At 60.6% G+C, this 57671-nt stretch carries 49 protein-coding genes and 1 tRNA gene (1 of these 50 running past the window's edge); 30 read left to right on the top strand and 20 right to left on the bottom strand.

Features of this window, described 5'->3' with window-relative positions; all coding sequences use genetic code 11:
* The 6 genes from AB5Y86_RS14590 to AB5Y86_RS14565 form a co-directional block, all read left to right on the top strand.
* On the top strand, positions 1-37 hold the final stretch of the coding sequence (locus AB5Y86_RS14590; RefSeq protein WP_041915397.1) for a substrate-binding domain-containing protein. It extends 971 nt beyond the left edge of the window; the window shows 37 of its 1008 coding nt (coding positions 972-1008); its start codon lies beyond the left edge, outside the window; its stop codon occupies positions 35-37.
* 189 nt (positions 38-226) lie between these two features.
* Positions 227-3286 (top strand): beta-galactosidase, encoded by a 3060-nt coding sequence (locus AB5Y86_RS14585; RefSeq protein WP_368193172.1) that lies wholly within the window; start codon positions 227-229, stop codon positions 3284-3286.
* A gap of 276 nt (positions 3287-3562) precedes the next feature.
* Positions 3563-4549 carry a galactose/glucose ABC transporter substrate-binding protein MglB gene (mglB, locus tag AB5Y86_RS14580; protein ID WP_005340747.1) on the top strand — a complete coding sequence of 329 codons (987 nt, stop codon included), beginning with the start codon at positions 3563-3565 and terminating at the stop codon, positions 4547-4549.
* 53 nt (positions 4550-4602) lie between these two features.
* Positions 4603-6123: a galactose/methyl galactoside ABC transporter ATP-binding protein MglA gene (gene mglA / locus AB5Y86_RS14575; RefSeq protein WP_033136359.1), complete on the top strand. Its 1521-nt coding sequence runs from the start codon at positions 4603-4605 to the stop codon at positions 6121-6123.
* A 16-nt stretch (positions 6124-6139) separates the two neighbouring features.
* Entirely contained in the window at positions 6140-7150 is a 1011-nt protein-coding gene (gene mglC, locus AB5Y86_RS14570) for a galactose/methyl galactoside ABC transporter permease MglC (RefSeq protein WP_005342585.1), read from the top strand.
* Between the two features lie 51 nt (positions 7151-7201).
* On the top strand, positions 7202-8935 hold the full coding sequence (locus tag AB5Y86_RS14565; protein ID WP_368193171.1) for a methyl-accepting chemotaxis protein: 1734 nt from the start codon (positions 7202-7204) through the stop codon (positions 8933-8935).
* Between the two features lie 67 nt (positions 8936-9002).
* Here AB5Y86_RS14565 and trmA read toward each other — a convergent pair whose 3' ends face one another.
* Positions 9003-10136 (bottom strand): tRNA (uridine(54)-C5)-methyltransferase TrmA, encoded by a 1134-nt coding sequence (trmA, locus tag AB5Y86_RS14560; protein WP_005356965.1) that lies wholly within the window; start codon positions 10134-10136, stop codon positions 9003-9005.
* 170 nt (positions 10137-10306) lie between these two features.
* Here trmA and AB5Y86_RS14555 point away from each other — a divergent pair, with 170 nt between their 5' ends.
* Together AB5Y86_RS14555 and AB5Y86_RS14550 are read left to right on the top strand one after the other, a co-directional pair.
* A complete protein-coding gene (locus AB5Y86_RS14555; protein WP_368193169.1) occupies positions 10307-11449 on the top strand; it encodes a DUF5610 domain-containing protein in 1143 nt (380 codons plus the stop codon).
* Positions 11450-11538: 89 nt separating this feature from the next.
* Positions 11539-12072, top strand: coding sequence for a cobalamin adenosyltransferase (locus AB5Y86_RS14550; RefSeq protein WP_058059398.1), 534 nt, complete (start codon positions 11539-11541; stop codon positions 12070-12072).
* 99 nt (positions 12073-12171) lie between these two features.
* Here AB5Y86_RS14550 and malZ read toward each other — a convergent pair whose 3' ends face one another.
* The 9 genes from malZ to AB5Y86_RS14505 all read right to left on the bottom strand — a co-directional run bounded on the left by malZ (position 12172) and on the right by AB5Y86_RS14505 (position 20450).
* Positions 12172-14001 carry a maltodextrin glucosidase gene (gene malZ, locus AB5Y86_RS14545; protein WP_021230752.1) on the bottom strand — a complete coding sequence of 610 codons (1830 nt, stop codon included), beginning with the start codon at positions 13999-14001 and terminating at the stop codon, positions 12172-12174.
* A 5-nt stretch (positions 14002-14006) separates the two neighbouring features.
* Positions 14007-14855 carry an HDOD domain-containing protein gene (locus AB5Y86_RS14540; RefSeq protein WP_368193167.1) on the bottom strand — a complete coding sequence of 283 codons (849 nt, stop codon included), beginning with the start codon at positions 14853-14855 and terminating at the stop codon, positions 14007-14009.
* A 70-nt stretch (positions 14856-14925) separates the two neighbouring features.
* Entirely contained in the window at positions 14926-15345 is a 420-nt protein-coding gene (locus AB5Y86_RS14535; protein ID WP_058056398.1) for an META domain-containing protein, read from the bottom strand.
* Positions 15346-15510: 165 nt separating this feature from the next.
* Entirely contained in the window at positions 15511-16872 is a 1362-nt protein-coding gene (gene yegD / locus AB5Y86_RS14530) for a molecular chaperone (RefSeq protein ID WP_064339148.1), read from the bottom strand.
* Between the two features lie 92 nt (positions 16873-16964).
* Positions 16965-17954, bottom strand: a complete 990-nt coding sequence (locus tag AB5Y86_RS14525; RefSeq protein WP_368193165.1) for a 2-hydroxyacid dehydrogenase — start codon at positions 17952-17954, stop codon at positions 16965-16967.
* 74 nt (positions 17955-18028) lie between these two features.
* Positions 18029-18523: a CreA family protein gene (locus AB5Y86_RS14520; protein WP_005355485.1), complete on the bottom strand. Its 495-nt coding sequence runs from the start codon at positions 18521-18523 to the stop codon at positions 18029-18031.
* Positions 18524-18549: 26 nt separating this feature from the next.
* A complete protein-coding gene (locus AB5Y86_RS14515; RefSeq protein ID WP_368193163.1) occupies positions 18550-18996 on the bottom strand; it encodes a DUF962 domain-containing protein in 447 nt (148 codons plus the stop codon).
* A gap of 62 nt (positions 18997-19058) precedes the next feature.
* Positions 19059-19916, bottom strand: coding sequence for a hypothetical protein (locus tag AB5Y86_RS14510; protein WP_368193162.1), 858 nt, complete (start codon positions 19914-19916; stop codon positions 19059-19061).
* A 147-nt stretch (positions 19917-20063) separates the two neighbouring features.
* Positions 20064-20450, bottom strand: coding sequence for a TraR/DksA C4-type zinc finger protein (locus tag AB5Y86_RS14505; RefSeq protein WP_005356952.1), 387 nt, complete (start codon positions 20448-20450; stop codon positions 20064-20066).
* A gap of 480 nt (positions 20451-20930) precedes the next feature.
* Between AB5Y86_RS14505 and AB5Y86_RS14500 the strand changes: the two genes are divergently transcribed.
* From AB5Y86_RS14500 to AB5Y86_RS14460, 9 genes are all read left to right on the top strand, one after another.
* A complete protein-coding gene (locus AB5Y86_RS14500; RefSeq protein WP_368193161.1) occupies positions 20931-22262 on the top strand; it encodes a glutamine synthetase family protein in 1332 nt (443 codons plus the stop codon).
* Between the two features lie 174 nt (positions 22263-22436).
* Positions 22437-23798 (top strand): aspartate aminotransferase family protein, encoded by a 1362-nt coding sequence (locus AB5Y86_RS14495; RefSeq protein WP_058056392.1) that lies wholly within the window; start codon positions 22437-22439, stop codon positions 23796-23798.
* Positions 23799-23851: 53 nt separating this feature from the next.
* Complete coding sequence (locus AB5Y86_RS14490) at positions 23852-24949, top strand: extracellular solute-binding protein (protein ID WP_368193210.1); 1098 nt, start codon at positions 23852-23854, stop codon at positions 24947-24949.
* Positions 24950-25067: 118 nt separating this feature from the next.
* The gene (locus tag AB5Y86_RS14485; protein WP_005355476.1) at positions 25068-26153 is read left to right on the top strand and encodes a polyamine ABC transporter substrate-binding protein; all 1086 of its coding nucleotides are present in this window, start codon (positions 25068-25070) and stop codon (positions 26151-26153) included.
* A gap of 78 nt (positions 26154-26231) precedes the next feature.
* Complete coding sequence (potA, locus tag AB5Y86_RS14480) at positions 26232-27386, top strand: polyamine ABC transporter ATP-binding protein (protein ID WP_005340704.1); 1155 nt, start codon at positions 26232-26234, stop codon at positions 27384-27386.
* Positions 27383-28288 (top strand): ABC transporter permease subunit, encoded by a 906-nt coding sequence (locus AB5Y86_RS14475; RefSeq protein ID WP_005340703.1) that lies wholly within the window; start codon positions 27383-27385, stop codon positions 28286-28288. Before potA ends, AB5Y86_RS14475 begins: the two co-directional genes overlap by 4 nt.
* Positions 28288-29130, top strand: coding sequence for an ABC transporter permease subunit (locus tag AB5Y86_RS14470; protein WP_042081803.1), 843 nt, complete (start codon positions 28288-28290; stop codon positions 29128-29130). The genes AB5Y86_RS14475 and AB5Y86_RS14470 overlap by 1 nt, the downstream gene beginning before the upstream one ends.
* Before the next feature lie 45 nt (positions 29131-29175).
* Positions 29176-29880, top strand: a complete 705-nt coding sequence (locus AB5Y86_RS14465) for an MOSC domain-containing protein (RefSeq protein WP_368193160.1) — start codon at positions 29176-29178, stop codon at positions 29878-29880.
* 155 nt (positions 29881-30035) lie between these two features.
* A tRNA-Pro gene (locus tag AB5Y86_RS14460) sits at positions 30036-30112 on the top strand.
* Positions 30113-30372: 260 nt separating this feature from the next.
* On the opposite strand, the gene AB5Y86_RS14455 is transcribed toward AB5Y86_RS14460, so the two are convergent.
* A complete protein-coding gene (locus AB5Y86_RS14455) occupies positions 30373-30900 on the bottom strand; it encodes a hypothetical protein (protein ID WP_005356927.1) in 528 nt (175 codons plus the stop codon).
* A 124-nt stretch (positions 30901-31024) separates the two neighbouring features.
* A complete protein-coding gene (locus AB5Y86_RS14450; protein WP_042054246.1) occupies positions 31025-31489 on the bottom strand; it encodes a thioesterase family protein in 465 nt (154 codons plus the stop codon).
* Between the two features lie 133 nt (positions 31490-31622).
* Here AB5Y86_RS14450 and recQ point away from each other — a divergent pair, with 133 nt between their 5' ends.
* Positions 31623-33458 carry an ATP-dependent DNA helicase RecQ gene (gene recQ, locus AB5Y86_RS14445; RefSeq protein ID WP_368193158.1) on the top strand — a complete coding sequence of 612 codons (1836 nt, stop codon included), beginning with the start codon at positions 31623-31625 and terminating at the stop codon, positions 33456-33458.
* Between the two features lie 67 nt (positions 33459-33525).
* Here recQ and AB5Y86_RS14440 read toward each other — a convergent pair whose 3' ends face one another.
* Positions 33526-33828, bottom strand: coding sequence for a cytochrome c (locus tag AB5Y86_RS14440; RefSeq protein ID WP_005340687.1), 303 nt, complete (start codon positions 33826-33828; stop codon positions 33526-33528).
* 105 nt (positions 33829-33933) lie between these two features.
* Between AB5Y86_RS14440 and AB5Y86_RS14435 the strand changes: the two genes are divergently transcribed.
* The 3 genes from AB5Y86_RS14435 (at position 33934) to AB5Y86_RS14425 (ending at position 36493) form a co-directional block, all read left to right on the top strand.
* Complete coding sequence (locus AB5Y86_RS14435) at positions 33934-35361, top strand: YdiU family protein (protein ID WP_368193157.1); 1428 nt, start codon at positions 33934-33936, stop codon at positions 35359-35361.
* 10 nt (positions 35362-35371) lie between these two features.
* On the top strand, positions 35372-35659 hold the full coding sequence (locus AB5Y86_RS14430) for a DUF3630 family protein (RefSeq protein WP_368193155.1): 288 nt from the start codon (positions 35372-35374) through the stop codon (positions 35657-35659).
* Between the two features lie 159 nt (positions 35660-35818).
* Entirely contained in the window at positions 35819-36493 is a 675-nt protein-coding gene (locus tag AB5Y86_RS14425) for a 7-cyano-7-deazaguanine/7-aminomethyl-7-deazaguanine transporter (RefSeq protein WP_368193153.1), read from the top strand.
* Positions 36494-36761: 268 nt separating this feature from the next.
* On the opposite strand, the gene rraA is transcribed toward AB5Y86_RS14425, so the two are convergent.
* Entirely contained in the window at positions 36762-37247 is a 486-nt protein-coding gene (gene rraA, locus AB5Y86_RS14420) for a ribonuclease E activity regulator RraA (protein WP_005340678.1), read from the bottom strand.
* A 146-nt stretch (positions 37248-37393) separates the two neighbouring features.
* On the opposite strand from rraA, the gene AB5Y86_RS14415 reads away from it, so the two are divergent.
* Together AB5Y86_RS14415 and AB5Y86_RS14410 are read left to right on the top strand one after the other, a co-directional pair.
* Positions 37394-39247, top strand: coding sequence for a methyl-accepting chemotaxis protein (locus tag AB5Y86_RS14415; protein WP_368193152.1), 1854 nt, complete (start codon positions 37394-37396; stop codon positions 39245-39247).
* A gap of 122 nt (positions 39248-39369) precedes the next feature.
* On the top strand, positions 39370-40020 hold the full coding sequence (locus tag AB5Y86_RS14410; RefSeq protein ID WP_005340675.1) for a chromophore lyase CpcT/CpeT: 651 nt from the start codon (positions 39370-39372) through the stop codon (positions 40018-40020).
* Between the two features lie 110 nt (positions 40021-40130).
* Here AB5Y86_RS14410 and rpmE read toward each other — a convergent pair whose 3' ends face one another.
* The gene (gene rpmE, locus AB5Y86_RS14405; protein WP_005340673.1) at positions 40131-40346 is read right to left on the bottom strand and encodes a 50S ribosomal protein L31; all 216 of its coding nucleotides are present in this window, start codon (positions 40344-40346) and stop codon (positions 40131-40133) included.
* 147 nt (positions 40347-40493) lie between these two features.
* Between rpmE and priA the strand changes: the two genes are divergently transcribed.
* A complete protein-coding gene (gene priA / locus AB5Y86_RS14400) occupies positions 40494-42701 on the top strand; it encodes a primosomal protein N' (RefSeq protein ID WP_368193151.1) in 2208 nt (735 codons plus the stop codon).
* Positions 42702-42767: 66 nt separating this feature from the next.
* On the opposite strand, the gene AB5Y86_RS14395 is transcribed toward priA, so the two are convergent.
* Positions 42768-43859: a hypothetical protein gene (locus AB5Y86_RS14395; protein WP_368193149.1), complete on the bottom strand. Its 1092-nt coding sequence runs from the start codon at positions 43857-43859 to the stop codon at positions 42768-42770.
* A gap of 286 nt (positions 43860-44145) precedes the next feature.
* On the opposite strand from AB5Y86_RS14395, the gene AB5Y86_RS14390 reads away from it, so the two are divergent.
* The 5 genes from AB5Y86_RS14390 to dtd all read left to right on the top strand — a co-directional run bounded on the left by AB5Y86_RS14390 (position 44146) and on the right by dtd (position 50044).
* Positions 44146-45579, top strand: a complete 1434-nt coding sequence (locus AB5Y86_RS14390) for a DUF2867 domain-containing protein (RefSeq protein ID WP_368193147.1) — start codon at positions 44146-44148, stop codon at positions 45577-45579.
* Positions 45580-45747: 168 nt separating this feature from the next.
* On the top strand, positions 45748-46974 hold the full coding sequence (locus tag AB5Y86_RS14385) for an aromatic amino acid transporter (RefSeq protein WP_139747002.1): 1227 nt from the start codon (positions 45748-45750) through the stop codon (positions 46972-46974).
* A 255-nt stretch (positions 46975-47229) separates the two neighbouring features.
* Positions 47230-48471, top strand: a complete 1242-nt coding sequence (locus tag AB5Y86_RS14380) for a malic enzyme-like NAD(P)-binding protein (RefSeq protein WP_040096481.1) — start codon at positions 47230-47232, stop codon at positions 48469-48471.
* 176 nt (positions 48472-48647) lie between these two features.
* On the top strand, positions 48648-49520 hold the full coding sequence (locus tag AB5Y86_RS14375; RefSeq protein WP_005340664.1) for a virulence factor BrkB family protein: 873 nt from the start codon (positions 48648-48650) through the stop codon (positions 49518-49520).
* 86 nt (positions 49521-49606) lie between these two features.
* Complete coding sequence (gene dtd / locus AB5Y86_RS14370) at positions 49607-50044, top strand: D-aminoacyl-tRNA deacylase (protein ID WP_005356887.1); 438 nt, start codon at positions 49607-49609, stop codon at positions 50042-50044.
* On the opposite strand, the gene AB5Y86_RS14365 is transcribed toward dtd, so the two are convergent.
* The gene (locus AB5Y86_RS14365) at positions 50033-50713 is read right to left on the bottom strand and encodes a spermidine synthase (RefSeq protein ID WP_181281677.1); all 681 of its coding nucleotides are present in this window, start codon (positions 50711-50713) and stop codon (positions 50033-50035) included. The genes dtd and AB5Y86_RS14365 overlap by 12 nt on opposite strands.
* Before the next feature lie 51 nt (positions 50714-50764).
* Here AB5Y86_RS14365 and AB5Y86_RS14360 point away from each other — a divergent pair, with 51 nt between their 5' ends.
* Positions 50765-51685 carry a YiiD C-terminal domain-containing protein gene (locus tag AB5Y86_RS14360; protein WP_368193145.1) on the top strand — a complete coding sequence of 307 codons (921 nt, stop codon included), beginning with the start codon at positions 50765-50767 and terminating at the stop codon, positions 51683-51685.
* A 47-nt stretch (positions 51686-51732) separates the two neighbouring features.
* On the opposite strand, the gene AB5Y86_RS14355 is transcribed toward AB5Y86_RS14360, so the two are convergent.
* The 3 genes from AB5Y86_RS14355 to pssA form a co-directional block, all read right to left on the bottom strand.
* Positions 51733-53796, bottom strand: a complete 2064-nt coding sequence (locus AB5Y86_RS14355) for an AsmA family protein (RefSeq protein WP_368193144.1) — start codon at positions 53794-53796, stop codon at positions 51733-51735.
* 31 nt (positions 53797-53827) lie between these two features.
* A complete protein-coding gene (gene recG, locus AB5Y86_RS14350) occupies positions 53828-55897 on the bottom strand; it encodes an ATP-dependent DNA helicase RecG (RefSeq protein ID WP_368193143.1) in 2070 nt (689 codons plus the stop codon).
* 190 nt (positions 55898-56087) lie between these two features.
* The gene (gene pssA, locus AB5Y86_RS14345; RefSeq protein ID WP_005342654.1) at positions 56088-57437 is read right to left on the bottom strand and encodes a CDP-diacylglycerol--serine O-phosphatidyltransferase; all 1350 of its coding nucleotides are present in this window, start codon (positions 57435-57437) and stop codon (positions 56088-56090) included.
* Between the last annotated feature and the right edge of the window lie 234 nt (positions 57438-57671).

Below are 57671 nucleotides of genomic sequence, written 5' to 3'. Positions count from 1 at the left end.
CAATCGCCACTCGGTGGCACCGGTTCGGGCCGGATAGCCCCCTTTTGCGGCCCTGTTCGGGGCCATTTCTTGCACAGTTATTGTTTTACCTATTTTTAATCATTTTTACTCCGCTTTACTTAACAAAATCAGTGTAATCGTTTACATCTGTGTGAGCGAGATCGCCGTTCCCTGCGTCATACTTCTCTAGACTGAATACGTTTTCCAATCAGCAGGGAGAGAGTGAATGCTCAGGGAGATAGTGGCGCGTCAGGATTGGCAGACTCAGGCTATTACGTCGGTAAACCGGCTGGCAGCCCATACCCCCATGTTCAGCTGGCGCAGCGAAACGGATGCCAAGGGTGATCTGGCCTCTTCCTCCCGTCTCTTGCTCGATGGCGAGTGGCGCTTCTCCTTCTTTGCTGCTCCCGAATTGGTGCCCGAGAGTTGGCTGGCGCGGGATCTGGCGGATGCCACTCCCATTACCGTGCCGGGCAACTGGCAGCTGGATGCTGCCTATCCGGCTGCGCGGCCGCTCACCGATGGCCCCATCTACACCAATATCAAGTACCCCTTTCCCTGCGATCCACCGCGAGTGCCGGCAGAGAACCCCACCGGTTGCTACTCACGCGAGTTCGATCTGCCTGCCGGCTGGCTGGTAAGCGGACAGAGCCGGATCATCTTCGACGGGGTGAGCAGTGCCTTCCACCTTTTTTGCAACGGCCGCTGGGTAGGTTACTCCCAGGACAGCCGCCTGCCCGCCGAATTCGATCTGACTCCTTATCTGCACACCGGTCACAATCGGCTGGCTGTGCTGGTGCTGCGCTGGTCCGATGGCTCCTATCTGGAAGATCAGGATATGTGGTGGCTGTCGGGGATCTTCCGCTCCGTCAGCCTGCTGCACAAACCGTCCCGTCATCTTATGGATATGCGGGTGACCCCCGAGCTGGATGCCTGCTATCGGGATGGCCGTCTCAAGATTGCACTGCAGGTGGCTAATGGGGCCGGTTTGTCGGTGGAGGCCAATCTCTATGACGGTGGCGAGCGGGTTGCGACCCTGCGCCAGCCGATCGGCACCCAAGCCATTGATGAAAAAGGGGCGTATGACGATCGCGCCGAGTTCTGGCTCGATGTGGCTGCGCCGCGCAAGTGGAGCGCCGAGACGCCCCATCTCTATCGCTTCACCCTGACCCTGCTGGACGAGCAGGGCCAGGCTATCGAGAGTGAGGCATGTGATGTGGGCTTTCGGGTGGTGGAGATCCGTGGTGGCCTGCTGCGGGTCAACGGTCAGCCGCTGCTTGTTCGCGGTGCCAACCGCCATGAACACCATCCCGCCAAGGGTTATGCCATCGATCGCGCCACCATGGAGCGGGATCTGCTGCTGATAAAGCGGCACAACTTCAATGCGGTGCGCTGCTCCCACTATCCCAACCACCCCGACTTCTATCGCCTCTGCGATCGGCTCGGTCTCTATGTGGTGGACGAGGCGAATCTGGAGACCCACGGCATGACCCCCATGGGGCGGCTGGCGCGGGATCCCGCCTGGAGCAACGCCTTTCTGGAGCGGGCGACCCGCATGGTGGCACGGGATTTCAATCACCCCTCGATCATCATCTGGTCGCTCGGCAACGAGTCGGGTTACGGCCCGGCCCACGATGCCATGTATGGCTGGATCAAGCGCAGCGATCCGAGCCGTCCGGTGCAGTACGAGGGGGGCGGGGCCGATACCCCGGCCACCGATATCATCTGCCCCATGTATGCCAGAACCCATCAGGATCAACCCTTCCCGGCGGTGCCCAAGTGGGCGCTGGCCAAGTGGATTGGCCTGCCCGGCGAGAGCCGGCCGCTGATCCTCTGCGAGTACGCCCACGCCATGGGTAACAGCCTGGGGGGCTACGCCCACTACTGGCAGGCGTTTCGCGATCATCCACGCCTGCAAGGCGGGTTTGTCTGGGATTGGGTCGATCAGGGGCTCGACAAATACACCGCCGATGGTCGCCACTACTGGGGCTATGGCGGAGATTTTGGTGATGTGCAAAACGATCGCCAGTTCTGCTGCAACGGCCTGCTGTTCCCGGATCGCACTCCGCATCCAGCCCTGTTCGAGGCGAAGCGTGCCCAGCAACCGTTCCGCTTCACCCTGCTTGAGCGCACCCCGCTGCGGGTGAGGATCGAGAGCGAATACCTGTTCCGCTCCACCGATAACGAGCGGCTTTGCTGGCAACTGTGCGAGAACGGCCATGTGCAGCAGCAAGGGGAGGTTTCCCTTGAGCTGGCGCCACAGGGGGTGGTCGAGTTGACCCTGAGCGAGGCGTTGCCCACCTTTGCGGCAGGCTCACTGGTCTGGCTCGATCTGGCGATCGTTCAGCCACAGGCCACCCTCTGGTCGCAGGCGGATCACAAGGTCGCCCGTCAGCAGTTCACCCTGCCGACCCCCCTTGCCCTGCCTGCTCCTGCCGCTGCCGCCACCCTGACCGAACAGCCGGATGGCTGGCGGATCACTGCCGCCAACAGCCAGTGGTGGCTCGACAAGCAGAGCGGCCGCATCACCAGTTGGCAAAAATCGGGGCAGGAGCAGCTGCTGGCGCCGATCATGGATCACTTCTACCGCGCGCCGCTCGACAACGACATCGGCACCAGCGAAGCGGATCACGCCGACCCCGACTCCTGGATTGCTCGCTGGCAGGCGTGTGGTCTCGGTCAGTGGCAGCACCGCTGTCTGGGGATCGCGGTCGCCGGAGGGGATATCCGGGTCAGCCATGGCTACTTCCATCACGATGAGCTGCTGCTGGTGAGTTACTGGCATCACCGCTTTACCGACGATGGCGCCATGAGCCTGGAGATAGAGACCGAGCTGGCGCAGGCGCTGCCTTCACTGCCGCGGATTGGCCTGTTGCTTCATCTGGCCGAGGTACCGGCGCGAGCCGAATGGCTGGGGCGTGGCCCTCACGAGAACTATCCGGATCGCCTGCTGGGTGCCGATCTTGGGCGCTGGAGTCTGCCGCTGGAGGCGATGCATACACCTTATATCTTCCCGAGTGACAACGGCTTGCGCTGCGATACCCGCCAGTTGCAGTTGGGCAGCACGACGGTGAGCGGCAACTTCCATTTCAGTGCCAGCCGCTTCAGTCAGCAACAGCTGGCCGCTGCTCGTCACCAGAGCGATCTGGTGGCCGAAGCTGGGCTGTGGGTCTGTCTCGATGGCGCCCACATGGGGGTGGGGGGGGATGACTCCTGGAGTCAGAGCGTGCGTCCCGAGTATCAACTGCTTGAGCGCCGTTACCGTTGGAGCTGCACTCTCCGTTAATCCAGCTATTGAAGCGACTGTCGAGCCAGTGCGCCATTTTGACAACAGACCAGTAACGACTAGCCTCAATGCTGTGGGAAAGATTGAGTCTCAAATCTGATTTTTATTTATATGTATTTGAAAAATAAATATAAAGTTTCAATGTAACAGAGTGTAAACGTTTTCATTTTGTCGTCATGATCACAGAAGAAATGACAACAAACTGATTACATTGATTGGCGCTTGCTCAATTGCTCGCCACCCTACAACACAGATAGACACATCGGAGCACACATAATGAAAAAACTGACCACAGTTGCCGCCCTGCTGATGGGCATGATGGCTGGAGCCAATGCCCAGGCTGACACCCGTATCGGGGTAACCGTCTACAAGTACGACGACAACTTCATGGCGGTCGTGCGCAAGGCCATCGAGAAGGAGGCGGCAGCCACTCCGGGGGTGGAACTGCTGATGAACGACTCCCAGAACGACCAGTCCAAGCAGAACGACCAGATCGATGTGCTGCTGGCCAAAGGGGTGAAGGCGCTGGCCATCAACCTGGTTGACCCGGCTGCGGCACCGGTGGTGATTGAGAAAGCCCGTGGCGAAGATATCCCGGTGGTCTTCTACAACAAGGAGCCGAGCGCTACCGATCTGGCCAGCTACGACAAGGCCTACTACGTGGGCACCGACTCCAAGGAGTCAGGGATCATCCAGGGTCAGCTGATTGCCAAACACTGGAAAGCCCATCCGGAGTGGGATCTGAACAAGGATGGCGTGATCCAGTTCGTGCTGCTGAAAGGGGAGCCGGGCCACCCGGATGCCGAAGCGCGCACCTCCTACGTGGTCAAGACCCTGAACGATGGTGGCGTCAAGACCGAGCAACTGCACATGGATACCGGTATGTGGGATACCGCCATGGCGAAAGACAAGATGGATGCCTGGATCTCCGGCCCCAACGCCAACAAGATCGAAGTGGTCATCGCCAACAACGACGGCATGGCAATGGGTGCAGTCGAGTCACTGAAAGCCCAGGGCAAGACTGCCATTCCGGTATTCGGCGTCGATGCGCTGCCGGAAGCGTTGGCCATGGTCAAGAGCGGTGCCATGGCGGGTACCGTGCTGAACGATGCGGCCAACCAGGCCAAAGCCACCTTCGAGCTGACCAAGAACCTGGCTGAAGGCAAACCGGCCGGTGAAGGCACCAAGTGGAATATCGTCGACAAGGTAGTGCGTGTTGCCTACGTCGGTGTGGATAAAGACAACCTGTCCCAATTCGAGTAATTCCCTCCTCCAGGGCAAGGGAGATCCCCTTGCCCTTTTTTCAACCAGATGTGATGGCTGATATGACAACACAGCAACAATCAGAATGGCTGTTGGAGATGATTGACGTCAGTAAGAGCTTTCCCGGCGTCAAGGCACTCGATAATGTCAATTTACGGGTCCGTCCTCATTCTGTGCATGCGTTGATGGGCGAGAACGGAGCGGGAAAATCCACACTGCTCAAGTGCCTGTTCGGCATTTACGAGAAGGATCAGGGCAAGATCTTCTTCAAGGGGCAGGAGATCAACTTCACCTCCTCCAAAGAGGCGCTGGAAAATGGCGTCTCCATGGTGCATCAGGAGCTCAACCTGGTGCTGCAGCGTACCGTGATGGACAACATGTGGCTCGGCCGCTACCCCACCAAGGGGTGGTTTATCGACCACGGCAAGATGTATGACGACACCAAGCGCATCTTCGATGAGCTGGATATCGACATCGACCCCAAGGTGAAGGTCGCGACCCTGTCGGTCTCCCAGATGCAGATGATCGAGATCGCCAAGGCGTTCTCCTACGACGCCAAGATCGTCATCATGGACGAACCCACCTCCTCCCTGACCGAGAAAGAGGTGAACCACCTCTTCAAGATCATCAACAAGTTGAAGGATAAGGGGTGCGGCATCGTCTACATCTCTCACAAGATGGAGGAGATCTTCCAGCTCTGTGACGAGATCACCATATTGCGGGATGGCCAGTGGGTGGCAACCCAGCCGCTCAAGGGCATGACCATGGATCAGATCATCGGCATGATGGTCGGCCGTGAGCTGACCCAGCGCTTCCCTGAAAAAACCAACCAGCCGAAAGAGGTGATCCTCGAGATCGAACACCTGACGGCGAAGAACCAGCCCTCCATTCAGGATGTGACCTTCAACCTGCACAAGGGGGAGATCCTCGGCATCGCCGGACTGGTGGGGGCCAAGCGCACCGATATCGTCGAGACCCTGTTCGGCATTCGTGATCGCAGTCAGGGCAGCATCAAGCTGCACGGCAAAGAGGTAGCCAACCACAACGCCCACGAAGCGATCCGCAACGGCTTTGCGCTGGTGACGGAAGAGCGCCGCTCCACCGGTATCTACTCCCGGCTCGATATCGCCTTCAACTCCCTGATCGCCAACATGGACAGCTACAAGGGCTCCATGGGGTTGCTCAGCGACAACAAGATGAAGAGCGATACCCAGTGGGTGATCGACTCCATGCGGGTCAAGACGCCGACCCAGCAGACCCAGATCGGTTCCCTCTCCGGGGGCAACCAGCAGAAGGTGATCATCGGTCGCTGGCTGCTGACCCAGCCGGAGATCCTGATGCTCGACGAGCCCACCCGCGGCATCGACGTCGGGGCCAAGTTCGAGATCTACCAGCTCATCCTGGAGCTGGCGAAGAAGGACAAAGGGATCATCATCATCTCGTCAGAGATGCCGGAATTGCTGGGGATCACCGACCGCATCATGGTGATGAGCAATGGCCGGGTCGCCGGGATCGTCAATACCAAAGAAACTGACCAGAGCGAGATACTGCGCCTGGCATCTCTGTACCTCTAGAGACAGGAAGACATTTATGGAGTCGGCTAAAAATTTCAATCTGATGCAGGCGCTCAAGGAAAACGCCATCTATCTGGTGCTGCTGGTGCTGCTCATGGTCATCGTGATCCAGGAGCCCTCCTTCCTGAGCCTCACCAACTTCAGCAACATCCTGACCCAGTCCTCGGTGCGGGTCATCATAGCGCTGGGGGTGGCGGGCATCATTATCACTCAGGGGACGGATCTCTCGGCCGGTCGTCAGGTTGGTCTGGCGGCACTCATAGCAGCAACCATGTTGCAGGCGCTGACCAACGTCAACAAGGTGTTCCCGACGCTGGGAGAGGTGCCCATTCCTGCGGTGATCCTGCTGGTGTGTGTGGTGGGTGCCCTGATTGGTCTGGTCAACGGTCTCATCGTGGCCTATCTGAACGTTACCCCGTTCATTACCACCCTGGGCACCATGATCATCGTCTACGGTATCAACTCCCTCTACTTTGACTCGGTCGGGGCCTCGCCGGTGGCCGGGTTTGACCCTCGCTTCTCCAGCTTCGCCCAAGGGTTTATCCGGATAGGAGGATTCAAGCTCTCCTATCTTACCTTCTACGCGGCCATCGCCAGCGTCTTTGTCTGGGTGCTGTGGAACAAGACCCGCTTTGGCAAAAACATCTTCGCCATCGGCGGCAACCCCGAGGCGGCCAAGGTCTCCGGCGTCAACGTGGCGGTCAATCTGGTGATGATCTATGCGCTGGCAGGGGTCTTCTACGCCTTCGGCGGCATGCTGGAAGCGGGCCGTATCGGTAGCGCCACCAACAACCTCGGCTTCATGTACGAGCTGGATGCCATCGCGGCGTGCGTGGTGGGCGGGGTGTCGTTTGCTGGCGGGGTGGGAACGGTCGCGGGTGTGATTACCGGCGTACTTATCTTCACCCTGATCAACTATGGCTTGACCTATATCGGCGTCAGCCCTTACTGGCAGTTCATCATCAAGGGCGGCATCATCATTCTGGCGGTGGCCCTGGACTCCATGAAGTACGCCAAGAAGAAATAACGATTGGCAGAGAGGGTTGGCGTTGCCAGCCCTCTCTTCTGGAGGGAACCCATGCCATTCAAGGTCAAGATTTACCTCTTGCTGCTACTGGCCATTCTGGTCACCATCGGCACCGCCGGGCTCAGTGTCAACCACTTCATCAGTGGCTACATTCGCACTCAGGCCACCCACAACATCACCGAGCAGATCACCCTGGTCAAAGAGAAGCTGGCCAGCGACATCAATCAGAAAATCCTGTTGGCCGCCAACCTCAACTTCGGGGTGACCAACGTCAAGAAGACCCTGCAAGAGACCGGCTTTCACAACATCGTCAAGGTGATCGGCGACATGGCCTTCGACGTGAGCGGGGTCATCAACGATACGGCCAAGGTCGATGCCCTGCGCAAGCTGATCCCTGCCGCCAACAACCAGATCACCGTCAGCCCGCTGCAACAGGTGGATGGCAAGCCGGTCATCACCATTCTGGTGCCGCGCGGTGCTGATTCTGCCTATCTCTACTACCTCGACATGAGCGAGTTCAAAAGCCTGCTGGAGAAGATGAGTGGCGATGGCCGCTACTTCTCGCTGGCCGACAGTCAGGGCGGCAGCCTCTATGACAGCAAGCCGCAAGGGGAGAGTGAAGCGCGCCCCAACCAGCTGGATATTCGCGGCAGCAGCTGGACGCTGACCGGCTACATCGACCTCGATTACATCCGGGCCATGACCCAGGCCCTCAACGGCCAGATCATCATGGCGCTGTGCGGCGTGGCGATCGTGGTGATGGTGCTGGCGATGCTGGCACTCAACGTGGCCTATCACCCCATTCTCTCGTTGCGGGATCTGGTGCTGGATCTCTCCCGCGGCAGCGGCGATCTCACCCGCCGGTTGGCGGTAACCAGCAAGGATGACCTTGGCCAGATCTCGGCCGGGATCAACCGCTTTATCGAGCGGCTGCAGGAGATGATGGGGGAGGTGCGGCAGGCGAGCGGTCAACTCAACAGCGGCATTGCCGGATTGGCCAGCCAGACCGGCGCCGCCCAGTCCCTGCTGGCGGAGCATGTGCGCGAGACCGAGCAGGTAGTGACCGCCATCAACGAGATGAGCCGCACCGCGGTCTCCGTCTCCGAGAGTGCGGCCAGCACCGCCCAGCTCACCGGCCAGAGTCAGCAGCTGGCGAGCCAGTCCCGTCAGGTGGTGGATCAGGCGATGGCCAGCGTGATGGCGCTGGTGGACGAAGTGGAAGCCACTGCCCGCTCCATCGAGGCGATGCAGCAGGATGTGCAGCAGATTGGCTCCGTGCTGGGGGTGATCGGCAGCATTGCCGAACAGACCAACCTGCTGGCGCTCAATGCCGCCATCGAGGCGGCCCGCGCTGGTGAACAGGGGCGCGGTTTTGCGGTGGTGGCAGACGAGGTGCGCTCCCTCGCGGCCCGTACCCAGCAGAGCACAGCCGAGATCCAGACCATGCTGGTCAGTCTGCAGCGGGGCACCCGCACTGTGGTGGATGCCATGGGCAACACCAAGCAGAGCTGTCAGGGGGCGGCCGAGAACACCACCCGGGTCAACGAGTCGCTGGATCTGATGGCCGGAGAAGTGGTGGAGATCAACGATCTCATCAGCCATATCGCCACGGCGGCGGAGCAGCAGAGCGCGGTGGCCGAAGAGATCAATCGCAACATGAGCGCCATCGCTGAAGTGATCCGCCAGCTGACCCACAATGGCGAAGCGACGGTCGCCAGCTCCGTGGCGATGCAGCAGACCTACGACCGGCTGCGGGAGATAGTGGGTCACTTCCGGCTGGAGTGAGGCCGGTGTTCAGTCAATAACAAAACAGGGCCATCCGGCCCTGTTGTTGTTTTCCCGTCTGCCTGAATCAACCGGCCTTGCGGCGCAGATAGACCCCGGCTTCCATGTGATGGGTCCAGGGGAACTGGTCGAACAGGGCGAAACGGGCGATCTCGTGGGTTTCGCCCAGCACGGCCATGTTGGCCTGCAGGGTCTCGGGGTTGCAGGAGATGTAGAGGATGTTGTCGTACTCCTGCACCAGCTTGACGGTGGCATCATCGAGACCGGCGCGGGGCGGGTCGACGAAGATGGTGTTGCACTGGTAGCTCTTGAGATCGACCCCCTTGAGGCGGTTGAACTCCCGCTCACCACGCATCGCCATGGTGAACTCCTCTGCCGACATGCGCAGGATGATCAGGTTGTCGACGCCGTTGGCGGCGATGTTGAACTGGGCGGAGTCGACGCTCGGCTTGGCGATTTCGGTGGCCAGCACCTTGCGGAAGTTCTGCGCCAGCGCGATGGAGAAGTTGCCGTTGCCGCAATAGAGCTCCAGCAGGTCCCCTTCGCTCCCCTTGGTCACATCCAGCGCCCAGGCCAGCATCTGCTCGTTGATGGCGGCGTTGGGCTGGGTGAAGCTGTTCTCCACCTGCTTGTAGATGAGCTGGCGACCCGCCACGTTGAGCTGTTCGATGACGAAGTCATCCCCCAGACAGATTTTCTGCTTGTGGGCGCGGCCAATCAATTGTAGCTCGAACCCCTTGGCGCGCAGATCGGCCTGCAGCGCTTCGGCGGCTTGTTGCCATTCGGCCTCCAGCTTGCGGTGATAGAGCAGGCTGACAATAATCTGGCCGGACTGGGTGGAGAGGTAGTCGATCTGGAACAGCTTGCGGCGCAGCACCGGGTGTGGGCGCAGCCCCTCCAGCAGCAGCGGCATCAACTGGTTGATGAGGCGGCTGGCGGTAGGGAAGTGGTCTATCTTGATGATCTCTTTGGTCGCCGGGGCATACATGCAGTGGAAGAGGTCATCCCCTTCATGCCAGATGCGAAATTCGGCGCGCATCCGGTAGTACTCCGCCGGCGAGCTGTGCACTTCCAGCGCCGGGAGGGTGAAGCCGGCAAACAGCTCGGTGAGGCGAGCGCGCTTTTCGTCGAGTTGGGCCTGATAGTCGGCCGCGGTTCTGGGCGCTGGAGCGTTCGCGGAAGGCTGTTGGGATTGGGTCATAAATACCTCACATGCACACCGGCCGGGCCGGGTCGAAATCGGGGGAAGGCAACAGGCCACCCAAAGGGGCCCGATTTTAAAAGCCAGCCGCAGATTGTCCAGCATTTTGTGGTCAAGAAGTGTTCAGTCAGGCCGATAGCTGATCTACAGGCATGGTGGGAGGACACATTATGCAGATCGAAGGCGTGGGCGCAGCCCAACCCAAGGGAGTGGGTGTTTCTCCCAAATCGCCCCAACAGGCGGAGCAGAAACAGGTCAAGAGCGAGGAGGAGGTCTCCTTGCACAAGCCGCCCAAGTGGGCGCAGGTGCTGATCCAGCAGGCATTGCAGTTCTCGCTGGAGATCAACGGCCAGGGCTATCAGGCGCCGAAGGTGAAAGAGCCCGAGGAGATCACGCCGGAGACCCTGTTCGACTTCCAGTCGGTGGCTGACAACGTGCTGCAGTTTGTGACCGGGCGGCTTGGCGCCGCACGGGCCGATGGCAAATCCGACGACGACCTGACCGGGATGATGGAGCAGGCCCGCAAAGGGGTCGACAAGGGCTTTGACGAGGCGAAGAAGCAGCTCGGCAAGTGGGCGACTGACAACGACGATATCAAAACCGGTATCGATCAGAGCTACAAGCTGATCCAGAAAGGGCTCGAGGAGTTCGAGAAGGAGTTCTTCGGCAAGATTTCTCCGACCGACATGGGACAGGCCGAGATGGCCAGTCGCCAGCAGGGGTATCTGGAGATCCAGACCAAGGATGGCGACAAGGTGGTGCTGCGCTTCAACGATAGCTGGCAGACCAAGTCCCAGAGCAGCGAGAGCGGCAGCCAGTTCAGCCTCAAGTCGAGCCAGAGCTTCAGCTTCTCGCTGGAGGGAGATCTCAGCAGCGACGAGATGGAGTCCATCGGCAAGCTGGTCAAGGGAATCGATGAGCTGGCGGGGAGCTTCTTCTCCGGCAACTTCGAGGATCTGCTGGATAAGGCGAATGAACTGAAGCTGGATGACAGTCAGCTGGCCTCCTACTCCCTCAAACTCAAGCAGAGCGTCAAGTTGAGCCAGACCTATCAGGGGGCCAGCTCCCTGCAGGATCTGCTCAAGCCGTTTGCCGAATACCTGCCCAAGCTGGATCAGGTGCAGAAACAGGCGGATAGCCTGCTGCCACCATCCCAGCAACAAGCGCTGACCCCGGCCGTGCTGGCCGCGAGAGGTGAAGAGGAACCGGCGCAGGTCGATCGCTTCACCAGCTTCAACCAGCGGATGCTGGAGGCGCTGCGGATGATCAGCCAGTTCCAGCCCTCCACCGAGCCCGCCAGCAAGCGCGTCTGAGCCACAGCGCGTTACGCAAGTAATGACCTGCCGTTTGCCAGCCCTTCCCGGGGCTGGCAAACTGGCCTTTTCTCCAATCCGGTTGCCCCATGAACCCCAAGAAGCCAAGAGACAAGCGCGAGCTCTGCTACCCCTTTATCTTCGAAACCTCGTTCAAATGTGATTTTGAAATCGCCACCGACGAGCTCTGCTGTCAGGTCGGGGCCGTGCTGTCACACCTTGCGCCGGATGCGGATACCGAGCCCATGCTGGCGGATCTCGCGGCGTTGCAGCGACTTATCTACAACCTAAACGGCTCGGTACGCGGCAAGCTGGGGATCTTCGATGCAGATCTTGAGTGGCTCAAGGCCCGTTACGACCACTACAACGAGGCGAGTCGCGGCAGCGTCACCGGTTTTGTGTTGCCACAGGGGCCGCAGCCCATTCCCACCCTCCATCTGTGCCGCTGCGGCAGCAAGAAGGTGGTGCGGCTGCTGGTCAGGCTGGAAGAGAGCGAGGTGGCCTTCGATCCCATTCTCTATCGCTTCGCCAACCTGCTGGCCAACTTCTTCTTCGTGCTCACCGTCTACCTCAAGCAGCGCTGGCAGGTGCCGGAAGTGCCCTACGTCAGCATCAACTACTGATGGCGGCTGGTTAGGGGCCAGACGTCATGGTGGATTGAATGGAATAAAAAACCGGAGCCTTGGGCTCCGGTTTTGTTTTTCAGCGCGTCAGTTGCCCGCTCAGCTGGAGATCAGCACTCTGGCCGAGTTGGCGGGGATGGTGAGCTGCACCTCGCCCTGCACCACTTCAAACTTCTCGCCGTTGAAGGCGTCAGTGAAGCGGCTGGCAGGGCTGGCGGTCTGCCACAGGGGCAGGCTGATGGTGCGCGGCTCACTCGGGTGGCGGTTGCAAGCCACCACCACCTGATCGCTTTGCAGGGTACGGGCGAACACATAGCTGTGGGGCCCGGCGTAGAGGGTCTGGATATCGCCACGGCGCAGGGAAGGGCGCTGGCGGCGGATCTGGATCAGCCGACGATAGTGGTCGTGCAGCACGTGATCCCAGTCTGTGGTATCCCACGGGAAGCAGCGGCGGCAGTCCGGGTCGTTGCCGCCGGAGAGCCCCACTTCATCGCCGTAGTAGATGGAGGGCACGCCGATATAGGTGAGCAGCAGGGTGGCGGCCAGCTGCATCCGCTGCTTGTCTTCACCCAGCAGATGGAGGAAACGGGCTGTGTCGTGGCTGTCCAGCAGGTTGAACTGGGCCAGCTGGTTCTTGAACGGGATGTGGGCCCGCGCCAGCTTGAGCCAGCGATCCATCTCTTCGGCGCTGATCTTGATGGGGTGGTAGGCGATGTCCTTGCCAGCTAGGAAGGCGCGGATCGGATGGGCGAAGCCGTAGTAGTTCATGGCGCCGTCCTCCTGATCCCCTTGCAGCCACTGGCTCGCCTCGAAGAAGTGTTCGCCGAGCACATAGGCGTCCGGGTTCTCCTGCTTCACTGCCCCGCGAATGGCGCGCACGTGACTGCGATTGCCCTCGGCGGTGCCGCGCTCGCCCAGCATGTGGATGACGTCAAAGCGCCAGCCATCGATCTGGTAGGGGGCGCGCATCCAGTAACGGAGGATGGCGTCGTCTGCCCGATAGACGGCGTCCTGCACCTTCTCGCAGGAGAAGTCCAGCTTGGGCAGGCTGCGAATGCCCTTCCAGCTGACGTAATCCCCTTCCTTATCAAAGGTGTAGAAGCTGCGCCACGGGGAGTCCGGGTTGCTCTGGGCCCCCAGTGGCGGGCAGAACCAGGGGTGCTCGGTAGAGGTGTGGTTGACCACCGCATCGAGGATGATCTTCATACCGCGCTGGTGCAGGTTGCGGGTCAGCTCGGCGAACTGCTCGTTGCTGCCGAGGTGGGCATCCACCTTGAAGTAGTCCTGGGTGTCGTACTTGTGGTTGCTCGGCGAATCGAAGATGGGGTTGAGGTAGAGCGCCGTCACCCCGAGGGATTGCAGGTAGTGCAGCTTGGCATCGATGCCCGCCAGATCGCCGCCGTAAAATTCGCAGGCGCCGTGGCCCTCTTCGTGGCGACTGACCGGTTCGCCCCACGCCTTGCTGATCACCGCTTTGCCGCGATATTCGTACTCGTGATGCTTGACGCTCAGCGACGGATCGCCGTTGCAGAAACGGTCGGGGAAGATCTGGTAGAACACCTGATCCTGCACCCAGGCCGGTGGCTGGTGCAGGCTGTTGAAGCGAAAATGTTGCTCCCGTGGCGGCATGGACGCGCTGACGCCCGCCCCGTGCAGCCACCACTGCTCCTCGTCGGTGAGGCACTTGAAGCTGTAGAGGTGGATATCCTGTCCCTTGATGAGCGGCAGGGTCGCCTGCCACACCTGCAGCCGATCGCGGGTGGAGACCGCCGTCATCGGGATCAGGTACTCCTCGTTATCCGGCTCGTGGCGCAGCCACACCTCGCGGATCGGCGCATCCAGCTCGCTAAAGAGGGTCAATTGCAGTGCGTCGGCGCTCTCTTTGAACCAGGGCGCCACCTGGGGATGAAACAGAAACGGATGGGTCATGATGCTTATTGAGTCAGAAGATCGGCGAGGGCATTACCCTGTTCATGCAATGTTTCGAGCTGGCCTGCCAGCGACTTGGGATCCAGTCCCAACTGGTCGGCGAGCGGTTTGGGGAAGCGGGCGATGATGGCCTGGGCAGGCACGCCCGCGTTCCAGGCGAAGGAGATAAACACGGCGAGGCGGATTAGCACCGCCTCCTTGCTGACCGGATCGTGGGAGAGCGGGTCAAGCTGTTGGGAGATGGCATCGACGAAGGCCTCGGAGAGGTGCCAGCGCCGCGCCAGCTCGGCACCGAGCTGGGCATAGTCGTAGCCCAGCATCTCCCGCTGGGCCTCGACCCGGCTGCTGCCGTTCTGGAGCGCCATGTTGATGAGCTCGGCCTCTTCCGGCAAGGTGCTCTGGATAAGCAGCTCGCCGATGTTGTGTATCAGGGCGCAGGTGAAGGCGGTCTCGGGATCCATCACCTTGGCCTCTTGGGCCAGGGTTTTGGCGATGGTGGCGACCTGGAAGGTCTCGGTCCAGAACTTGTTCTTGTCGAAGCTGGGCGGGGCCTTGAAGGTGCCGATGATGCCGGAGGCGACCACCACGGAGCGCAGCCGGTTGAAGCCGAGCCGGATCACCGCCTGTTCGATGGAGGTCACTTCGTTGCCCCGGCGCAGGGCGGCCGAGTTGGCCATCCGCAGCACCTTGACGCTGATCACCTGATCCATGGCGATCTTGGCCGCAATCTCGTCGATGCGGGCATTCTCGTCGTTGAAGCTCTGCATCAACTCGTGCAGCAGCTTGGGAATAGTGGGGAGTTGTTTGATCTTGTCAAACAGGCGATCCATCGACATGGCTGAGGCAGCCTCCATTGCGAACTCTGCCTCATATTGTGCCACAGCCGGACAACATGTTCCTGTTTGTGATGCGGCTTTGTGAGCGCTAGAACACCCAGTCGCGCAAGGTGTATTCCAAACGGTGCTGTTTGCCCTGCAGGATCAGGTTCTGACTGGTGCCGCTCAAGGTCGCCCCCTCGGTAAGGGTGGTCAGTACAGCCTGTTCGATAGTGTCGAGCGGTGGCATGCAGGCCATTTCGGTGCTGCCCAGACTGGTGACCCACAGTTTGTCATCTTCCAGATGGCCCTGACCGAAGTAGCGGTTGCAACCGGCGATGCCGTTGACGGTGAAGTGCTCGCCGATCTCGAAATCGGGGGGATTGTCGCGGGGGGCCTTGATCGGTTCGCCATCCAGTTTGCTCAGTACCCAGTGGTGGTGTTGCAGATCTTGCTGAACAAAGGCGGTCGAGCTGCAGCCAGCGAGCAGTAACAGGGGGATCAGCAACAAAAAGGGCAATCTGGGCATGAGGGGGCTCCGGTTGGGGGAGCGTCAAGAATACCCTTTTTGGGCAGTCGGGAGCAGGGCGGAAGAGGGGACGACCGACCGCTTCTGTCGCCCCTTGTCCCGCGCGACTGTCGCTTAATGGCAACACACGGGTGATGTTGCCATCGATTTACGCTATCTCAGGGCTCAGTTGGCGAACAGCCGCTCGGCATAACGGGCAAGACCGGCAGCCACCGAGCCGAAGTCATCGCCACCCTCAAGCGGGATGGAGGGGAGCTTCTGGCGGATAAAGCTGGCGATCAGCGGCGAGCGGGCGCTACCACCGGTGACGAAGATGCGATCCGGCTGCACACCGGCGGCGGCAATCGCTTCGTCCATCAGCTCGCCAATCTTCTCCAGCAGCAGGGCCGAGGCGTTGGCCAGCTGTTCGCGGGTCAGTTCCGCTTCCAACCCTTTTTCCAGCTCGGCCAGCGACTGGCGATTGAGTTCCTGCTCCGAGAGGGCGATCTTGCCCTGCTCGGCACGCCATACCAGCTGGTGGCTCAGCTTGTGGGCCCGCAGGCTGGCCAGACGCCCCAGCTTGCTGCCGGGCTGGCTGTCGAGCTGCAGATCCTGCAGCTGGCGGGCGGTGTCGAGGCTGTAGAAGCGGCTCTGGGCGCTGACGTCGTTGATGGCGGCCGCATCCCAGAACAGCGGATGGGGCAGCGGCTTGCCGGTCTTGAGGGTCTCGTGCATGCCGAGCAGCGGCATCATCCCCTCCACCGTCAGGCGGATATCGAAGTCGTTGCCGCCGATCCGCTGGCCGCTGTGGCCGAGCAGATCGCCGCTGCGATCCAGCTGATCGCGGTAGCTGGGGCCCATTCGCAGCATGGAGCAGTCGGTGGTACCGCCGCCGATATCCACCACCAGCACCACGGCGTCTTCGGTGAGGCGCGCCTCGAATTCAAACCCGGCGGCCACCGGCTCGTAGAGGAACTCCACCTGCTCGAAACCGGCCAGACGGGCCGCCTCGGTCAGGATGGCGATAGCTTGCTGGTTGCTCTCTTCCCCCGCCAGACCCTGGAAGTTGACCGGTCGGCCGATCACCGCCTGGCGGATCGGGGCGCCGAGCTGCTGCTCCGCCTGCTGGCGGACATGGAGCATCATGGCGCAGACGATGTCTTCAAACAGGGCGATCTGGGGGGCCTTGAGGCCATAGGCACCGAGGAAGGATTTCGGCGATTTGATGTAGTAGCCGTCGTCCGGCTCTTCCAGATAGCGCTCCAGCGCGGCACCGCCAAAGCTCAGCTCGTCGATCAGTCCCTCTTCGCGCATCTGGCGGCGAACCATCTGGGCGCGGGTGACCACGGGGCCACGCAGCTTGAGGTACTCCGCCTGCTGGGCGGGGGCCAGCCCTTCGGCCAACAGACCGGCGATAGCATCCCGGTGGGGGGCATGCAGGGTGGAGGGGAGATAGCGGGATGCACCAAGATTCAGCAGCCTGGGGCTACCTTGTTCCATCACGGCCACGGCACAGTTGGAGGTGCCGTAATCAAATCCGATAAACATGGGCGCCAGACTCCTGAATAAAAAAGGGGGGCTAGCCTACCCGAAGGCGCCGGGTCTCACAACCCGGCGCGTGACGAAGAGAGGGCGAGCCCCTATTCCACTTCGTTGTCGCAGCGGCCCTGGCTCTCGATGGCGCGGATATTGCCGAGGGTGGTATCGGCGATGGCGTGCAGCGCCTCGCGGGTCAGGAACGCCTGATGGCCGGTGAACAGCACGTTGTGGCAGGCAGACAGGCGGCGGAACACGTCATCGGTGATCACTTCGTTGGACTTGTCGGAGAAGAAGAGATCCTCTTCCTCTTCGTAGACGTCCAGCCCCAGAGCACCGATACGGGAGGTTTTGAGCGCCTCGATGGCCGCGTTGGAATCGAGCAGGCCGCCACGACTGGTGTTGATGATCATCACCCCGTCCTTCATCTTGGCGAATGCCTCCTTGTTCAACAGGTGGTAGTTCTCTTTGAACAGCGGGCAGTGCAGGCTGATGATGTCGGATTGGCGGAACAGGGTATCGAGATCCACGTACTCGGCTCCCAGCTCGATGGCTGCCGGATTCTGGTAAGGATCGTTGACCAGCAGGCGAACCCCGAAGCCCTTGAGGATGCGCAGGGCGGCCAGACCGATCTTGCCGGTGCCGATGACGCCAACGGTCTTGCCATGCATGTTGAAGCCGACCAGCCCTTCCAGCGAGAAGTTGGCGTCACGGGTGCGCTGATAAGCCTTATGGATGCGGCGGTTGAGGCACATCATCATGCCGACAGCATGCTCGGCGGTCGCCTCGGGGGAGTAGGCGGGCACTCGCACCACTTTCAGCCCCAGCTCTTTGGCGGCGGCCAGATCCACGTTGTTGTAACCGGCGCAGCGCAGGGCGATCATCTGGGTACCGTTGGCAGCCAGTTCGGTCAATACCTCGCGGTCAGCATCGTCATTGACGAACAGACACACCACCGGGAAGCCGTGAGCCAGTCGGGCCGTTTTGGCCTCCAGCCGCACATCGAAAAACTCCAGGTCGAAGCCGTACTGGCTGTTGGCTTGGTTGAAATGCTCTTTGTCATAGCTCTTGGTACTGAATACGGCGACTTTCATGGTATGTGCTCCGCAGCGTGTGTGTCGTCAAATTACAACAAAATGGGTCAGCTATCACCGGACAAACCGGCTGGTTATTGTCCCCACGGCATAATGGGAACGGCGCTGACTGCACTTTTGTACGAACCATCCACCAGTTTGGTGCTGTAGGTCAGGTAAACCAGTGCATTGCGTTTCTTGTCGTAAAAACGCACCACTTTCTGCTCCTTGAACACCAGTGAAGTGCTGACATCGAACACCTCTTCTCCCGCCTTCAGCTTTTCGGGCAGGGTGATGGGGCCGATCTGGTGGCATGAGAGGGAGGCGTGGGAGGGATCTTCCGCCAGTCCCAGCCCGCCTTTTACACCACCGGTCTTGGGGCGCGCCAGATAGCAGGCGACGCCGTCGATGCGCGGGTCGTCGAACGCCTCCACCAGGATCTTGTGGTTGGGGCCAAACAGCTTGAAGGCGGTGCTCACTTCACCGACCGGGTCGGCCTTGTCGGCCAGCGCCGGGCCGGCAAACAGGGCCCCCAGCAGCAGGGGCAGGGCGCGGCGAAGGGCATTATGTCGCGTGTGGTTATGTGTCATGGTCTCTCCTGTTGGCCCGGCACTCCTCAATAGGGAATGCCCAGGCGACGATAGAGGCTGGCAAGCACCCAGGCGGGGCCTATCAGCAGAAATTGCAGGTCGGCGAGGAAGGAGGGGCGTTTGCCCTCGATCTTGTGGCCGACAAACTGGGCTATCCAGAGCAGCACGAACGCCGCCACCGAGGGCCACAGCAGCGGCCCCTGCCATTGGTGGCAGAAGGCCAGCCCGAGCGCGGTCAGCACCGCCATCCCCGCGAACAGCGAAAACGACAACTGCAGGTAGAATGCCAGCACCGGAATGGCCGCCACTGCCGCCCAATTGAGGGGCTCTGGCAAGGGCCCATGTGGCAGACACCAGAGCAGCGCCAGCGAGCAGAGATAGATGCCCGGCACCGCCAGCTTGTGGATGGCGACGTTTATCGGATGGCGATGGCTCTGGCCATACTCCGCAAACCACTCCTGGATTCCCTTCATGGCACCTCCCTGGCGCACTGTGTTCTCGCTGCCCGCCCCTCATGGTCAGGCGCTCGGGATGATTATCCCTGCGGTGGATACTCCCAATATTGGGCCGGAATGGATTTTAGCAACGGGGTCATATCCGGATTGGGCAGGGCGATGGTGACCCGCTGATCGAGGTTGGCGCTGGCGAGCGCTTCGCGGATCTTGGGGTTGTCATTGAAGAACTTCATAAAGCTGCCATCGGCATAGGCCCGCTCCAGCCCGGTCTGAATCGCCTTGGCCAGCTTGGGGTATTCGGGGCTGACGAAGAAGAACTGGGCGAAGGGGTAGCGGATCAGCAGATGCTGCTCGATGGCGAGGTTGGGATACTGCGCCACCAGCTCGCTGCGCTCGGCGAAGATCTCCACCAGGGCGCGCGGGAAGAAGTCGATCTTGTCGCCGTCGTTGATAAGGCGAAACAGGCTGCTGTATCGGCCGGAGAAGGTCGGGATGCCCGCATTTTCCAGAATTTTGTTATCGGCCCAACCGACCCCTTGCGCCGCCTTCAGCTGTTTGAGGTCGGCCAGGGTATTGATCTGGTTGAACTTCTCTTGAGCGTCCGCGTGGATGAACGACAACCGCAATCCTTCCAGCCCGCGAAACAGCGGAATGGGGACGGCAATCAGGGAGGATTTGAGTGCGCTGGAGGTGCCCATCCAGAAGACGTTGATGGTCTTGCCCTTGCTCAGCTGCTGCTGGAGGGTGAACTGGTTGAGGTCGAGTTCGACAGGCTGGATGCGAAAGGGTTGCCCGGAGCGGGTCAGGGCCAGTTCCAGCAGCTTGTACTGGTACTCTTGGTCAAGATTGTTGACGGGACGGCTGGGGACCTTGACCGTCAGAACCTGTGCTTGTGCCAGCAGTGGCAGGCACAAACACAGCTTGATGAGCCATTTCACTCTCTGTTCTCCTGTAGATTCCGGAAGGTGTCCGGAGTCTAACAGAACTTGTCACCATCTTGCTGCGAGGCGTTGTGCAAGGTTTGAGCGCGGGGCCCTGCCTTGCTGGCGTCTGTTGCACCAGAATGGTGACGGTTCTTCGAAGAATCAGGCGACGCGACGGAACACGTGGGTATCGTTAAATTCCTTGGTGCTCTGGCATTCGACGCAGAAACGGGATTCCGGACGGGCATGCAGCCGCTTGAGGGAGATCTCGTCACCGCAAGATTCGCAGTAACCAAAATCCCCTTCGCTGATGCGCTTCAATGCGCCCCGCAGCTTGCGCAGGTGCAGCTTGTCGTGCTCGATGCGGTTCAGCTCCAGACGGCGGGCTTCCTCGATACTGGCACGGTCAATTTCATCAGCCATCTCGTTGGTGTCGGTGGCGATGGCCTGGCTGGCCTGGGAGTTCAGGCGCTCTTCGAGCTCGACGATCTGTCGCTCGATCTGCCCCTTGTAAAAGGCCAGTTGGTCTTCAGTCATGAAATCACACATACGATTAACTACCAGTCAGTTTACTAACCCAATTATCCCTGTTTATGGGGGCTGTCTGCCTACAGACCAAGCCCTTGTATCCCGATTTGCACCTGTTTCATGCAAGAGAGTGCAAATCAGGGCGGGCCTTGTACCAAAAAAATGCAGCCAAGCAAAGCAAATAGGATAAGGATTGTGCGCCCTTGCAAAAAAATGGTCCGTTCCTGCGGGGGATTGGTCGGGATCTGGCGCCTGCTTCACCCTCTGTTGGCATCGCCTTTGCAACGATGAGAGGGGGGGGCTTCGTACGGATTTGAGTGTTTAGTATTTGGTGCCGCCTTGGTCATTATATGCGCCGTTATTTATAGTTTTTTAAACACGCCCGCTTGACATTGCCCTTGATGGCGGGCTTTTATGGTGATGTTGATTACAATTTTATAACAAGGGTGTTCCATATATTAGACACCCTTGCCAATGGCAACCGTAAAATCGGGGTTTAACATGGACAGTATCAAAGGCTGGATGGAGAGCAATCGCATCACGGAGGTGGAGTGCCTGTTCCCGGATTTCACCGGCAACGCCCGGGGCAAGATCATCCCAGCCAACAAGTTTTTGCGCGAAGGGGGCATGCGTCTGCCCGAGGTGATTTTCACCCAGACGGTGACCGGCGAATATCCGGATGACGACAGCATGATCGACCCGCTGGAGCGGGACATGCAGCTCTATCCCGACCCCAACACCATCCGTTTTGTCCCCTGGGCGCTGGAGCCCACTGCACAGGTGATCCACGACTGTTTCGACGTCAACGGCAAGCTGATCGACATCGCGCCGCGCTCCGTGCTGCGTCGGGTTCTGTCATTTTACGAGAAGCAGGGCTGGAAGCCGGTGGTGGCGCCCGAGCTGGAATTCTATCTGGTCACCCGCAACGAAGACCCCGACTATCCGCTGGTGCCGCCGGTCGGTCGTAACGGCCGCCCTGAGACCGCCCGCCAGTCGTTCAGTATCGATGCGGTCAACGAGTTCGACCCCATTTTTGAAGACATGTATGACTACTGCGAGGCGCAGGAGCTGGAGGTGGACACCCTGATCCACGAGTCGGGCGCCGCCCAGATGGAGATCAACTTCCTGCATGGTGATGCCATCGATCTGGCGGATCAGGTGTTCCTGTTCAAGCGCACCATGCGTGAGGCTGCACACCGCCACGGCATCTATGCCACTTTCATGGCCAAGCCGATGAGCGACGAACCGGGGTCGGCCATGCACATCCACCAGAGTCTGGAAGATGCGAACGGCCACAACCTGTTCGGTACCCTGAACGGCGGCAACAGCGAACAGTTCATGCACTTTATCGCCGGTCTACAGAAATACACCCCGGCGGTGACGGCCCTGCTGGCCCCGAATGTCAACTCATACCGTCGTCTCGCGTTTGGTGATAGCGCGCCGCGCAACGTCCAGTGGGGTGTCGAGAACCGCACTTGTGGCCTGCGGGTGCCCTTCTCCGACCCGAGCGCACGGCGGGTGGAGAACCGCTTCGCCGGTGCCGATGCCAACCCCTATCTGGCGCTGGCCGCCACTCTGGCTTGTGGCTATCTTGGCATGATGGAGAAGCTGGAGCCGCTGCCGGAGATGAAGTCGAGCGCCTATGACCTGCCCTACAGCCTGCCCCGCTCGCTGGAGGAGGCACTCAGCCATCTCGAACAGTGCGAACCCATCAAGGATATGTTGGGGGAGCGCTTCACCCGCGCCTTCGTCGCGGTCAAACGCAAAGAGTACGAGACCTACTTCGGGGTGATCAGTCGCTGGGAGCGGGAGTTCCTGCTGCTGAACGTCTGATCCCCCTGTAACGGGGAGGCCGGAGTCGGCCTCCCCGATCCCTTTATCGAAGAGACCTGAACGCGAGTCAGGTGGCGGCAGCCACCTGTGAGTGGTTGTGGCTGCAAGCATGCAAGCCCGCCTGACTGTTTGATGACTGAATCTTGCTAAATCGAAGGAACCGAGGAGCAACAAATGCAGCAGACAACCCGTGAGTGGCAACAGCTGGATGCCAGCCACCACCTGCACCCCTTTACCGACTTTCAGGCCCTGAACAAGAAGGGTTCGCGCATCATTACCAAAGCCAGCGGCGTCTATCTGGAAGATTCCGAGGGCAAACGCATTCTCGACGGCATGGCGGGCCTGTGGTGCGTCAATATGGGCTATGGCCGCCAGGAGCTGGTGGATGCCGCCACCCGTCAGATGCAGCAGTTGCCCTACTACAACCTCTTCTTCCAGACTGCTCACCCGCCGGTGATCGAGCTGGCGACCCTGCTGGCCGAGGTGACACCCGCCCATCTCAACCACGTCTTCTTCACCGGCTCCGGCTCCGAGTGCAACGATACCGTGCTGCGGATGGTGCGCCACTACTGGGCCAGCAAGGGTCAGCCTGACAAACAGGTGATCATCAGTCGCCATAACGCCTATCACGGCTCCACCGTGGCGGGGGCGAGTCTGGGTGGCATGAAGGGGATGCATGCCCAGGGCGGACTGCCCATTCCCGGCATAGTGCACATCGATCAGCCCTACCACTTCGGTGAGGGGCAGGGGATGAGTGCCCACGAGTTCGGGCTGGAGCGGGCCCGTCAGCTGGAGCAGAAGATTCTGGAGCTGGGGGTGGACAAGGTGGCTGCCTTTATCGGCGAGCCGATCCAGGGGGCGGGCGGCGTTATCATTCCGCCTGACAGCTACTGGCCGGAGATCCAGCGTATCTGCGATCACTACGGCATCCTACTGATCGCCGACGAGGTGATCTGCGGCTTTGGCCGTACCGGCCACTGGTTTGCAAGCGAAGGGTTTGGCATCAAGCCGGACCTGATGTGTCTGGCCAAGGGGATCACCTCCGGTTATCTGCCGCTCGGCGCAGTGATGGTCAGTGACCGGGTTGCCAAGGGGCTGGTGGAGGAGGGGGGCGAGTTCAACCACGGCTTCACCTACTCGGGCCATCCGGTCTCTTGCGCCGTGGCGGTGGCCAACATCCAGCTTATGCAGAAAGAGAGCATAGTTAAGCGAGTGCATGATACTATCGGCCCCTATTTGCAGCGCCGCTGGGCGGAGCTGGCCGATCATCCGCTGGTGGGAGAAACCCGAGGCAAAGGATTGGTCGCCGCGCTGGAAATCGTTGAGGACAAGCAGACCAACCGGCGTTTCCCGGCTCAGGCAAATGCGGGGATGACTTGCCGGGAGTTCTGCTTTAACAATGGCTTGGTGATGAGGGCGGTAGGCGATACCATGATCATATCGCCCCCCTTGGTCATCACCGAGGAACAGGTTGATGAATTGGTCGATCTGGCCAGGCGCAGTCTGGATCTGACAGCCGCAAAGCTGAAGGGTTGAGGCGGGTCGGGCAGGTTGGCATGCGCATACAATTTGCTTAGGAGACAAGGATGATGTCTTTCAAAACAGGAGTGATCGCTGCCTCTGTGGCTTTGGTCATGGCAAGTGCCGGAGCAATGGCTGAAGAGAAGGTGCTGCACGTCTACAACTGGAGCGACTACATAGCGCCGGATACCCTGGATAACTTCCAGAAGGAGACGGGGATCAAGGTGGTCTATGACGTGTTCGACAGTAACGAGGTACTGGAAGCCAAGTTGCTGGCGGGTAGTTCGGGCTACGACATCGTGGTGCCATCCAACCCCTTCCTAGCCAAGCAGATCAAGGCGGGCGTGTTCCAGAAACTGGACAAGTCCAAGCTCTCCAACTGGCAAAACATGGATGTCGACCTGCTCAAGGCGCTCGAGCCGAGCGATCCGGGCAACCAGTACTCCATCCCCTATCTGTGGGGCACCATCGGCTATGCCTACAACGCCGAGAAGGTGAAAGCCGTGCTGGGGGCCGATGCCCCGGTCAACTCCTGGGATCTGGTGTTCAAGCCGGAGAACATGGCCAAGTTGAAAGAGTGTGGCGTCTCCTTCCTCGATTCACCGACCGAAATGCTGCCGGCTGCCCTGCAATATCTGGGCTTCAAACCGGATAGCCAGAAACCGGCCGAGCTGAAGAAGGCTGAGGAGCTGTTCCTCTCCATCCGTCCCTATACCGCCTATTTCCACTCCTCCAAGTACATCTCGGATCTGGCCAACGGCAACCTCTGCGTCGCGGTCGGTTACTCCGGTGACTTGCAGCAGTCCAAGGCGCGGGCAGCCGAGGCCAAGAATGGCGTCGGGCTCACCTACACCATTCCGAAAGAGGGGGCAGGCAGCTTCTTTGACATGATCGCCATTCCGGCGGATGCCAAGAACGTCGAGGCGGCCCACACCTTCATCAACTACCTGATGAAGCCCGAGGTGATCGCCAATATCACCAACGTGGTGCAGTTCCCGAACGGAAACAAGGCGGCGACCCCGCTGGTGGATGAGGCGATCCGCACCGATCCGGGTATCTACCCTGATGCGGCGACCCTGCAGAAGATCTACACCTTCCCGGATCTGCCGGCCAAGGTGCAGCGTCTGATGACTCGCAGCTGGACCAAGATCAAGTCCGGCAAGTAAGTAACGAATGCCCCTCCCGGTCCGCAGTTCGGCTGGGAGGGTAGTGATGCCATCCATCCGGATGGGCCGCGCGACAGGAAGCGCAGACGGTCAACCACTGAACAGGAGAACTGACACCGTGAATACAACCAGATTGCTAACCATAGCCCTGACCATGGGATTGGCGAATGTGGCCCAGGCTGCCCCTGTGCTGCACTTTTACAACTGGTCTGACTATATCGGCGAGACCACCCTCAGCGATTTCCAGCAGGCGACCGGGATCAAGACCGTCTATGACGTGTTTGACTCCAACGAAACCCTGGAAGGGAAGCTGTTGACCGGACGGACCGGTTACGATCTGGTGGTGCCCTCCAATAATTTCCTGGCCAAGCAGATCAAGGCGGGGGCCTTCCAGAAGCTGGACAAGAGCCTGCTGCCCAATCTGGCCAACCTGGATCCCGTGCTGCTCAAGCAGCTCGACAAGGTGGATCCGGGTCATCAATACGCGGTGCCCTATCTGTGGGGGACCAATGGCATCGGCTACAACGTCGACAAAATCAAGGCGGTGCTGGGGGTCGACAAGATTGACTCCTGGGCCACCATCTTCGAACCGGAAAACATGGCGAAACTCTCTCGCTGCGGCGTCGCCTTCCTCGACTCAGCCGACGAGATGATCCCTGCTGCCCTCAACTACCTCGGACTCGATCCCAACAGTCATGCGACGGGGGATATCAAGCAGGCCGAGGCGCTGCTGCTCAAGGTGCGGCCCTATGTGGCCTACTTCCACTCCTCCAAATACATCGGCGATCTCGCCAATGGCGACATCTGCGTGGCGGCCGGTTTTTCCGGCGACATCCTGCAAGCCGCTGCCCGCGCCGATGAAGCTGGCAAGGGAGTGAAAATTGCCTACAGCATTCCGAAAGAGGGGGGCAATCTCTGGTTCGACATGATGGCGATCCCGTCCGATGCCACCAATGTCAAAGAGGCGCACGCTCTCATCAACTACGTCCTGCAGCCCGAAGTGATCGCCAAGGTCAGCGACTATGTGGGCTACGCGAATCCCAACTCAAGGGCGGGCGAGTTTATGGATGAGGCGGTGCGCAACAACGAGGAGGTTTATCCCCCTCAAGCCGTGCTGGAGCGACTCTATGTGCAGGAAGCACATCCCCGCTCGGTGCAGCGTCTAATCACCCGGAGTTGGACCAAGATCAAGTCCGGTACCTAACCTTGGTGCCCGTTCGGGGGCGCCAAATCGCTTTTATGGATCGGCCGCAAGGCCGGTATCACGTTGGGGAGTTTGGTAATGGCGATAGCCTCCAGTGCCTACAAGAAAGCCCTCGAGGGCAGTCAGCAGCGCAAAGAAGTGCTGGTGAAAATTGATCGGGTAAGCAAGCAGTTCGACGAAACGCTGGCGGTCGATAACGTATCTCTCAATATTCACAAGGGGGAGATTTTCGCCCTGCTCGGCGGATCCGGTTCCGGCAAATCGACCCTGCTGCGGATGCTGGCCGGTTTCGAGCGCCCGACCGAGGGGCGGCTGTTCCTCGACGGGGTCGACATCACCGACATGCCCCCCTATGAACGCCCCATCAACATGATGTTCCAGTCCTACGCCCTGTTCCCCCATATGACGGTGGCCCAGAACATCGCCTTTGGCCTCAAGCAGGATGGCCTGCCCAAGGCCGAGATCGATGCCCGGGTAGAAGAGATGCTCAAGCTGGTACAGATGACCCAGTATGCCCGTCGCAAGCCGCATCAGCTCTCCGGTGGCCAGCGCCAGCGGGTGGCGTTGGCTCGCTCGCTAGCCAAGCGTCCCAAGTTGCTGCTGCTGGATGAACCCATGGGGGCGCTCGACAAGAAGCTGCGTTCCAAGATGCAACTGGAGCTGGTTGAGATCATCGAGCGGGTCGGGGTTACCTGCGTCATGGTGACCCACGATCAGGAAGAGGCCATGACTATGGCGGAGCGGATCGCCATCATGCACCTCGGCTGCATCGAGCAGATCGGCAGCCCGATGGATATCTACGAGACTCCGGCCAGTCGGCTGGTGTGCGAGTTCATCGGCAACGTCAACCTGTTTGACGGCCTGCTGGTGGAGGATGAGCAGGACCACGCCACCATCGCCTGCGCCGATCTGGAGCAGCCCATCTATGTGGGCCACGGCATCAGCTCCCGCGCCGAAAACAAGAAGGTGACCTACGCCCTGCGGCCGGAAAAACTGCTGATGAGTCTGCAAAAGCCGGAGGAGATCGAGCACCCGGACTTCAACTGGACCAAGGGTGAGGTCTATGACATCGCTTATCTGGGCGGTCACTCGGTTTATCACATCCAGCTGCCCTCGGGCAAAATCGTTCAGGCTTTCATCGCCAATGCCGAACGCCACGGCAAGCGGCCAACCTGGGATGACCAGGTGTTCCTCTACTGGGAAGATGACAGCGGCGTGGTGCTGCAATCATGAAGTTCTTGCAACGACTGAAGCGGGTCGGGGGGCGCCGGCTGGTGATCGGCATCCCCTTCTTCTGGCTGTTCCTCTTCTTCCTGCTGCCCTTCGTCATCGTGGTGAAGATCAGTTTTGCGGAAGCGGATGTGGCGATCCCGCCCTACACAGACGTGGTGAGCTGGGCCGACAATCAGCTCACCATCCTGCTCAATATGGGCAACTACCTGCTGCTGCAGGAGGATGAGCTCTATATCGCGGCCTATCTGGGCTCCCTCAAGATGGCCTTCGTCAGCACTTTGCTCTGCCTGCTGATTGGCTATCCGATGGCCTACTCCATCGCCCGGGCCAACAAGGAGACCCAGACCGTTCTGCTGCTGCTGATCATGATGCCGACCTGGACCGCCATTCTGATCCGGGTCTATGCGTGGATGGGGATCCTCAGCAACAACGGCCTGCTCAACAGCGTCTTGCTGGGGATCGGGGTGATCGACGAGCCGCTGCAGATCCTCAACACCAACCTGGCGGTCTATATCGGCATTGTTTACTCTTACCTGCCCTTCATGGTGCTGCCGCTCTACGCCAATCTGGTCAAACATGACCAGAGCCTGCTGGAGGCGGCTTCCGACCTGGGGGCCCGCAACCTGACCCGTTTCTGGCAGATCACGGTGCCGCTCTCCAAAAACGGCATTATCGCCGGCTGCATGCTGGTGTTCATTCCGGTGGTGGGGGAGTTCGTTATTCCGGAAATGCTGGGCGGCCCGGAGACCCTGATGATCGGCAAGGTGCTGTGGCAGGAGTTCTTCAACAACCGCGACTGGCCGGTTGCCTCTGCACTGGCGGTGGTGATGCTGGCGGTGCTGATCATTCCGATCATCCTCTTCAACCGTAACCAGGCCAAAGAGCTGGAGGGCAAGGCATGATGAAGCGTTTCGGTTTTGCCAAACTGATGCTCTGGCTGGGGCTGCTGTTTATCTACCTGCCCATGATCATCATGGTGATCTACTCCTTCAACGCCTCCAAGCTGGTGACGGTGTGGGGTGGCTGGTCGCTCAAGTGGTACTTCGGCCTGCTCGACAACAAGCAGCTGATCGGGTCTGTGTTCCGCTCGCTGGAGATTGCCTTCTACACCGCGATCGCCGCGGTGGCGCTGGGGACGGTGGCAGCCTTCGTGCTGACTCGAATTCCCCACTTCCGTGGTCGCACTCTGTTCGGTGGCATGGTGACGGCGCCGCTGGTGATGCCCGAGGTGATCACCGGTCTGTCGCTGCTGCTGCTATTCGTGGCGATGGCCCAGCTGGTGGGCTGGCCCGCCGAACGGGGCATGCTGACCATCTGGATCGCCCACACCACCTTCTGTACCGCCTACGTGGCGATCGTGGTGTCGGCGCGGTTGCGGGAGCTGGATCTCTCCATCGAGGAGGCGGCCATGGATCTTGGCGCCAAGCCGTGGAAGGTGTTCTTCCTGATCACCATCCCGATGATCGCCCCCTCGCTGGCCGCAGGCGGCATGATGTCGTTCGCCCTGTCGCTGGATGATCTGGTGTTGGCGAGCTTCGTCTCCGGCCCGGGCTCCACTACCTTGCCGATGGAGGTCTTCTCGGCGGTACGGCTCGGGGTGAAACCCGAGATCAACGCGGTAGCCAGCCTGATCCTGCTGTCGGTATCGCTCTTTACCTTCGGCAGCTGGTATCTGATGGCCAAGGCGGAGAAGCGCCGTCGCGCCGAGATCGCCATGACCACCCAGATGCAGGCCGTGGTCTGACGGCATGATAAGATCCGCCTACTCTCGTCAACCTGGAGGATGAGTATGCGGATCTCCCTTTTTAGCGGTCGTGGCACCGAGCTGGTGCCGGGCCTCACCAGTGCCATTCACAAGCAACCGATCTCTGCACCAGTTCGCTGTACCTTTGCCGGTCTGGAAGAGGATGAACAGTGTGACCAGCGCCACCACGGTGGCCCGGATCGGGCGCTCCACTACTATCCTGCTGACCACTATCTCTGGTGGCAGACCTGGCAAACCGCGCTGGGCTTGCCTGCGCCACGTACCCCCTGGCAACCTGCCGCCTTTGGCGAGAATATCTCCGGCCTTGGGCTGACCGAGGCACAGGCATGCATTGGCGATGTCTATCGACTCGGCGAGGCGCTGATCCAGATAAGTCAGCCAAGATCCCCCTGCTTCAAGCTCAACCAGCGCTTTGGCTATGGCCAGATGTCCCAGGTGATGCAGCTAAATGGCCGTTGTGGCTGGCTGCTGCGGGTGCTGGAGGAGGGCATGATCGCGCCTGACACAGCCATGGAGCTGGTAGACAGACCCTATCCCGAACTGACGGTGAAGCGCACGGCGGACATTCTGTTCAATCAGGTGCGCAATGAAGCGGATCTGCTGATGCTGCTGGAGAATCCTGCTCTCTCCCCCAACTGGCGTCAGCATGCAGCCGACTGGCTGGAGCATGGCACTGTGGCTGACTGGCAGCGCCGTCTGCTGGGGCCCGCATCCCTGCGCCTGGCCTGACGGCCGGTTGCCGGAATGTCACCAGCTGGCTGCAGCCCGGTAAACGGATGAAAAGAGTGCTGAATAGTTGAGCGAACAGCACTTTTTTTCCTGCCAAATGCAAAAAAGGCTTGTGTCAGGTCGGGGCTTTCGGTAAATTCCCGTCCCGCAGACATCGGTGTGTAGCGCAGCTTGGTAGCGCACTTCGTTCGGGACGAAGGGGTCGGAGGTTCGAATCCTCTCACACCGACCAAATTTGAAAAGGCCGCTCAATAGAGCGGCCTTTTTGCATTTATCCTTCCTGTTTTCCCGATTTTCTTTAGCTGCTGACCTGTTACCTGGCCAAGTGACCTGATCTGCTGTATGCAGGGGCGAAGCAAGACCACAGATATTAAAAGGGCCACCGCTCGGTGGCCCATCGGTGGAGTCTGATCCTGACTCCGGCACTCTAGATTGTGGCAATCTCGTTATGGGTCTTGTCTATGGTGCCCTCCTTGCGCGCCAGGCGCTTACTCAGATATGCCAGTGCTGATGCCGCAAAGCCTTGAAACTGTGTTGAGGCAGCAAGGCCGCGTGCTTGGGGTACTCACTAATGAAATGTTCTATTCCCTCCATCAGTTGTGCACGTAATGAAATCACGGGCTCATGCCAAGCTTGCAGGCATAAATGGCCGGGGATCAACTGCTCCTGATAATCTTCCAGCAGCTGCTCTGGCCAGGGTTCAATACCGGAATTGCGTTGCAGCAAATAGTGGGCGGCGGGTTCACGGGCATAAATGAACTGAATTTGGGCCAGATCGCGTTGGCATAGCGTTTGACTGTTGATGTGACAGGTCAAATATTTTCCCGTTTTCAGATCCAGAAAGTGACCGCGTTGCCGACAGGGAACGATGCGATACCAAGGCAGGGGTGAGGAGAGAGAATACCCCTCAAGCTCCTGTTCCAACCAGTGGCGACACTCGGGTGTCTGCACCTCGTCGAGCATGGACTCGAGCTGTGTCAACAAGGCTCTGGATGGTTTGATGGCCAGTTTCGCACTCATCGCCTGCAATCCTCCCTCTGCACACAATCCCGACTATCAGTATGGACCTTGTTCGGCCAGGGGGGGTAAGGAATCTAATGATTAAAAGTGGATTAGCCGCGTGGTTTTTATGCACTAACTTGGTTCAACCCACCAGATAGGTGCCGGTTCCAAAGGCGATGTGGGTGCCCTCTTCGTTGTGCAGCTCCATCCGGGCGACGGCCACCTTGCTGCCAGCCCGGATGATGTGGGCGGTGGCGATAAACTCGTTGCCGCGTCCCGGGCGTAGGTAATCCACCCGCAGATCTATGGTGCCGAGGCGAGCGAAGCGCTCCTTGAGATAGCTGGGGGAGAACTCCTCCAGCTCGTCGATGCAGGAGGCGGCGACGATCATGCCGCCCGCCACATCCAGCAGCGTGGCGGTGACGCCGCCGTGCAGGATGTTGTGGAAAGGGTTGCCGATCAGCTTGTCGTCCATCTTGATGCGCAGTTCCACCTTGTCGAAGTCGTAGTGGGTCACCTGCATGCCGATCAGCTTGTTGAACGGCATCTTCTCGGCAAACAGGTTGGCAATGCCACTGAGCGCCATCTTCTTGAGCATCTGTTTCATTCTCTGATCCCAATCCTTGTCATCAAAGCCGAGTAAAAACTCCAGCCAGTCTGCAACAGTTCCTTAACAGTCGCAATGGCAGGTTTATTGTGGGCGGCGGCTGCTTTAGAATGGCGACCCCAAAGGAGAGCCCATGACCGCGATTGCCGAAACCCTGCCAGATCCTCAGCCAGAGAGTCCGCTTGCCCTGCTGCAGGCGGTCTTCGGCTATCAGCAGTTTCGGCCGGGTCAGCTCGAAATCATCGAGCAGATCGTCGCGGGGCGCGATGCGCTGGTGCTCAAGCCCACTGGCGGCGGCAAGTCGCTCTGCTATCAGATCCCGGCACTGCTGCGGCCCGGGCTCGGGGTGGTGGTTTCTCCCCTTATTTCGCTGATGAAGGATCAGGTCGACAGCCTGCGCGCCAACGGCGTAGCGGCGGCCTACATCAACTCGGCCCTCAGTAGGGAGGAGATGATCCAGAACTTCGCCGCCATGCGTCGCGGCGAGATCAAGCTGGTCTATGTCTCTCCCGAACGACTGTTGCAGCACGAGTTTATGGATCGGCTGGCCGAACTGCCGCTCGGGCTGTTCGCCATCGACGAGGCGCACTGCGTCTCCCAGTGGGGCCACGATTTCCGGCCTGAGTATGCGGCGCTGGGGCGGCTAAAACAGTGGTTCCCACAGGTGCCTGTGGTGGCGCTCACCGCCACCGCCGACGAGGCGACCCGCAGCGACATGCTGCACCGGTTGGAACTCAACGATCCCTTTATTCACACCGCCAGCTTTGATCGCCCCAATATCCGCTACAGCCTGGTGGAGAAGTTCAAGGCGGCCGAGCAGCTGCTGCGTTACGTGCAGAGCCAGAAGGGCAACTGCGGCATCGTCTACTGCTCCAGTCGCAACCGGGTGGAGGAGGTGGCCGAGCGGTTATCCCGCCACGGCTGCAAGGCTGCGCCCTATCATGCGGGGCTGCCGCTCGAGCAGCGCCAGCAGACCCAGGATGCCTTCCTCAAGGACGACATCGAGATAGTGGTGGCGACGGTGGCGTTCGGTATGGGCATCGACAAACCCAATGTGCGCTTCGTGGTGCACTACGACATCCCGAAGAACATCGAATCCTATTATCAGGAGACCGGTCGTGCCGGGCGCGATGGCACTCCCGCCGAGGCGCTGCTGCTCTACGATCCCGCCGACATCGGTCGGGTGCGCCGTCTGCTCGACAACATCGAGAATCCCCAGCAGTTGCAGGTGGAGCAGTACAAGCTCAACGTGATGGCGGCGTTTGCCGAGGCGCAAACCTGCCGTCGTCAGGTGCTGCTCAACTACTTCGGCGAGTACAACGACAAGCCGTGCGGCAACTGCGATATCTGCCTCGATCCGCCCAAAAGTTATGACGGCACCGAAGATGCCCAGAAGGCGCTCTCCTGCGTCTGGCGGGTGGGGCAGAATTTCGGGGTAGGTTATGTGGTGGAGGTGCTGCGCGGTTCCCTCAACCAGCGCATCAAGGATCATGGCCACGACAAGCTGTCGACCTACGGCATCGGCAAGGATCAGAGCCACGAATACTGGATGAGCGTGATCCGCCAGCTGATCCACAAGGGGCTGCTGACCCAGAACATCACTCGCAATCTGGTGTTGCAGCTGACCGAAGCGGCCCGCCCTGTGCTGCGTGGTGATGTGAAGCTGGAGCTGGCGGTGCCCCGCCTGCAGCCTATCTCCAGCCGCAAGGAGAAGCGCAACGGCCTGCTCGATAACGCCAACTACGACAAACGGTTGTTCAAGGAGCTGCGCGGCCTGCGCAAGCAGATTGCCGAGGACGAAGAGGTGCCGCCCTACGTGGTGTTCAACGATGCGACCCTGGTTGAGATGGCTCAACTGATGCCGATGACCGAAGACGAGATGCTGGCCATCAACGGCGTCGGTCATCGCAAGCTGGAGCGCTTCGGCGAAGCCTTTATGGACCTGATCATCGACTACTGCCGTCGTTAGGGTCGATTAGGCAGCTTAATCGACCACAGTAAGCGCGACTCGGAAGAACCTAGTATCTGACGCGAGGTTATTTCAAGCTGGCGTAGAAGGCGGCCAGATTGTCGATATCCGCATCGGTCAGCGGCGCCATGAAGGGGTCCATCAAGGGCTCTTTGCGGGTGCCATCCTTGAACGCTTTCAACTGTTTCACCAGATAGGCGGCATTCTGACCCGCCAGATGGGGATAGTTGGGGATCATCGCCTTGCCTTCCACGCCGTGACAGGCAGCACAGACCGCCGCCTTGGCTTTGCCGGCTTCGATATCGGCAGCCTTGGCCTGATGACCCCACGCCAGTGCCAGCAAGGGCAGGGCATATACCCATTTTTGCATCTTCTTCTCCTTGAATTGAAAAATGATGGTCGCCAGTTAGCGCAAGCATGGCTGACGGCAGTATAAAGAGTGACACGAGCATACGCAGGGACGAATGGCACAACCATGAAGTTGATCAACACTTTTGCGACCGAGTTGCCCTGGGCCTGTGAACCCGTGGCCCCCCAGCCGCTGCAGCAACCCCGGTTGCTTCATCTCAACCGGGCTTTGCTGGATGAGTTGGGGCTGGGAGGCGTCAGCGAGGCTGACTGGATCGCCTGTTGTGGCGAGGGAAAAGTGCTGCTAGGCATGCAGCCGGTAGCGCAGGTCTATGCGGGCCATCAGTTCGGGGGTTATAGCCCCCGGCTTGGAGATGGTCGCGCGCTGCTGCTGGGTGAGCAGCTGGCGCCGGATGGTCAGCGCTGGGATCTGCACCTGAAGGGGGCAGGAAAGACGCCGTTTTCCCGCTTTGGCGACGGCCGCGCTGTATTGCGTTCGAGCATTCGCGAATATCTAGCCTCCGAAGCGCTCCATGCCCTCGGCATACCGACCACCCGGGCGCTGGTGCTGGTGGGCAGCCAGGAGCCCGTTTATCGCGAGCAGGTTGAGACCGGGGCGACCGTGCTGCGTACCGCCCCCAGCCATCTGCGCTTCGGTCATATCGAGTATTTCGCCTGGAGCGGGCAGGGGGAGAAGATCCCGCCACTCATCGACTATCTGCTGCGCCACCACTTCCCCGAACAGGAGAGTGGTGCCGAACTGTTTGCTGAGGTTGTGCGCCGCACCGCGCGGTTGATTGCCAAATGGCAGGCGGCGGGCTTCTGTCACGGGGTAATGAATACCGACAACATGTCGCTGCTCGGCTTGACGCTGGATTACGGGCCATACGGCTTTATCGATGCCTACGTGCCGGACTTTGTCTGTAACCACTCGGATCCGGCGGGCCGTTACGCGCTGGATCAGCAGCCCGCGGTCGGTTACTGGAATCTGCAAAAAATGGCGCAGGCGCTGGCTGGCCATGTAGACGGTGATGCGCTGGCTGCAGCGTTGGCCCAGTATGAGCAGCAGCTGATGCTGCACTACTCCGAGCTGATGCGGGCCAAACTCGGGCTGGCGGTGTGGGAGGAGGATGACCCAGCGCTGTTCCGCGAGCTGTTCCGGTTGCTGGCGGCTAACAAAGTGGATTACCACCTGTTCCTGCGCCGTCTCGGTGAGGTGACGCAAGAGGGGGCGTGGCCTGCGTCTCTGCTGGCCCTGTTGCCTGAACCACGGGGTTGGCAGGCGTGGCTGGAGCGCTATCGGGCGCGGCTAATGCGCGAAGGCAGCGAGGATGCCGTGCGTAAGGTGCAGATGGATGCCATCAATCCCAAGTATGTACTGCGTAATGCGCTGGCCCAGCAGGTGATTGACGCCGCCGACGCAGGGGATATGCGGCCTTTCGAGCGGCTGTTCGCCGCCTTGCAGCGCCCCTATGATGAACAACCCGAATATGAGGATCTCGCCACCCCGACTCCGGCATGGTATTGCGGTGGTGAGCTCTCCTGCAGTAGCTGAGAGACAGGGAATGAGTTGGCAAATCAAACAGGCAGATAGCGAAGCTGGCGTGGTGACGCTGGATTGTCCGGCACTCGACTGGGACACGTTCCCGCTGTTGGCGCAGGCCTTGCTGCGAGAGTGGGAGCTACAGCCGCTCGAGCAGGATGCGGGGGCCGACCGCCATAGCTGGTTGCTGGAGTTTGAAGAGAGCCAGTTTCGGCTGGAGTATGAACACTACAGCGGCTGCTGGCTGGAGGCGGTGCGCCCGGTGGATCGGGAGGCACTGCTCTGGCTCGCCAGACAGCACAAGGCGTGACTATCGCCCACAAGGCCTGTTCTGCCGCTGGCCAACCTGGACAAGCGTAATCGCATAAAGATTGAACTATCGGTTTGGGGGCGTATAATCTCGCCCCTCGATTATCGCCAATGGTGGCGATATGGGTTCCCTAACCCCATTAACCAAAAAGGTCACAAGATGAATCTGACCCCTGCGCAGTACCAAACGGCGCTCGTTCGCCTGTCGTTGTTCCACATCCTGATCATTGCCAGCAGCAACTATCTGGTGCAGCTGCCGATCACCGTGTTTGGCTTCCACACCACCTGGGGTGCGTTCAGCTTCCCGTTTATCTTCCTCGCCACTGACCTGACGGTGCGGATCTTCGGTGCCGGTCTGGCGCGCAAGATTATCCAGACCGTGATGCTGCCAGCACTGGCGGTCTCCTATGCGCTCTCCGTACTCTTCTTTGAAGGGAGTTTCCAGGGTGTTGGTCATCTGGCCGAGTTCAACCTGTTCGTAGCGCGTATCGCGCTGGCCAGCTTTATGGCCTATCTGGTAGGGCAGTTCATGGATGTGGTGGTGTTCAACCGGCTGCGTCTGCTCAAGCAGTGGTGGATTGCACCTGCGGCCTCCACCCTGTTCGGTAATATGGTCGATACCATCGCTTTCTTCAGTGTGGCCTTCTGGCGCACCACAGATCCTTTCATGGCAGAGCACTGGGTCGAGATCGCAACCGTCGATTACGTATTCAAGTTGCTGATAAGCCTTGGTTTGTTCGTACCGCTCTATGGTGTCTTGCTGCGCTACCTCAGCCGCAAGCTGGTGGGCGAGGCCGGATTATCCAGCCTGCAAACAGCCACCCGGCAAGCCTGACCAGATTGACCACCCTTCGCGGTGGTCAATTTTTTGCACTTTCTGCAAATAGCGCTTGCCTAGTTAAATGAGAATGATTATTGTTAACTTGTTTTCCGGGAAAGACTTCATTCGTTCCAACGTGATGGACTTCTTGTGAAGGCACGACATTGCTCACATTGCTTCCAGTTAAGGGCCAGTTTATCTGGCCCTCTTTTTTGTCATTTTTCAGCAAGTTGCAGGCATAAAAAACGGGAGCCAAGGCTCCCGTCGTCACGCTGTTTGTGGCTTACTCGATATCGAGTGCCTCGGGGGAGAGGATTACCCCTGTGGTATCGGCGTAGAGGTGGTCGTCAGGCAGGAAGGTCACGCCACCGAAGTTGACCGGCAGATCGGTCTCCCCTACATCCTTGCTGTCGGCACCGACCGGAATGGCTGCCAGTGCCTGAATACCGATATCCAGATCTTCCAGAATATCGACTTCGCGGACGCAGCCGTAGCAGACAATCCCTTCCCAATCGTTCTCGGCCGCCGTGGTGGCGATATCGCTGTCGATCAGAGCTCGGCGCATGGAGCCACCGCCATCGATCAGCAAGACGCGTCCCAGTCCGTTCTCTTTGACGAGTTCACGGATCAGGCCATTCGATTCGAAGCATTTGACGGTGGTGATGACGCCGCCGAAAGAGGCGCGGCCGCCGAAGGAGCAGAGCATGGGTTCAAGCACATCCACCATGTCCTGATAGATGTCGCACAGTTCAGAAGTATTGTATTCCATAGTGTCAAATCCACGGCTGGAAACAGGTGCAACCAGTATAAGGAGTGGGTGTGGCATTTCAATGAATATTCCTTGCACAGATCACCTGTCGCCGCTTTTCTGCATAAGCTCAATGCAGTTCACTGCCTGTTTGCGAGAGGTCCATCGTGCTTATCCGTCATAAGTTGATCCTGAATACCGTGCTGGTTGCCGTTGCCATGCTGGTACTGAGCGGCCTGTTTATCTACTCCAGCCAGGTGCACCGTCACCTGACCGAAGCCCAGCGTAATATCGACCAGCTGGAGATCGCCATGCTCAACCTGCGGCGGGCCGAGAAGGATTTTCTGATCCGCAAGGATATGACCTTCGTCGAGCGCTTCAATCAGGGGCTGTCTGACTTTCACCAGCACAACCGGGAGCTGGTGACCGATGACAATCTGGCGGCTGTCGAGGGGGAGCTGACCAGGCTGGATCAGCAGATCGGCGGCTATGGCAAAGCCTTCAACGATCTGGTTGCCCAGCAGCAGAAGATTGGTCTGGGGCCGGAGGAGGGGCTCTATGGCAAGCTGCGGGCGGCGGTGCATGAGGTGGAGAATGGGCTCAAGCAGCTGGATCAGCAGGGGTTGCTCATCACCATGTTGCAGCTGAGGCGGGCGGAGAAAGACTTCATGCTTCGCTCCGATATCCAGTATCTGGAGCGTTTCGAGACCTTGCACAAGAGTTTTCAGGATAGCCTTGCCACTTTGCCGGAGGCGGATCGCGGCAAGCTGGAACAGGCCAGCAAGCAGTACCGGCAGGACTTTGTGGCGCTGGTGCAGGGGATGCAGGTACTGGGGCTGAAAGAGGATGAGGGGCTGCGCAACCAGATGCGGGATCTGGTGCATCAGACCGAACAGGGGTTTGCCGCCGTCGATCAGCACATTGTCGCTGAGCTGGAGCGGCAGAGCGCTCGCCTCAACAGCCTGATGCTGGTCTGTGGCGGGGTGATTGTGGTGCTGATCGGCATCATGAGCGTGTTGCTGGGGCGCAGCATCGACCGTCCCATTACTCAGGTGAATGACACCGTCAACCGCATTCGTCAGGATAATGACCTGCGCCTGAAGATAGATCTGCGCGGGGCAGATGAAATGGCCCAGCTGGCAGGCAATCTCGACGTGATGCTGGGCGGGTTTCGCGATCTGATCGGCGATGTGAAGCAGAGCGTGCACACCCTGACTGAAGCGGCGGATCACCTCTCGGCCAACGTCAAGCGCACCAGTGAAGGGGCGGCGCGCCAGCTGCAGGAGACTGATATGGTGGCGACCGCTTCCACCGAGATGGGCTCCACCATCGAAGAGATCGCCCGCAACACCGAGCAGGCGGCCAACAATGCGCAGGCGACCAACAACAAGGCGATGGAGGGGCGGACTGCGGTCGAGAATACTGTCGAGCAGATCCGCTCGCTGGCGGGCAATCTGGAGAACTCATCCCGCGAGGTGAGCCAGTTGCAAAAAGAGAGTGAGACCATCGGCTCCGTGCTTGACGTGATCCGTGGTATTGCCGAGCAGACCAACCTGCTGGCCCTCAACGCGGCCATCGAAGCTGCCCGGGCAGGGGATCAGGGGCGCGGTTTTGCGGTGGTGGCCGATGAGGTGCGCAATCTGGCCATCCGTACCCAGAAATCGACTCAGGAGATCGCCGGCATCATCAGCTCGCTGCAGAAACAGACCGGCAGCATCGTCGAGGTGATGGCAACCTGCCGCGAGCAGGGCAACCGCAGCTCGGATCAGGCCAGTACCGCAGGGGAGTTGCTGGGGCAGATCACTCAGGATGTTACCCACATCATGGATATGAGCACCCAGATTGCGGCAGCCATCGAACAGCAGAGTCTGGTGGCCAACGAGGTGAACCGCAACGTCAACAACATCCGCGACATCGCCCAGGAGTCGAGCATCATGGCAGAGGAAAATGCGAGATCCAGCGAGGGTCTCAACGAGCAGGCCCAGCTGCTCAACAAGGCGGTGGCAAAATATCGGGTTTAGTGAGCGGACTGGCATCCTTGTGAGGTTTTTGCACCAGAGTGGCAATGATTTGATCGTAATGGCTGTTATTGGGGAAATTCGCTCATATAATCGCCGCCACTATGATGATTCGGAAGGATTCGATGGCAAAGTTGCTGGTGGCCGTATTCGGGCTGCTCTGTTCCTGTCTGGTGTTGGCAGGATCGGCGCCCCAGGCTACCCCACTCAAGCCCGGTATGGAGCCGCTACTCAGCTGGTTCAACGGGGCCTTTACGAGCCGGGAGCAGGCCAGTTACGACAGCCGCTTTACCAGTGCCGAGCTGCGCCTGATGGAGATCTGGCCCGGCTATCAGGGCTATCGCTGGGTCTATGCCGAGCAGTACCTGAGTCTGCGCTCCGTCCGTCCTTTCCGCCAGCGCATCTATCGCTTCTCACCCGCCCCTGACGGGCGGATCCTGATGGCAGAACTGACCATGCCCCGGGCTACCGATTTTGCCGGTGCCTGGCATGATCCCGCCCTGCTCGACAGTCTGACCCCGCAGCAGCTCTCCTTGCGTCACGGATGCGAGATCTGGCTGACACGCACTCCCTCCGGCGAATATGCCGGCCACACCCGGGTGGGCCATTGCTCCACCGATTTTGGTGGTGCCACGACGCTGGTGCAGCATATCTGGATTGGCCCCGATAGCGTCAGATTGCTGGATCGCGCCTATGACAACGCAGGGAGTCCGCGCTGGGGCAGCCCGGGTGAGGGGTATGTCTATTTGCGTCGTTCCAAAGGATTTGGCCAGTAGGGGAGAGTGCGTCTGGCTGCGGGAAAGGGGTAAACCATATTCAGGACGGGACAAAGACAATGAAAAAGGCGCCCATTGGGCGCCTTTTTCAGAATTCTTCAGAAGTAAAATTACTTCTTGGTGGTCATCGCACCGAAACGCTTGTTGAACTTGTCTACGCGGCCGCCGCTAGAAACTTCTTTCTGCTTGCCGGTGTAGAACGGGTGGCACTCGGAGCACACGTCCAGGTTCAGATCTTTACCGATGGTAGAGAAAGTGTTGATGACGTTACCGCAAGAGCACTTGGCGGTGATGGCTACGTAGTCAGGATGGATACCAGCTTTCATGGACAACCTCAATTAATAGGCCGTGTCGCCATCCGATCTCTTGTCGGACACCACACGATTGTTGAACACAGTTTCAAAGGCTGCGAATAATATAGGAAATGCCTGAGATCAGGCAAGTGGCTTCGCAGAAAAAATAGGCAACCCCTGGTGAATTCTTCCCAAACGCTGGATCTGGTTCGTGTCGCTGTCCCGGTACCGTTACGCCGTCACTTCGACTATCTCTCTCCCCTGCCGTTACCTGCCCCCGGTTGCCGGGTCGAGATCCCTTTTGGTCCCCAGACCCTGGTCGGGCTGGTGGTGGATCATCCGGCCGACAGCCAGGTGCCCCGCAACAAGCTCAAGCCCATCAAACGGGTATTGGACACGGCTCCGGTGCTGGGGCCGGATATTCTGGCGCTGATGAACTGGAGCGCCAGCTACTACCAGCATCCGCTGGGGGAAGTGCTGCCCCACGCCCTGCCGGTGTTGGTGCGCAAGGGGGAGCCTGCCGCTTATCGTGAACTGGAGTTCTGGTTTGCCACCGAGGCTGGCATGGCCATCGACCTTAACGAGCTCAAGCGGGCGGCCAAGCAGCAGCAGGCGCTCGCCTTGCTGCGCAAGGGGCCGCAGACCCCCTCCGCCCTCAAGCAGGAGGAGATCCAGAGCGCAGCCCTCACCGCGCTGGAGAAGAAAGGCTTGCTGGAGAAGCGCTCGCTGGAGCCGAGCCACGATGGTGATTGGGCTACCCGTTTCGAGCCGGGGGAGGGGTTGCGTCTCAACGGCGAACAGGCGCTGGCGGTCTCCGCCGTCACCAGCCAGAGCGACAAGTTCGGCGCCTTTCTGCTGGATGGCATCACAGGTTCCGGCAAAACCGAGGTGTATTTAAGCATCCTCGAGCCCTTGCTCAAGGTGGGCAAGCAGGCGCTGGTGATGGTGCCGGAGATCGGCCTCACCCCGCAGACCATCAACCGCTTTCGCCGCCGCTTCAACGTGCCGGTGGTGGCGATGAACTCCGCCATGAACGATCGGGAGCGGCTCGACGCCTGGCTCGCCTGCCGCGACGGCGGCGCCGCCATCCTGATCGGCACCCGCTCCGCGGTGTTCACCCCGTTTTACAACCTCGGCATCATCATCATCGACGAAGAGCACGACGGCTCTTTCAAGCAGCAGGACGGTTTTCGCTACCACGCGCGGGATCTGGCGGTGATGCGGGCTCATCGTGCCGGTATCCCCATCCTGCTTGGCTCGGCTACCCCGTCGCTGGAGACGCTGCACAACGCCCGCACCGGCAAGTATCACCATCTCACCCTGACTCGCCGTGCCGGTAACGCCCAGACCGCCCGTCAGGTGATCCTGGATATCAAGAACGTGCGGCTGCAGGCCGGGCTCTCCCCCCAGCTGGAGCAGCTGATGGCTGAGCATCTGGCGGCGGGCAATCAGGTGATGCTGTTTCTCAACCGTCGTGGTTATGCCCCGGCCCTTATCTGCCACCAGTGCGGCTGGAGCGCCGCCTGTGAGCGTTGCGATGCCTGGTACACCTGGCATCAGGCCGGACGACGGCTGCACTGCCACCACTGTGACAGCGTGCGCCCGCTGCCCCATCACTGCCCCGAGTGTGGCAGCAACGAGCTGATCGGCTCCGGGGTCGGCACCGAGCAGCTGGAACAGCTGCTCACCACGGTTTTCCCGCAATATCCGGTGGTGCGCATCGACCGGGACAACACCCGCCGCAAGGGGGAGCTGGAGACCCATCTCGGCGACATCAAGGCGGGCAAGTACAAGATCCTGATCGGCACCCAGATGCTGGCCAAGGGTCACCACTTTCCGGATGTGACGCTAGTGGGGCTGCTGGATGTGGATGGCGCCCTGTTCAGCGCCGATTTTCGCGCCGCCGAGAAGCTGGCCCAGCTCTACACCCAGGTAGCAGGGCGTGCCGGTCGCGCCAGCAAACCTGGGTTGGTAGTGCTGCAGAGCCACCATCCGGAGCATGCCCTGCTGCAGGATCTGACCCAGAACGGTTACGGCCACTTCGCCGATACGGCGTTGAAAGAGCGCCGCCTGCTGGGGCTGCCACCCTTCAGCTATCAGGGGCTGTTCCGCGCCGAGGCCAATGGCCGTGACGAGGTGCAGCTGTTCCTCGCCCGCCTCGCCGATACCCTGCGCAGCGCCCGCTATCCCCACGTTCAGGTGCTGGGGCCCATCAGCGGCTTTATGGAGCGCAAGGCTGGCAAGTTCCGCATGCAGTTGCTGGTGCAGGGGCCGAACCGGGCACCGCTGGCCCAACTGCTGGATTGGGCGGTTAAGGAGCTGGAAGGCTGGCCTGAGACCAAAAGGGTGCGCTGGAGTCTGGATATCGACCCCACCGAGCTGAGTTGATGGTGGCACCGGCGCCGGTCGCTGGCAGTTATCGTCAGCGACCGATGGGTGATTTCATTTCAAGGCTCAGACCCGCAGATCGATCTGCTGCACCCAGCCTCCTTTACCCTGTTCGGTGAGATAGAGGCCGGATTGGCGCAGCACCCCCTGATTGCCGCTCTCCCCCAGATGGTTGAAGGGGGTGTCGAGGGGGCGCAGCAGGATGGCGCCGATCCCCAGTTCGACCAGAGCTATAGGTGCGTGCTCCGGATGCCAGAACTGCAGGGCTGAAAACTGGCTATCCCCTTCATCCAGCACCCCGTTGCCATCCTCATCCAGGGTTGCCAACTCGTCGAAGCCATTGCCGGAGCGAGCACCAAACAGCTCGCCCCCATCGTCTATGGTGCCGTTGCCATTGCGATCCAGCGCCACAAAGCCGCTCCCTTCACTCAAGCCCGGCAGGCTATCCTCTTTGCCATCCTGATCAATATCGAAAGTGACCCGAGCCTCGGTCAGGTCGGCGATCTTGCCATCCAGACTGAGTACCAGCGGATCCTTGAGGGCATTGAGAGTGGTGCGCCGCTGGCTCACCTCCAGCTGGCGCCAGTCGAGCACAAAGCCGAGATCGAGCTGAATAGTCTGACCATCCCGAGTCGCTACGCTGGCCGATGCCACCACGTTGAGCTGCTCCTGTTGCAGCAGGGTGTCAGTCACCTCCACCAGTTGATCCGTCTCGGCGGCCTGAGCCGCGGCGTCTCCTTGGGTCACTCCATCGCCTCCCTCTTCGGAGGGTTTGATCGGCTTGGGCAGCTCGATTTCGTGGCCCAGCATCGCCTCGATCATCAGCTTGATCAGCCGCTGGCGGTTATCCAGTCCATCGTCGGGAATACCATCCTGCTCTTTGCCGACGTCCACTGCGGGCGGGGCGGGAGGTGTTGCTGCTTGCTGACTGGCGGCGGATTGCCTCGCGGTTTGCAGCGTCAGGGCGCTGGTGAGGGTCAGGGTGCTGCTGCGTTCGCCGGCCGCGGCCGTGTTGTTGCCCTCCGGTGGATTGACGGCGGGTGGCACTGGCCCGAGGTTGCGCACCTTGCGGCTCTGGGCCTGTTGTTGCCGGTATTGCACCTCCCCCTGGAGGTCGTAGTGATCGATGCGCATACGTTCGCCCTCGGCGCTATACATCTGGTCAGTTATCGACCAGTCAATGAGCAGGGCTTAACACCAAATCGGACTAATCAGAGAGGTGGTTAGTACTAGGTTGCAAGGTGGTGCCGTGGCAGGATGGCAAGAGACTGGATAGTGGCGCTCTAGTTGAACATTTTCAGGTAACGCGGCGCACTCTGGCTGACAAGCGGCATCGGTGAGGATAGGGAGAATTACATGAGAAATTGTCTGGTGATGGACGTGGCAGTCTATGGTGGATTCCTGTCTGGCGCCCCTTGCATCAATGATGCTGAGGGCTGCACTCATGCGTAATTGTCTGGTGATGGGGGCGGCGGGGTATATAGGTTCCTATCTGGTGCCTCACCTGCAAACCTTGGGCTACAGGGTGATTGCCGGGGCGCGCCGTCCCTGCCGATTGCCTGAGGGGGTCGAGTTTCGCCTCGCCGACAGCCTCAAGCCCATCACCCTGCTGCCTGCGCTGGCGGGCATCGATACCGTCTTCTATCTGGTACATGCCATGGGGGCGGGGGCCGATTTTCACCGGTTGGAGCAGCAGGGGGTAAAGAACTTCGCTGCAGCTGCCCGCGCAGCCGGGGTGCGCCGCATCATCTATCTCGGGGCGATCCAGCCGGAGCAGTGCAACAGCCGCCATCTCAACTCCCGCCGCCACTGTGGCGAGCTGTTTCGCGACTCTGGCGTGCCGACGGTTGAGCTACGCGCCGGCATCATCATCGGGCCCGGTTCGGCGGCGTTCGAGGTGATGCGGGATCTGGTGTTCAACCTGCCGATGATGGTGACGCCCAAATGGGTGCGCTCGCGCACGCCGCCGATTGCGCTGTCAAACCTGCTGCACTATCTGGGCGGGCTGGTAGAGGCCGACGAGGTGGATGGCCGCATCTTCAATGCGGTCGGCCCCGAGCTGCTCAGCTATCAGCAGCAGTTGCAGAAGTTTGCCGCCCATATCGGCAAGCGCTGCCCCATCATTCCTATCCCGTTTCTGAGTCCGCGCCTCTCCGCCTGGTGGCTGCAGTTTGTCACCTCTGTGCCGCAGCCGGTGGCCAAGGCGCTGGTGGGCGGTCTCAAGCACGATATTCCGGCCGACGATGGCCCGCTGCGCGCCTTGCTGCCGCAGACCCTGCTCAGCTTCGACGAGGCGCTGGCGGAGAGTCTGGCGCTGGAGCAGAAGCTGGGTGCCGAACAGCAGGGGCAGGAGACGCCGCTTGGCCTGCGCTGGCGCCATCCCGAATATGGCTTCTACGACCGCACCGCCAGCGGCGAGGCCATCTGTCTCGCCTCTCCCGAGGTGGTGTGGCAGGTGTTGCAGCAGCTGGGGGGTGAGCAGCGCTATTTCTACATGAACCAGCTGTGGGTGGTTCGCGAATGGATGGATCACCTGATTGGCGGCCCTGCCCGCACCCGCGGCCGCAGCAATCCGGATCGTTTCGTGAAGGGGGACATGCTCGACTCCTGGCAGATCCTCGGGGTAGATGAGGGGCGCAGGCTCGATCTCTTGTTCAACATGAAGGCTCCGGGCGTCGGGCGGCTGGAGTTCAACCTCCTGCCGGAGGAGTCCGGGTTGACCCGCATCCGGGTCACCGCTCACTGGCATCCACAGGGCGCCTGGGGGCTGGCCTACTGGCTCGCCATGCTGCCGTTCCACCTCTTCATTTTTCAGGGAATGACCGAGGCCATCGCCCGTCAGGCCGAGGCGAGGGCAGGTATCCCGGTGATGGATTAACCCTCTTCACACCATTCCCGCTGATAGAGTGCCCCGTTCGGGGCACTTTTTATGCGGCGGCCATGCCCGGTTATGGCAGATAGTGGTAGGCGTCTCATGGCAAAGGCTGGCATCATGCCGCGGTCTTGTTTACCGCGGATAGATAATCAGTCAGAAAAAGAAGGGATTATGAAGAAAAAACCGTCAATTTTGGGGGGCGCCTGCATCATTGCCAGCGTCTGCGTGGGGGCCGGCATGCTCGGTCTGCCAAGTTCGGGGGCGGGGGCCTGGACCCTCTGGTCGGTGCTGGCGCTGACCGTCACCATGGTGATGATGACCCTCTCCGGCTGGATGTTGCTGGAATCCTTCCAGCACCACGATATGCGGGTCTCCTTCAATACCGTGACTCGCGAGCTGCTGGGGGAGAAGCTCAATCTCCTCAACAACCTCTCGGTCTACTTTGTTGGCGGCATTCTGCTCTACGCCTATATCACCTCCTCCGGTGCCATCCTGCAGGGGATACTGGGGATCGACAGCAAGCTTGCATCCGTGCTGTTCGTGGCGCTCTTCTCTGCGGTGGTGTGGCACTCGACCCGCGCCGTTGACCGTATTTCGGTGGTGCTGATCGCCTTCATGATCCTCAGCTTCGCCCTCGGTGTGGCCGGTCTGCTCGGCAGTATCAAGCTACCGACCCTGCTCGATCTGGCGGGCAGCGAGAGCCGCTACGCTCCCTATGCCATGGCGATGCTACCGGTGGCGCTCACCTCGTTTGGTTATCACCACTCGGTGGCCTCTCTGCGTGCCTACTACCAGAACGAGCAGCAGGCCAGATGGGCCATTCTGGGGGGAACCCTGATCGCGCTGGCGCTCTACGTGCTCTGGTTGCTGGGGATCTTCGGCAACCTGCCCCGTCAGGATTTTGCCCCCGTGATTGCCAAGGGAGGGGACGTGAGCGTGCTGCTCTCCGCCCTCTCCGGGGTCATTGAATCGGAGAAGGTGGCCAGCGCCATCAACGGCTTCTCCATGGCGGCCATCCTCTCCTCCTTTATCGGGGTGGGGCTCGGGGTGTTCGACTATCTGGCTGATCTGTTCAAGTTCGACAACAGCCGCGCCGGTCGCTGCAAGACCTGGGCGGTCACCTTCCTGCCGCCGCTGCTGCTCTCCCTGCTCTTCCCGTTCGGTTTCCTGCTGGCTATCGGTTATGCCGGTGCCGCCGCCACCATCTGGACCTGCATCATCCCGGCATTGCTGGTGCTGCGCACCCGGGCGCGGGCCGAGCGGGGCGAAGTGATCCCCCATTTCGTCACCCCCGGTGGCAAGCTGATGGCCTGGTTGCTGATCCTGTTCGGGTTGGCGACCGCGCTGTTCCACTTTCTGTCGATGGCAAATCTGTTGCCGGTCTATCTGGGCAACTGAGTCAGGTCTACAGCACTGACAGAAAGGGCGGCAAGGCCAACTTGCCGCCCTTTTTGCTCCATTTTTACCCCCACATGGCAGGATCTATAACTAAAGTGGTAGGCGTGGGTGGGGGAAGGTGCTGAAATAACTGGTCTGATCTGGCTAGTGGCAGCATGATCTGCTGGGCATGCCCGCCGCTTTCTTTTATGATCCCCGCCCTTCTGCGTGCCCCCTGCCGGCACCTCATTTGCACCAACCACATCGGGGTCCCCCATGTCCGATCTGCGTCAAGAAGCACTCGATTACCACGCCCAGCCCGTACCGGGCAAAATTGCCATCGCCCTGACCAAGCCCGCCGAAACCGCCCGCGACCTGGCGCTGGCCTACAGCCCGGGTGTTGCCGAGCCGGTGCGCGAGATCGCTGCCAACCCGGCCGATGCCTACCGCTATACCGGCAAGGGCAATCTGGTGGCCGTCATCTCCAACGGCACCGCCATTCTGGGGCTGGGTAATCTGGGGCCGCTGGCCTCCAAGCCGGTGATGGAGGGCAAGGCCCTGCTGTTCAAGCGCTTCGCCGGTATCGACGCCATCGACATCGAGGTGAAGCACGAGACCAGCCAGCAGTTCATCGACACGGTGGCGGCCATCGCCGATACCTTCGGTGGCATCAATCTGGAAGATATCAAGGCGCCGGAGTGTTTCGAGATTGAAGAGGCGCTGATCGCGCGCTGCGACATTCCGGTGTTCCATGATGACCAGCACGGCACCGCCATCGTCACCGCCGCCGGCCTGCTCAACGCGCTGGAAGTGCAGGGCAAGCAGATCAGTGACAGCCGCATCGTCTGCATGGGGGCGGGGGCTGCCGCCACCGCCTGCATGGATCTGCTGATCAAGTGTGGCGCCAGGGCGCACAACATCTTCATGCTGGATCGTCAGGGGGTGATTCACACCGGCCGCAGCGATCTCAACAAGTACAAGCAGCGTTTCGCCAACGAGACCCCGCTGCGCACCCTGATGGATGTCATCGAAGGGGCGGATGTGTTTGTCGGTGTTTCCGGCCCAGATGTGTTGCCCGCCGAAGCGGTCGCCCTGATGGCGCCCAACCCGGTGATCTTCGCCTGCTCCAACCCGGACCCGGAGATCAAGCCGGCGCTGGCCCACGGGGTGCGCAGCGACCTCATCATGGGCACCGGCCGCTCCGACTACCCGAACCAGATCAACAACGTGCTCTGCTTCCCCTTCATCTTCCGCGGTGCCCTCGACGCCCGTGCAAGCCGCATCAACGATGCCATGAAGATTGCCGCGGTCGAGGCGATCCGTGCGCTGGCCAAGGAGCCGGTGCCGGCCGAGGTGCTGACCGCCGCCGGGGTCAGCGAGCTCGCTTTCGGCAAGGATTACGTTATTCCCAAGCCGATGGATGCCCGTCTGCTGCCGCGGGTTGCCCGCGCCGTGGCGCTGGCAGCGGTGGCCTCCGGCGTCGCCCGCATCGAGCTGCCCGCGGACTACATGCTGTAATCCGGCGTTGCAAACGGCCCCATAGCGGGGCCGTTTTTATTTCTGCCTCTCGCGACAGCCAGAGGCGCAACCCGGGTGACAGGCGGGGTGATAAGAGGGCAAATCGGGTTCAAAGGTGGTCAAACAGCGCTCTCCTCTGACACAATATTGCCACTATGACGCTAACGAGAATCAAGATGCAGCAGCCTGTCAGCGGCCGTTTGGCCCACGCCCTCTCCTTCTTGCGCCATGATGGTCGCCACTTTGCCCAGTTTGTCTGGGGCCGTTTCCAGCAGGACAGATTGACGGTTACCGCCGGTTATCTGGCCTATGTCACCCTGCTTTCGCTGGTGCCGATGATCGCCGTGGTCTTTGGCATGATGTCCGCCTTCCCGGTGTTCCAGAGCCTCAAGCAGGCGATGGAGCAGTTCGTCTACCACAACTTCGTGCCGACCGCGGGCGACATGCTCAAGGAGTACATCGACGGCTTCGTGGCCAATGCCACCAACACCACGGCAGTGGGGATTGGGGCGCTGGTGGTGGTGGCGCTGATGCTGATCTCCGCCATCGACAAGAACCTCAACTACATCTGGCGCTCGACCCAGGGCCGCCCGCTGGCGCAGGCCTTTGCCATGTACTGGATGATCCTGACCCTGGGGCCCGTGCTTATCGGTGCCAGTATCGCCATCTCCTCCTACATCTTCTCGCTGCGGCTGTTTGGCGCCGAGAGCCTGTTCGGCATCGGCTATCTGCTGTTGCGCGGCTTGCCGTTCCTCTTCTCGGTGCTCACCTTCCTGCTGGTCTATACCGTGGTGCCGAACTGCAAGGTGCGGCTGATCCACGCCTTTATCGGTGCGCTGGTAGCGGCGACCCTGTTCGAGCTGGCCAAGCGCGGTTTTGCCATCTACATCACCAACTTCCCCTCCTATCAGGCCATCTATGGCGCGCTGGCCACCATCCCAATCCTGTTTGTCTGGGTCTATCTCAGCTGGCTGGTGGTGCTGCTGGGGGCTGAAACCACGGCCTGCCTCGGTGAATATGAGAAACCGGCGAGTGAGGAGCTTGGCTAAGCCATCGCCTTGCCCACCGGTTTATTGGTAGCATCGACGACCGCCCCTGCGAGGGGGCGGTCGTTCTGTTTTCAAAGGAGAGGGAAGTGATTGCATTGATTCAGCGGGTCAGCGAGGCCAGCGTGACTGTCGAGGGGGAGGTGACCGGCGCCATCGGTCAGGGATTGCTGGTACTGCTCGGGGTAGAGCAGGGGGATGACGAGGCCAAGGCCGACAAGTTGCTGCATCGGGTCAGTGGTTATCGCATCTTTCCGGATCAGGAGGGCAAGATGAACCTGAATGTCAGCCAGATCGGCGGCAGTCTGCTGGTTGTCTCCCAATTTACGCTGGCGGCGGATACCAAGCGAGGGATGCGTCCCAGCTTCTCCTGCGGTGCTCACCCGAGCGAGGCCGAGCGGCTCTATGACTACTTCGTGGCCAAGGCCGCCGCCAGCGGCATCCCGACCGAAACCGGTCGTTTTGCCGCCGACATGAAGGTGGCGCTGGTCAACGAGGGACCGACGACCTTCTGGCTACAGGTCTGAGGATGTTTCGTCCCGCGGTGTGACGTGGACGATCACGTTGATAAGCCCCGCAACCGGATAGGGGGTGGCGGGGCCAATCCACTGTTCTATCAGTGTCAGGGCGTGGGTTAGCTCCAACGCGGTGCGCGGCAGCAGGTTGATGACCAGGGTGCCGCAGAGGCGGGGAGCCAGCGCCCGGTAGAGCCGCTCCTGAAACAGCAGCAGCGGGTTGCCATCCTGACTGAAGAGATCGAGCAGGATGAGGTCGTACTGCTGTTCGCTCTGCTCCAAAAAGGCGAGGGCATCGGCCTGATGGAGTGCCGGAGCAGCGCGTTCATCGCTCTCCTGATGCTGGAAAAACTGCTGATAAACGGTCAGTACCTCTTCGTCCAGATCGACGCACTCGTGGCGAGCATCTGGCCAGCGTTGGCAGAGATGACGAGTGAGATCGCCGCCCCCCAGCCCCAGTTCGAGTATCTGTGTGGCCTGCTCGGGCAGCAGGCAGGCAATGACCCGCTGATGAGGCAGACAGAGGGTGGCGGGGTTGGCGAGCGACATGGCGGATTGCACCACGCCGTCTATCTCCAGCCAGCGGTGCTGGTCATTCTCCTGTACCGTGAGGCGGCGCTGGGGTTTGACGCTGAGGTGCAACAAGTGATCGGCTTGGTACGCTTGCAGATTGAAGTCCATGAATTTGCACGGCAAGATGGTTTCCGACCAGTGTAACTCAAGGATGAAACTATGTACCGGGTAGTCACCCCTCAAACGGCAGCCGAGCTGGATGCCTACTACCAGTTGCGCTGGGAGCTTCTGCGTAAGCCCTTCAATCTGCCCGTCGGTTCCGAGCGGGACGAATACGACACCGTCGCCATTCATCGGCTGATGCTGGCCCCCGATGGTAGTTCCATCGCGGTGGGTCGCCTCTTTATCGGTGGTGACGAGGCGCAGATCCGCTTTATGGCGCTGCGTCCCGAATATCGCGGCCAGGGGCTGGGTGCCAAAATGGTGGAGGATCTCGAGCAGCTGGCCCGCAGCGAGAAGGTGAAACGGCTGGTGATGAACGCTCGTCAGGAGGCGGTGGAGTTCTATCGCAAGTGCGGCTTTCTGGAGGTAGGGGAAGGCCCCGTCTCCTTTGGTCGCATCCCCCATCGCCAGATGATCAAATCCCTGAGCCCCTTGCAGACCATCCAGTACCGGCCGGAGTGGTGTCAGGATCTCACGACCCGCTGGTCGCGGGGTATTCCCATCAGCGAGAAGATGGGGATGCACATCAGCCACTACGATGGCCAGACCTTCCATCTCAAGGCCAATCTGGCGGCCAACCTCAATGTGCATGACACCATGTTCGCCGGCAGCATCTACAGCCAGTGTGTGCTGGCGGGGTGGGGCCTGATCTGGTTGCAGCTTAAGGAGGCTGGCCTGGTGGGGGATACGGTGCTGGCGGAGGGTAACATCAAGTATTACCGACCTGTGAGCGAAGAGCCGGAGGCGCGGGTAGCCCGCGAGGGGATGCCCGCTGTGCTGGAACCCCTCAAACGGGGTGAATTGGCCAGGTTCAGCCTGCTGATCAAGCTGTTCAGTGGCGAGACATTGGCAGCCGAGTTTCTCGGTCACTATGTGGTACAGCCGGTCAAGCGACGGGGGCTGGCCCCCGTGCTGTGAGGGGTTGCCCTTAAAGAACAAGGCCTCATGACGAGGCCTTGTTCTTTTTACTGGGCAGTAGGAGGTGCAGAGGGACGCCAGAGCGGGGCGCTGTTGCCTTGCGGCGGATAGCGTACTCCCACTTCCCAGCCGCAGGCGTCCTGCTTCTGCGGGAAGCTCCAGGCCAGTGTGGGTTCCGTCAGCGGCCCGCGCCACTGGCCGAGCAGCTCGGCGCAGCGGTTGCCGTTGAGGATCCCCAGATCCAGCTGCCACTGCTCGTTGACCAGATCGATCCCCCCTTGCAGCGCCAGCAGATGGGTGATGGTGGAGGCACCAGCCTGCTCGATCTGCAGTTGCCCCTTGTCGATCTTGCCCTGCAGCTTGATGCGGTAGAAGGGGGTGTCACCCTCCTGCATCGCCTGCCACAGCTGATCTGGCGTCAGGGTGGGCGGGGTCGCCCCCTTGAACCACTCATCCAGCAGCGGATCTATCTTCACCTTGTCCCAGAACGGCTCGTCGGCATCGAGGGCAAAGCTGCCCTGCAGGGTCTGGCGCCACTCGCCCGCCGTTTTGCCATGTTCGGCTTGCAGATCGGCGCTCACGTCCGCCTTGCCAGCGAACGAGACAGGGGAGTGGAATATCTTGCCCCATTGCTGCAGATCCAGCTTGGTCGCCTGCAGTTGGAGGCGGCTGCTCTGGCCCGGTTCGCGGCCCCACTGGCCGCTCATGCTGAGGCTGCCCTCATCCGGCAGCGAGCTGGTGAGCTTGCCCAGCTGCCAGGAGCTGGGGGTCAGCTCCCCATCCAGCTCGCCGTTGCGGGCGCTGAGGCCATCCCACACCAGCTCGAACCACTTGCTCTCGATACGGGCACGGCCGAGCAGCGGGCCGGGCTGGTTATCGCGCAGGGCGAGATCGCTCAGATAGAGCTGCCAGCCGGTCAGCGACAGGGGCAGGGTATCGTCGAAGGAGAGCACCTTGAGCTTGTCGAACGCCAGCTTGCGGATATCGACCTGCTGCGGGCGCCAGCTCTGCCAATCCTGCCACCACCCTTGCGGCAGGCTGATATCCATGCCGCTCAGCGCCACGTCTTTCAGGGTCAGCTTCTGCTGCTGGCTATCGAGGGATAGCTCGACATTGAACTCCCCTTCATAGGCCTTGCCCTGCAGTTCGCCGTCGATCTGCTGGGGCGAGAAGGCGAGCTTGCCCTTGATCTCCTCCAGCTGGAACAGGCCACGGCCCATGTCGCCCAGGGTGCCGCTCAGATAGCCGGTGGGCTGGTTGCCCGCCTGCCAGTTGAAGGCGGTGAGCTGGCCGCTGAAGTTGTTGAAGGATAGCTCCTGATTGATGTCGTTGAGGCTGACGCCGTCCAGCTGACCGCGATCCAGCGACACGCTTTGCAACGGGAAGCGCTGCGGGAAGCCTTGCTGTGTCAGATCGCCCAGCTCCATCCGCATGCCGCGTGCCTTGAGATCGTGCAGTTGCAGGGTTCGAGCGGGCCAGTCCAGCACCATGCCGGTCTCCAGCAGACCGTCGAACAGGTTGGTCACCAGCTTGTCGGTGCGCAGCACTTCCCCTTCCAGCCTTCCTTGCAGGCTGAGGCGGGCGAAGGTGAACTGCGGAGTCTCCAGCTGGCCGATATTGAGGCTCAGGTTGGCCTGTGGCTGCCGTTTCGGGTCGATCAGCTCCCAGTCACTCAGGGTGGCATTAAGGCCGCGCAGGGTCAGCTCGGGGCTCTCCAGACTGAGCCGGTCTATAGTGCTGTCACTGATGGTGAGGGAGTGCACCGGCAGGCTGGGCAGCTGGTTGGGCAGCGGCAGCTTGATGGCGGGACGGATCAGATCGAGATGGGCGATGCGCACGTCGCGGCTCAGCCAGTCGATGCTCTCGATCTCCAGATAGATCTTGTCGAGTGAGACTGCATCGCCGTAGCGTACCTGCTCTGCCAGCAGGGTGTAAGGGTGTAGCGGGTTGAACACCAGTCGCCCTATGGTGACCGGTACGCCGGTCTGCTGGCTGATCCAGCTGGCGATGGGGCCTTTGGCGCGCTCGGCGTCGAACAGGCCGAGGGCAACCCAGACAAATAGCAGCAGGAAGGCGAAGGTGTAGAGCAGGCCGCGTAGCCAGGAATTCATGGTTGCTTTCCTCCTGTTTTGGGGTGTGTTGTCAGGCGTTTGAGTAGTGGTCTCGCAGACCGAGCCAACGGCGAATCAAGGGTTCGACATGACTCGGGTGCCTATCCATAAGGAAGCGCGCCATTTTTTGCACCTGTGGAATAAGCGGCTGATCCCGCACCAGATCGGCGATCTTGAGGTCGGCCAGACCGGTCTGGCGGGTGCCGAGCAGTTCCCCCGGGCCGCGCAGTTCCAGATCGCGCTGGGCGATGAGGAAGCCGTCGTTGGTCTCCCGCAGCACCCCGAGCCGGCTCTGGGCCGTCTTGGACAAGGGGGCATGATAGAGCAGCACGCAGTGAGAGGCTACCGCACCCCGGCCAACCCGGCCGCGCAGCTGGTGCAGCTGGGCCAGCCCGAGCCGTTCCGGGTTCTCGATGATCATCAGGCTGGCGTTGGGCACATCCACCCCCACCTCGATGACGGTGGTGGCGACCAGCAGTTGCAGTATGCCTGCCTTGAACTCCTCCATCACCCGCTGTTTCTCCACCGGCCGCATCCGGCCGTGCACCAGCCCGATATGCAGCCCCGGCAGCAGGTTCTGCAGCTCGGCGGCGGTATCCTCGGCGGCCTGACACTCCAGCACCTCCGACTCCTCGATCAGGGTGCAGACCCAGTAGGCCTGCTTGCCCTCGGTGCAGGCGAGTTTGACCCGCTCGATCACATCACCGCGACGGCTGTCGGGCAGCGCGACTGTGGTGATGGGGGTACGGCCCGGCGGCAGTTCGTCGATGACCGAGGTGTCGAGGTCGGCATAGGCGGTCATCGCCAGGGTGCGGGGGATGGGGGTAGCGGTCATGATGAGCTGATGGGGATGCACCCCCTCCCGCTCCCCTTTCTCGCGCAGGGCGAGGCGCTGATGCACCCCGAATCTGTGCTGTTCATCGATGATGACCAGCGCCAGACGCTGGAACACCACCTGCTCCTGAAAGATGGCGTGGGTGCCCACCACCATCTTGACGCTGCCATCAGCGATGGCGGCCAGCGCCTCTTCCCGCGCCTTGCCTTTCTGTTTGCCCGCCAGCCAGCCGACCCCGATGCCGAGCGGCTCCAGCCACTTGGCAAAGTTGATGGCGTGCTGTTCCGCCAGCAGCTCGGTCGGCGCCATCAGCCCCACCTGACAGCCGTTGCCGATAGCCTGCAGGGCCGCCAGCGCCGCGACCAGCGTCTTGCCGGAGCCCACATCCCCCTGCACCAGCCGCATCATGGGGTGGCTCTGTTGCAGATCCTTAGCTATTTCCGCCACTACCCGGCTCTGGGCGCCGGTGGGTTTGAACGGCAGGGCGCCGAGCAGTTTCTCAACCAGCGCGGGCGCCGGTTTGAGGGCGCGGGCCAGCTGGGTTTGCGCCTGAGCGCGCACCTTGAGGACCGAGAGGTTGTGAGCCAGCAGCTCCTCCAGCACCAGCCGCTGCTGGGCCGGATGCTGGCCGTTTTCGAGCAGTGGCAGCGCTACCGAGGGGGGCGGGCGGTGCAGCAGTTTCAGGGCTGCGGTCAGCTCAATCTGGTGGGGATAGAGGCCGGCGGGCAGCAGCTCCTCCACGCTGTAGAGATCGAGCTGGGCCAGCGCCTGATCCGTGAGGTTGCGCAGGGTGAGCTGGCGCAGCCCTTCGGTCGTCGGGTAGACGGGGGTGAGCGCCTCTTCGGTTTGGCCTGCTTGCTCCTCGCCGAGCAGCTTGTACTCGGGGTGAGCCATCTCCAGCCCGTATTTGCCGGGGCGCACCTCGCCAAAGCAGCGGATCAGACGGCCCGCCGCCAGACTGTTTTTCTGGGCGGCGGTGAAGTTGAAGAAGCGCAGGGTGAGGGTGCCGGTGCCATCGCTGATGCGACAGACCATCATGCGGCGGCGCCCCATCACCAGCTGAGTGTCCTGGATTTCGCCCTCGACAGCGCCGTGCAGGCCGGGCGGCAGATCGCCGATGGGCCACACCTGGGTGCGGTCCTCGTAGCGCAGGGGAAGGTGGAACAGCAGATCCTGTACCGTGGCCAGCCCCAGCCGCTCGAGCTTCTCCAGCATCTTGCTGCCGACACCCTTGAGGCTATCGAGAGGAATTTTATCCAATTTCATCAATTAGATGCCCGAAAACACTGTAAATATGTCCAGATGATAGGGGTTGTTGAGGGGCCGATGCAAGCCGAGTTGCTGCTGGCAGGGCCGCCAAGGCGGGGGAAACGGCGGATATAACAAAGGCCTGCCGAAAACGGGAGGCCTTTGTGCGGCTGCCAACAGGCAAGGTGCGGGCGCATGGCACCCAAGGTCAGATAATCCGCTTGAGCAGCAGATGGGCCTTGACCCTGTGGATCCGTCCCAGCAGCTTGCGCACCTGTTCCGGGTAGTCCTGGATCTGTTCCACCTGATCGAAGTGGCTGATCCGCTTGGTGTTGGTCAGGATGTTCTCCCGCTCCGCGTTGAACTGGGGACGCAGCAGGTGGCGTCGATCATGCACCAGCAGGCCATTCTCCAGATCCAGCGCCCAGGCGCGGGGGTTGAGGTTGTTGCCGGTGAGTAGGGCCCACTCGTCATCCACGAAGATCCCCTTGAGATGGTAGGAGTTGCGCTCGCAACACCAGAGCATCAGGTTGAGGCGACCGTCGTCGATGTGGCGCTGGTTGCGCTCGGCAAACTTGCGCAGGTTGGTTTCGTAGAGATAGGGCAGGCCACCGATGGTGGAGAACTTCTCTTCCGGCGGAATGAAGAAGTCGTTGGCGGTCTTGTCGCCCACTACGATGGTCACCTTGCAACCGCGCTGCAGCAGATCCTCGATATCCTTGCTCAACTCCTTGGGGGGGTTGAAGTAAGGGGTGCAGATGAAGATCTCCCTCTCGGTGGCGCGCACCAGATTGCGGATCATCAGGTTGAGCTGATTGTTGCGCTTGCCCAGACCCACCATGGGGGTGACGGCCACCTCCTGGGTGTTGACCGGCATGGTGCTGAAGCGGTACTGGCTCTGGCGCAGGTTCTGCTTGAAGCGGCGGATTGGCCCCTTCAGCTGCTTGGCGCTGGGGATATCGCTGTGATCCAGTCGCTGCACCGCGTCGCTCTTCACGAACAGGTCATCCACATAGTTGACCATGCTGCGGGCCAGCTCCGGGCTGGTGATCTGGTGATAGCGATCGAAGCGGTAGCGATCCTGCTGGTGCAGGTAGATGTCGTTGAGGCTGGCACCGGAGTAGAGCACCACATCATCAAAGATGAAGCCCTTGAGGTGGAGCACGCCGAGCAGCTCGCGCCCTTTGACCGGCACGCCATAGATTTCGATCTGGTGCTCGTGTTCGGCAGCCATGGCCTGATACATCAGGTGGTTGCCGCCCTGCTTGCCCTTGCCGATCAGGCCGCGCTGGGCACGGTGGAAGTCGACGAACAGCTTGATGTCGAGGGCCGGATTGCGTTGCTTGGCGGCGTAGAGGGCGGAGAGGATCTCCCGGCCTGCTTCGTCATCCTGCAGATAGAGCGCGACCAGATAGATGCGCCGGGTGGCACTGGCGATAAGCGCAAGAATGCGGCGTTTGAAATCCTGGGCGCTGTAGAGCACTTCAAACTGATCCGCTGCGACGGCGATCTGGGGCAGGCGCGCCAGCAGTTGTCGATAATGGGCCGATGAATGCATAGATAAACCTGAAATCACGGGGTTAAGCGTTCCACTCGGAGCGATGAATAGGCGATTCTAGCAATCTCGCCCTCTCAGCCAAAGAAAGAATCATCAGAAAGATGAAAAAGGCCTCACGAGTGAGGCCTTTTTGTCAGCATTGTCCCGTCCTGAATATGGTTTACACCTTTCCCCCACATAAATGGAGAGCCCGATGGGACAAGGTGTGAAACGGACACAGCGCGATTACTCGCT

It is taken from the genome of Aeromonas sp. s8 (assembly GCF_040907785.1).
Lineage (GTDB): Bacteria > Pseudomonadota > Gammaproteobacteria > Enterobacterales > Aeromonadaceae > Aeromonas > Aeromonas veronii.
Note: the sequence above shows the minus strand (reverse complement) of the source record. Positions and strands in the feature narration are given on the sequence as shown.

Bases quoted from the DNA above. Each gene is read 5' to 3' on its own strand.
- AB5Y86_RS14470 (WP_042081803.1), top strand. From the start codon at position 28,288: ATGAAGCGTTTCGGTTTTGCCAAACTGATGCTCTGGCTGGGGCTGCTG.
- AB5Y86_RS14455 (WP_005356927.1), bottom strand. From the start codon at position 30,900: ATGAGTGCGAAACTGGCCATCAAACCATCCAGAGCCTTGTTGACACAG.
- AB5Y86_RS14395 (WP_368193149.1), bottom strand. From the start codon at position 43,859: ATGTATAGCGCCGAGGGCGAACGTATGCGCATCGATCACTACGACCTC.
- mglB (WP_005340747.1), top strand. From the start codon at position 3,563: ATGAAAAAACTGACCACAGTTGCCGCCCTGCTGATGGGCATGATGGCT.
- AB5Y86_RS14385 (WP_139747002.1), top strand. From the start codon at position 45,748: ATGAAGAAAAAACCGTCAATTTTGGGGGGCGCCTGCATCATTGCCAGC.
- AB5Y86_RS14550 (WP_058059398.1), top strand. From the start codon at position 11,539: ATGAACCCCAAGAAGCCAAGAGACAAGCGCGAGCTCTGCTACCCCTTT.
- AB5Y86_RS14555 (WP_368193169.1), top strand. From the start codon at position 10,307: ATGCAGATCGAAGGCGTGGGCGCAGCCCAACCCAAGGGAGTGGGTGTT.
- rpmE (WP_005340673.1), bottom strand. From the start codon at position 40,346: ATGAAAGCTGGTATCCATCCTGACTACGTAGCCATCACCGCCAAGTGC.
- AB5Y86_RS14520 (WP_005355485.1), bottom strand. From the start codon at position 18,523: ATGACACATAACCACACGCGACATAATGCCCTTCGCCGCGCCCTGCCC.
- AB5Y86_RS14390 (WP_368193147.1), top strand. From the start codon at position 44,146: ATGCGTAATTGTCTGGTGATGGGGGCGGCGGGGTATATAGGTTCCTAT.
- AB5Y86_RS14535 (WP_058056398.1), bottom strand. From the start codon at position 15,345: ATGCCCAGATTGCCCTTTTTGTTGCTGATCCCCCTGTTACTGCTCGCT.
- AB5Y86_RS14490 (WP_368193210.1), top strand. From the start codon at position 23,852: ATGTCTTTCAAAACAGGAGTGATCGCTGCCTCTGTGGCTTTGGTCATG.
- AB5Y86_RS14375 (WP_005340664.1), top strand. From the start codon at position 48,648: ATGCAGCAGCCTGTCAGCGGCCGTTTGGCCCACGCCCTCTCCTTCTTG.
- AB5Y86_RS14365 (WP_181281677.1), bottom strand. From the start codon at position 50,713: ATGGACTTCAATCTGCAAGCGTACCAAGCCGATCACTTGTTGCACCTC.
- AB5Y86_RS14540 (WP_368193167.1), bottom strand. From the start codon at position 14,855: ATGGAGGCTGCCTCAGCCATGTCGATGGATCGCCTGTTTGACAAGATC.
- recQ (WP_368193158.1), top strand. From the start codon at position 31,623: ATGACCGCGATTGCCGAAACCCTGCCAGATCCTCAGCCAGAGAGTCCG.
- potA (WP_005340704.1), top strand. From the start codon at position 26,232: ATGGCGATAGCCTCCAGTGCCTACAAGAAAGCCCTCGAGGGCAGTCAG.
- AB5Y86_RS14505 (WP_005356952.1), bottom strand. From the start codon at position 20,450: ATGTGTGATTTCATGACTGAAGACCAACTGGCCTTTTACAAGGGGCAG.
- AB5Y86_RS14410 (WP_005340675.1), top strand. From the start codon at position 39,370: ATGGCAAAGTTGCTGGTGGCCGTATTCGGGCTGCTCTGTTCCTGTCTG.
- AB5Y86_RS14585 (WP_368193172.1), top strand. From the start codon at position 227: ATGCTCAGGGAGATAGTGGCGCGTCAGGATTGGCAGACTCAGGCTATT.
- AB5Y86_RS14425 (WP_368193153.1), top strand. From the start codon at position 35,819: ATGAATCTGACCCCTGCGCAGTACCAAACGGCGCTCGTTCGCCTGTCG.
- recG (WP_368193143.1), bottom strand. From the start codon at position 55,897: ATGAAATTGGATAAAATTCCTCTCGATAGCCTCAAGGGTGTCGGCAGC.
- pssA (WP_005342654.1), bottom strand. From the start codon at position 57,437: ATGCATTCATCGGCCCATTATCGACAACTGCTGGCGCGCCTGCCCCAG.
- malZ (WP_021230752.1), bottom strand. From the start codon at position 14,001: ATGACCCATCCGTTTCTGTTTCATCCCCAGGTGGCGCCCTGGTTCAAA.
- AB5Y86_RS14435 (WP_368193157.1), top strand. From the start codon at position 33,934: ATGAAGTTGATCAACACTTTTGCGACCGAGTTGCCCTGGGCCTGTGAA.
- AB5Y86_RS14500 (WP_368193161.1), top strand. From the start codon at position 20,931: ATGGACAGTATCAAAGGCTGGATGGAGAGCAATCGCATCACGGAGGTG.
- mglA (WP_033136359.1), top strand. From the start codon at position 4,603: ATGGCTGATATGACAACACAGCAACAATCAGAATGGCTGTTGGAGATG.
- rraA (WP_005340678.1), bottom strand. From the start codon at position 37,247: ATGGAATACAATACTTCTGAACTGTGCGACATCTATCAGGACATGGTG.
- AB5Y86_RS14465 (WP_368193160.1), top strand. From the start codon at position 29,176: ATGCGGATCTCCCTTTTTAGCGGTCGTGGCACCGAGCTGGTGCCGGGC.
- trmA (WP_005356965.1), bottom strand. From the start codon at position 10,136: ATGACCCAATCCCAACAGCCTTCCGCGAACGCTCCAGCGCCCAGAACC.
- AB5Y86_RS14440 (WP_005340687.1), bottom strand. From the start codon at position 33,828: ATGCAAAAATGGGTATATGCCCTGCCCTTGCTGGCACTGGCGTGGGGT.
- AB5Y86_RS14380 (WP_040096481.1), top strand. From the start codon at position 47,230: ATGTCCGATCTGCGTCAAGAAGCACTCGATTACCACGCCCAGCCCGTA.
- AB5Y86_RS14355 (WP_368193144.1), bottom strand. From the start codon at position 53,796: ATGAATTCCTGGCTACGCGGCCTGCTCTACACCTTCGCCTTCCTGCTG.
- AB5Y86_RS14495 (WP_058056392.1), top strand. From the start codon at position 22,437: ATGCAGCAGACAACCCGTGAGTGGCAACAGCTGGATGCCAGCCACCAC.
- AB5Y86_RS14515 (WP_368193163.1), bottom strand. From the start codon at position 18,996: ATGAAGGGAATCCAGGAGTGGTTTGCGGAGTATGGCCAGAGCCATCGC.
- mglC (WP_005342585.1), top strand. From the start codon at position 6,140: ATGGAGTCGGCTAAAAATTTCAATCTGATGCAGGCGCTCAAGGAAAAC.
- AB5Y86_RS14475 (WP_005340703.1), top strand. From the start codon at position 27,383: ATGAAGTTCTTGCAACGACTGAAGCGGGTCGGGGGGCGCCGGCTGGTG.
- AB5Y86_RS14450 (WP_042054246.1), bottom strand. From the start codon at position 31,489: ATGAAACAGATGCTCAAGAAGATGGCGCTCAGTGGCATTGCCAACCTG.
- AB5Y86_RS14525 (WP_368193165.1), bottom strand. From the start codon at position 17,954: ATGAAAGTCGCCGTATTCAGTACCAAGAGCTATGACAAAGAGCATTTC.
- AB5Y86_RS14430 (WP_368193155.1), top strand. From the start codon at position 35,372: ATGAGTTGGCAAATCAAACAGGCAGATAGCGAAGCTGGCGTGGTGACG.
- AB5Y86_RS14565 (WP_368193171.1), top strand. From the start codon at position 7,202: ATGCCATTCAAGGTCAAGATTTACCTCTTGCTGCTACTGGCCATTCTG.
- AB5Y86_RS14360 (WP_368193145.1), top strand. From the start codon at position 50,765: ATGTACCGGGTAGTCACCCCTCAAACGGCAGCCGAGCTGGATGCCTAC.
- yegD (WP_064339148.1), bottom strand. From the start codon at position 16,872: ATGTTTATCGGATTTGATTACGGCACCTCCAACTGTGCCGTGGCCGTG.